The organism is Aquibium sp. ELW1220, assembly GCF_030398385.1.
Classification (GTDB): domain Bacteria; phylum Pseudomonadota; class Alphaproteobacteria; order Rhizobiales; family Rhizobiaceae; genus Aquibium.
Window position 1 is genome coordinate 165693 of the sequence record NZ_JAOAOQ010000004.1, and the last position, 56516, is coordinate 222208.

The window sequence follows — 56516 nt, forward strand, 5'->3', positions numbered from 1 at the left end:
GCAGGGCCTGCCGCCCCTCACCCTGCCCTCCTTCGCACCCGACCTCGTCTTCGCCCTGATCGGACCCGCCGCGCTGATCTCGCTGATCGGTTTCGTCGAATCGGTCTCGGTCGCGCAGACGCTCGCCGCGCGCAAGCGCCAGCGCATCGACCCCGACCAGGAACTGATCGGCCTCGGTGCATCCAATGTCGCCGCCGCCTTCACCGGCGGCTATCCGGTGACGGGCGGCTTCGCGCGCTCGGTGGTCAATTTCGACGCCGGTGCCGAGACGCCGGCAGCCGGTGCCTTCACGGCGGTGGGTCTCGCCGTCGCGACCCTGCTGCTGACCCCGCTTCTCGCCTTCCTGCCGCAGGCGACGCTCGCGGCCACGATCATCGTGGCCGTGCTGTCCCTGATCGACTTTTCGATCCTGAAGAAGACCTGGGCCTATTCGAAGCCAGACTTCATCGCAGTGGCGGCGACCATCCTCGCCACACTGTCGCTCGGGGTCGAGATCGGCGTATCGGCGGGGGTCGTGCTGTCGATCCTGATCCACCTCTACCGGACATCCAAGCCTCACATGGCAATCGTCGGCCGGGTACCGGGTACCGAGCACTATCGCAACGTGAAGCGCCACGAGGTCATCACCCAGCCCGGCATCGTCTCGCTGCGGGTCGACGAGAGCCTCTATTTCGCCAATGCGCGCTATCTTGAGGACTACGTCTACGATCTGGTCGCGACGCGCCCCGATATCCGTCACGTCGTTCTCGCCTGTCCGGCAGTCAACCTCATCGACATGAGCGCGCTCGAATCGCTGGAAGCCATCGATCGCCGTCTCTTCGACATGGGCGTGAAGCTGCACCTGTCGGAAGTGAAGGGTCCCGTGATGGACGCCCTCAGGCGCACCGAATTCCTGGAGCACCTCTCCGGACAGGTGTTCCTGTCGCACCACATGGCGATATGCGAGCTGGCCAGGCCGGGACCGGACGAAGAGACGCCGCTCGCCGCGCAGTAGTGCGCGGACAAGGCCCGAAGGCCCGTCTAGGGCTATCCCAAGTCCGGCCGACGAAATCGGCCGCACTCTTCGGAGAGCGCGGCCGCGTGATCAGGTAACCGGCCGCCGCGTCGCAGCGGATCTATCGCCAGGCTAGTAGAGCCATCTCAGCATGAACAGCGAGATCGCCGGGAACAGCACCAGGATCACGGTCCGGACGAGGTCGCTGATGACGAAGGGCGTCACGCCGCGATAGGTGGCCGAGATCGGCGTGTCCTTGGCCATCGAGTTGATGACGAACAGGTTCATGCCCACGGGCGGCGTGATCAGACCCACCTCCACGACGATGAGCACGATGATGCCGAACCAGATCGCGAACTCCTCCGGCCCAAGGCCGTAGTCGAGCGCCGAGACGATCGGGAAGAAGATCGGTATCGTCAGCAGGATCATCGACAGCGAATCCATCACGCAGCCGAGCACCAGGTAGAGGATGAGGATCGTCACCAGCACGGCCCAGGGATTGAAGCCGGACTCGACGATGATGGCGGCGATCTGCTGCGGCACCTGCGAAAGGGCGAGGAAGCCGTTGTAGATCGAGGCGCCGAAGACGATGAAGAAGATCATGGCGGTCGCCACCGCCGTCGCCAGCACCGAATCGATGAACGTCTGGCGGTTGAGGCCGCCATTGATCAGCGCGATCAGCCCCGTGCCGGCCGCGCCGATGGCGGCCGCTTCCGTGGGCGTGAACCAGCCGAAATAGATGCCGCCGACGACAAGGAAGAAGACCAGCAGCACCGGCCAGACGTCGAACATCGCCTTGAAGCGCTCCCGATAGGGCTGGCGCGGGCTGTCACCGGCCGATTCGGGGTAGAGCCGGACGTAGATCGAGATCGCGATCATGTAGCCGATCGCCGCCAGGATGCCCGGCACGAAAGCGGCCAGGAACAGCTTGGCGATGTTCTGTTCCGCGAGGATGGCGTAGATCACCAGCACGATCGACGGCGGAATCAGGATGCCCAGCGTCCCGCCTGCGGCCAGCGCGCCGGTCGCCAGCGCCCCGGAGTAGCCGTAGCGGCGCAGTTCCGGCAGCGCCACCTGCGCCATGGTCGCAGCGGTGGCCAGCGAGGATCCGCAGATCGCCCCGAAGCCCGCGCAGGCGCCGATCGCCGCCATGGCGACGCCGCCCTTGCGATGGCCGAGCCAGGAATTGGCCGCCTTGAAGAGCGACTGCGACATGCCGCCGAGACCCGCGAACTGCCCCATCAGCAGGAACAGCGGGATGATGGAGAGCGAGTGGCTGGAAAAGGTCGAGTAGGTCTCGGCCTTCAGCTTCGCAAGAATCGGATTCCAGCTGCCGGTGACCAGCCACGTCCCCACCATGCCGCAGAGCAGCATGGCGAGACCGATCGGCAGCCGGAAGAAGATGAGGACGAGAAGGATTGGAAAGGACCAGATCCCGATTTCGAGATTGCTCAATGCATGCCCCCATGCGTCGGCGCGAAGCTGGACCGGCCCGTGCGCACTTCCTGCACGCGGACACCGGTCATGTACACGGAAACGATCACGCACGCCGCTGCACCGACCATGGCCGAGGCGAAGCCCCACCAGACCGGATACTGCAGGATGAAGGTGGTTTCCTGGTAGCGGATCTTGTCCATCATACCGATCCAGAGCCGCCAGGCCAGCACGACGAACACGATGGTCATCAGCGTCTCGGACACGAGGTCGATCCAGCGGTTCGCGACGGCCGGAAGGTAGTTGGTGAACAGGTCGACCGTGGCGTGCCCGCGGTTGAGCTGGCACCAGGGCAGGAAGGCAAAGACCGCGAAGGCCGTGCCCGCCTCGACCAGTTCGAAGTCGCCCGGTACGGCACCGACCTTGACGGTCGCCCCGAAGACGCTCCACTCCTGCGCGACAAGCCACTGCAGCCAGAGCTGGATGTCGTCGAAGAACGGCAGATAGTGGAAGACCGACCCCGGAAAGACGAATGCGATCGTGACGATGGCGCGACCCGTGATGCTGATCACGGTCATGATCGTGATCAGGCCGAGAACGATCCCGCCCAGAATCGCCATCAGGCGCGCCAGCGCATGGATGAACCTCGAAACGGCCACGTGGCACCTCCCACCCGTATCGTCCAGTCGGCACGCCCGCCTGTGGCGAACGGCGCTCGGCCCGGACCTTTGTTATATACGATAACTAACCGGTCCCGATGCCGCTAGATGCCATGCCGACGTTTGTCGTGCAACGATGATCGGCCACAACAATGCAGATACCGTGCGGCAAGGCAAGTTCGACGGCATGGCCAGTCGGCCTCCCCCATGATGCAGCGGGGCGGGCATCGCTGCCCGCCCCGTCGTCGATCGGGTCGCTCCGGCGACTACTGCGCCTTCGTGTACTTGTCGATCAGCGCACGCGCCTCGTCGATCAGCGCCTGGCCGTCGACGCCCTTGGCCTTCACCTCCTCGATCCAGCGGGCATAGACCGGCTGGGCGGCCTCCTGCCAGCGGGCGACTTCCGCCGCATCGAGAGTGATGATGTTGTTGTTGCGATCGACTGCGATCTGGCGCGCCGGGCCGTCGGCACTGGCCTGCGTGCTGCCGGCGAAGGCCGAGAATTCCTGCCCGGAATTGTCGTCGATCACCTTCTTCAGATCGTCGGGCAGGCTTTCATAGCGATCCTTGTTCATCGCCAGCACGAAGGCCGTCGAATAGAGCGCGTGGTCGCCGCCGAACTCGGTGTGATTGTTGACGAGTTCCGGCACCTTGAGCGCGGTGGTCACTTCCCAGGGAATGACCGCGCCGTCGATGACGCCCTTCGAAAGAGCCTCGGTGACGGCCGGAACCGGCAGACCGACGGCGGTCGCGCCGAGTTCGCCGAGCAGGCCGGTGATGATGCGGGTCGGCGCGCGCAGCTTGAGACCCTTCATGTCCTCGAGCTTGGCGACCGGCGTCTTCGTGTGGATCACGCCCGGGCCGTGCACCCAGGTGCCGACGATGTGGACGTCCTTGAAATCGGTGTCCTTCATCTCCTTCTCGAACAGATCCCAATAGGCGCGCGACGTCGCGTCCGCATTGGTCATCATGAAGGGAAGCTCGAACACCTCCACGCGGGGGAAGCGGCCGGGCGTGTAGCCGACCACGGTCCAGACGACGTCGACGGTACCGTCGATCGCCTGGTCCATCAGCTGCGGAGGCGTGCCGCCGAGCTGCATCGAGGGATAGCGCTCGACCTTGATGCGGCCGCCCGAGTCCGCCTCGACCTTGTCGGCCCAGACGTCGAGGACGAGCTTGGGCACGTTGGCCTGCGCGGGCAGGAACTGGTGCAGCTTCAGGGTGACTTCCTGGGCGAAGCTCGCCCCCGTCGAAACCCAGGATGCGGCGGCGACTGCGCTGGCGAGCGCCAGCGACTTCCAAGTGAATGCCTTCAATTCTACCTCCCATTGCGGTACGAACTCGCAGGCGCGAGCATCGGCCATAACCGGCATGCGGTCCAGCACAACTTACCCGAAAACGGGTGACAATAAAGCGGCCGGGATCAAAAAGTTCGTAACATTTTTCAGGGACATGCGTGCCCGGCGAGGTGCTGCGACAGCTGCTCAGACCGGCAGCCCTCCCCCCTCCTTCAGCGTTTCCAGAACGATGGCGGTCTTGACGTGCTGGACGGACTCGTGCGGCAGGAGCACGCCATTGACGAACTCCGACAGCGATTTCAGGTCCGGCGTCACGACCTTGAGCACGTAGTCCATCTCGCCGGTGAGCGCATGCGCCTCCTGGACCTCGGGCAGCCGGGCGAGCAGGTCGGCGAAGCGCTGCGCATTGTCGCGGTTGTGGGTGGCGAGCGTCACCGAGATGATGTTGACCAGAGGGAAGCCCATCTTCTCGCGGTCGAGCACCGCCCGGTACCCGCGGATGTAGCCCTCCTCTTCCAGCCGCTGCCTTCGGCGCGAGCACTGCGAGGCCGACAGATGCACCCGCTCGCCCAGTTCCGCATTCGTCAACCGCGCGTCCAGCTGAAGCAGCGCCGCGATCTTGCGGTCAAATCCATCCAACCCGTTCATCGCGCGCGTCTTCTCCTGAATTAGTGCACGTTTCATGCATCAAGACAGCACCTGCGAGCCCAGTTTGCAACCCTCGTGCATCAAGCTCGGTCTATGCTTGAAGCAGATCGGCTCCTGCCGAAAGCCAGCCAAGGAGGATGACCATGGGTCCTTTCCCGCACGATGCACCGCCCGCCACGATCACGGAAAAGAACCCCGCCGGCACCGACGGGTTCGAATTCGTCGAATTCGCGCATCCCGAACCGGCAAAGCTCGCCGAACTGTTCCAGCGCATGGGCTACGTGGCGGTCGCCAGGCACCGGACGAAGGACGTGACGGTCTGGCGCCAGGGTGACATCAACTACATCGTCAATGCGGAGCCCGGTTCGCATGCGATGCGGTTCGTCGAGGAGCACGGTCCCTGCGCGCCGTCGATGGCGTGGCGCGTCGTCGATGCGCGGAAGGCCTTCGATCATGCCGTGTCGAAGGGAGCCACCCCCTACACTGGCGACGACAAGGCGCTCGACGTCCCGGCCATCGTGGGCATCGGCGGCTCGCTGCTCTACTTCGTCGAGACCTATGGCGAAAAGGGCTCGGCCTACGACGCCGAATTCGAATGGCTGGGCGAGCGGAACCCGAAGCCGCAGGGTGTCGGCTTCTATTATCTCGACCACCTGACCCACAACGTCTATCGCGGCAACATGGATAAGTGGTGGGCCTTCTATCGCGAACTCTTCGGCTTCACCCAGATCCACTATTTCGACATCGACGGCCGCATCACCGGCCTCGTCAGCCGCGCCATTACCTCGCCCTGCGGCAAGATCCGCATCCCGCTCAACGAGTCCAAGGACGACACGAGCCAGATCGAGGAATACCTGAAGAAGTACAAGGGCGAAGGCATCCAGCATATCGCCGTCGGCACCGACGGCATCTACGACGCCACCGACCGGCTGGCCGCGAACGGGCTGAAATTCATGCCCGGCCCCCCGGACGCCTACTACGACCTTTCGCACGAACGCGTGCAGGGCCATGACGAGCCGATCGAGCGGATGAAGACCCACGGCATCCTGATCGACGGCGAAGGCGTGGTGAATGGCGGCATGACCAAGATCCTGCTGCAGATCTTCTCCAAGACGGTGATCGGCCCGATCTTCTTCGAGTTCATCCAGCGCAAGGGCGACGAGGGCTTCGGCGAGGGCAACTTCCGCGCCCTGTTCGAATCGATCGAGGAAGACCAGATCCGCCGCGGCATCATCACCGCGGAAGCGGCGGAATAAGACCCCGAAGGGGAACCCGAGGGGATCGGCGCGAGGAACGCCGGTCCCCTTTTCATTGCGGGTCGTGCCGCCTGCCCTGTTCGGTCAGCCCGGCGGCCTTGCGCAGCGCCTCGTTCATGCGGCTCTGCCAGCCTGGCCCGCCGGCCCGGAACCGCTCCACCACGTCGGCATCGAGCCGAAGCGTCACCTGCTTCTTCGGGTTCGGGACCGGCGGACGCCCGCGGCGGATGCTGGCTGCAAGCTCCGGAAAGATCTCGGCGAAGGGCCGCGCCTGCCGGAACTCCTCCTCCGTCCATTCTGGGTTGTCCGAAACCGCGTCCCAGTCCTCGCGGCTGTAACCGCGCCCGGGCTTGAACTCCGCCTTGAGATTACGTCCCGTCATGGATCACGAACTCCTTCCTGTTCGCCGGCCGCATGCTGATCACGGACAGCGCCTCCGCTCCGAGAGGTCGGAACACCACGGCCACAGCCGAAGCTCCGAGGAACCCGATGGCGAGAAACCGCTCGCCTTTGGCCGCACGAATCACTGCCCGCGAAAAAGAAGTCGTCGGTCAGAGCCGCAAAATCGAGGCCGTGCTTGTCCAGGTTTGCCAGTCGCTTCGGCTCGTCCCACAATATCCGCATTTTACGTACCTACGATAAATAGCCCGACCTTCCGCGCTTCGCAAGTCCGCGAGTTCAGTCATCCCTCTCCGTAAATCCCAACCGTATCATCTCATCGCGCCGCACCGGCCTGTCGAAATCGAGCAGGAACTCGTCGAGCTGCGGCGGCTTGACCGAGGTGCTGGACAGCATCGCATGCACCTGCCCGCGATGGTGGACATCGTGCAGGAAGAGATGCGCCAGAAGATCGGCGATGCGTTCGGGAAAGCGCCCGGCCGCCCCGCGGTCGGTGGTCACCCGGCGGGCCAGGTCGGCATCGCCAAGTCCGTCGCAGAAGGCGACCAGCCGCTCGTCCCATTCCCGTTGCGCCGCTTCGAGCCGGGCGGGATCGGAGAAGGCGACGAAGTCCTCGAAGGCCGCCGGACCCCGCCCGTCTTCCTCCAGGGCATCGAGATAATAGAGATCCACCGCCAGCACATGGTTGAGCGTCTCAGCGATCGAGGGGAAGAAGCTCGTCCTCGGCGCATCGAATTCGCCTGGCTGCAGCGCCAGCACGGCTCGATACAGCCGATCGTTGGACCAGCGGTTGTTGCGCGCCATCCGGCGCATGTGCTCGAGGAGCGACACGACTCACGCAGGCAGGGCAGCGAGGACGATGCCGCCGAAGAGCACGAAACCCGCGAGGTTGAGACCGAGCAGCTGCAGCATCCGGCGGCGGAGCGTCTGCGTTTCGTCATCGCGCGACACGCGCCAGTTCGTCACCGTGAAGGGCATTGCCGCGTAGCGCGGAAGACCCGTCTCGTTGCGCAACGCCGCCGACCGCTGCTCGATGCGATAGCTCAACCGGATCGCCTGGATGAAGACCGCAAGCATCGCTGCCGCCCAGAGGCCCGCAACGATGTAGAACCAACCGCCGAAGTCCATCCCCACCTCCTCCTGTCCCGCGACTTACCTTAGCGGCCGACGCTGGACGGGCAAGGCGGCACGGCCGTCAGTGCTCGTACTTCTCCACCGTCTGCTCGATAGCGCCGAAGATCGAATGACCCGACGCGTCCTTCATCTCGATGCGCACCGTGTCCCCGAAGCGCATGAACGGCGTGACCGGCTTGCCGGTCTCGATCGTCTCGATCGTGCGAATCTCGGCGATACAGGAATAGCCGGCCCCGCCCTGCGCCACCGGTTTGCCCGGCCCTTCGTCGAGCTTGTTCGACACTGTGCCCGAGCCGATGATGGCTCCCGCGCCGAGCGGTCGCGTCTTTGCGGCGTGCGCGACCAGCGTCGGGAAATCGAAGGTCATGTCGATGCCGGCATTGGCGCGGCCGAAGGGCTTGCCGTTGAGATCGACGCAGAGCGGCAGGTGCACCTTGCCCCCGTCCCAGGCGTCGCCCAGTTCGTCCGGCGTGACGGCCACCGGCGAGAAGGTCGAGGACGGCTTGGACTGGAAGAAGCCGAAGCCCTTGGCGAGTTCAGCAGGGATCAATCCACGCAGCGACACGTCGTTGACCAGCATGACGAGCCTTATCGCGGCAGCGGCTTCCTCGCGGGAGGCTCCCATCGGAACGTCGTCGACGATGACCGCCACCTCCCCTTCCATGTCGATTCCGAAGGCCTCGTCCGCCATCAGGATCGGATCGCGCGGGGCGAGGAACGTGTCGGAACCGCCCTGGTACATCAGCGGGTCGGTCCAGAAGGTCTCGGGCATCTCGGCATTGCGCGCCTTGCGCACCAGTTCGACATGGTTGACGTAGGCTGAGCCATCCGCCCACTGGTAGGCACGCGGCAGCGGCGACAGCGCGTCATGCTCGTGGAAGCGCTCGGACGGCACGGCGCCGTGATCGAGGCTCTCAGAGAGGGCCTCCAGATGCGGCGCGATCCGCTTCCAGTCGTCGAGCGCGGCCTGAAGCGTGGGCACCAGGAACGAGGCATCCGTGCAGCGGGTCAGGTCCTTCGACACGACAACCACCCGTCCGTCGCGCTTGCCGTTCTTCAATGTGGCGAGTTTCACCTGGTTCGCTCCCTCGATCATGTTGCGGCCGCCGGTTTGACCCGCGGCCGATTTCGTTGCATCCGTAACCGTCGACTTTGTAACCATCAACGCCGAATGGAACATCAGATGGAGCATGGCGCCGACGAGGCGGCAAGTCTGGAGCTGGAGAAATTCCTCCCCTACCGGCTCAACCGGCTGGCGGAGGCGGTCAGCCGCGATTTCCAGACGATCTACAGGACCCGCTACGGGCTCACCCGGCCGGAATGGCGGCTGCTCGCCTCGCTCGGGCAGCACGGCACGATGACGGCCACCGAGGTCGGCCGCGACTCCGCCATGCACAAGACCAAGGTGAGCCGAGCCGTGACCGCGCTGGAGGAGCGGCGCTGGCTGAAGCGCGAGACGGATCCGGACGACCGCCGCGTCGAACGGCTGGCGCTGACGCCTGCCGGCGAAAGGACCTATGCCGAGATCGTACCTCTGGCGCGCCGCTTCGAGACGGACCTGCTGCGAATGCTGGCCCCGTCCGAACGGGAGGCACTGTCGATCGGGCTGGCCGCAGTCGAGCGTCGCTTCGGCTCCCGGTAGCGCGTTGGAACATTCGCCATGGCGCGAGGTTTCGAAACCTTACGCCAGACAAGCGAGGTTCTTCATGAAACGCACGATACTCCATGCAGCGGCCCTGGTCGCGCTCTCGACAGCCGCCTTCGCGCAGGAAACCGGCTCGACCAGTGCCGGCGAGACGATCGAGCCGGAAGCCTATGCCGGCCTCTGGTACGAGATCGCCCGCACGCCCGCCCCCTTCCAGGACCAGTGCGACGGCGGCGTCACCGCGTCCTACGTGCTGGAGAGCGACGGTGTGATCGGCGTCGTCAACCGCTGCGATCTCCCGGACGGCACCGTCAACAGCATCGAAGGCACGGCTGAAGCCGTCGGCGACGGCTTCCGCCGGCTGAACGTGGACTTCCCGCAATCGCCCGAGGAGGACGGCGCGAACTACGTCATCGAGGCTGTCGGCCCGAAGGATGACGGCGTGTACGGCTGGGCCGTCGTGCGCGGACCGGGCGAAGGCTTCGGCTGGATCCTGTCGCGCACGCCCGAAATCACCGCGGACGTGCGTGCGGAGGCCGAGGCCGCGATGCAGGAAGCCGGCCTCGACCCCGCACGGCTGAGCGATACGAAGCAGCCCCCGCAGAACTACGAGCCGGAAGGCAACTGAGGCTGACGGACGGGTTCGGTCGCAGCAGCCCCGGCCGTGCCCGTTCTTCCTCCGGGACCCGTTTGACCGCCCGTCGCGGCTGCCTTATTCTGCCGCCATGCGCGAAGTCCGTTCATCCGAACTGCAATCGCAGTTGGTCGACCTGCTCGACGACGTCGAAGCAGGCGAGACGATCGTGATCACCCGCGATGGGAGGCCGGTTGCGAGGCTGGTCCCGGAAATCAGCCCGGGGGACCAGATCCGAACCGTCGTGAAGGAACCGGTCGAGGATCTGAAGGCATGGCGGAAGACTCTTCCGCCCAATGATATGACCCTTGCCGACATCCTCTCCGCCCGGGATGAAGGTCGCCGGTAGGTGGCGATCGTCGTCGATAGTTCCGTCGCCGCCTGCTGGGCAATGCCCGACGCGTTCTCCGACTGTGCCGACGATGTGCTCGACGGAGGCGTTCGCGGTGGCATGGTCGTGCCCGACCTGTTCTGGCACGAGCTTCGAAACGTTCTGGTCGTCAACGAGAGACGCGGCCGCCTCCCCGCGGAGCAGACGGCGGTGGCGCTACAGAAGATTGCCGCACTTCCGCATCTGCTGGACACCGCGGACGGCGGGAACCGGATCATTCTTCTCGCCCGCAGGCACATGCTCACGGCCTGCGACGCCGCCTGCCTCGAACTCGCCACGCGCCGGCAGCTTCCGCTCGCCACGCTCGACACGCGCCTTGCCGCGGCGGCTGCCGCCGAAGGCTGCGCCTTCACGGCCTGAGCCTCACCAGTCCAGCACGACCTTGCCCGAGTTCCCGCTCTTCATCGCCTCGAAGCCCTCGATGTAGTCGTCGACGCCGAGACGGTGGGTGATCAGGCCGGAGACGTCGAGCGGGCCCTGCACCAGCGCGATCATCTTGTACCAGGTCTCGAACATCTCGCGGCCGTAGATGCCCTTCAGCGTCAGCATCTTGAAGATGACCTTGTTCCAGTCGATCTCGAAGCCGGTCGGCGCGATGCCGAGGATGGCGATCCGGCCGCCATTGTTCATGGCGTCGATCATGTCGCGGAAGGCCACTGCCGAGCCCGACATCTCGAGACCGACGTCGAAGCCCTCGCGCATGCCCTCTTCCATCATCACGTCGGCGAGCTTCTCCTTCGAGGCATCCACCACGTGGCGGATGCCGAGCCTGCGGGCGAGGTCGAGCCGGACCGGGTTGATGTCGGTGATGACGACCTTGCGCGCGCCCACCGCCTGCGCCACCAGCGCGCCCATGATGCCGATCGGCCCGGCGCCGGTCACCAGCACGTCCTCGCCGACGAGATCGAAGGACAGCGCGGTGTGGACGGCATTGCCGAGCGGATCGAAGATCGCCGCGATCTCGTCCGGCACGTCGTCGGGGATCGGCACGACGTTGTGCTGCGGCAGGCAGAGATATTCGGCAAACGCGCCCGGCCGCTGCACGCCGACGCCCTGCGTGTTGCGGCACAGATGCCCCCTGCCCGCCCGGCAGTTGCGGCACTGGCCGCAGACGATGTGGCCCTCGCCCGAGACCCGCTGCCCGACATGGTAGCCCGTCACCGCCGAGCCGAAGTCGGCGACGGTGCCGACGAATTCGTGCCCCGTCACCAGCGGCACCGGCACGGTCTTCCGTGCCCAGTCGTCCCATTTGTAGATGTGGACGTCGGTGCCGCAGATTGCGGTCTTCTTCACCTTGATCAGGACGTCGTTCGGCCCGATCTCGGGGATCGGCACATTCTCCATCCAGATGCCGGGCTCGGACCGGGCTTTGACGAGGGCGCGCATCATGTTGGACATGGGAATTCATCCTGGGAAGTTCGGTCGATTAGGGAGAGTAAATGCCGCAGATTCTCCAACAAAGACAACGCTGTCAGATCTGCTCCAACTCGATGAGATTGCCTTCAGGGTCTCGCATGTAAATCGCCAGAAACGGGGTACGGACACTTCCGAGGTTCGTTATTTCTCCCTGATCCTGGCCTCCGGCGTTAAGGATGCCGTCCCTGATCGCGCGAATGTCTCCGACTTCGAACGCAATGTGGCCATATCCGGGTTCATTCACGCGCGGGAGGCCGCGATCGCATGTTGCCCCATATTGGTGGATCTCCAGAAACGGCTTCTCGATGCCGGGCAGTTCCAGCCAGATCGAGATGATCTCGGAATGGGGTAGCCCATTGCCCCGTGACACCTTCTCACCGGAAAGTTCCACCCTGTTTCTTCGGTCCTTGCAGCCAAAGACATGTCTGTAGAATTCGGCAAGTCTGCTGGCATCGCGAGCGACGATGCCGAGATGCGAAAAACGCATGGTTCGAGACCCTCCCGCGGGGCTTTCATGACACGAATGGATTACACCACCACGGCTCCCACCGCGACGTTCAGGGTTCCGGGACATCCTCCCGCAAGCGGCGTGCAAGGTCCATGCGCTGGTGAAGAATCGCCACGATCGCGATATGACCATCGGCGCGCAGTTTCCAGAAGACGAAATGGCTTTGGTATCGCGCGAAAAACCCGTCGACGCCGAATTCCGAAGGAATGCGTCGCCAAGTGACACGCCTTTGCGCGAAGTCCTCGAACAGGGCGAAGACGCCGTCGAGATATTTGTCGGCCTGTGCAGGACTGAACTGTCGAACCGTATGCCGATAGATCTCCTCCAGCCGCGCCGATGCCGCCGGCTGAATGAAGTAACGCGTCACCGGTTCGTGCCGGCCAGCGCACGCCGCCTTATGTCGTCGGCCGAGAGGTGTTCATACTCACTGTCAGCAACCGCGAACGCGTCCTGCAACCGGACCTTCATGGCCTCCATCGCCTCCCGCTCCGCGCGTTCCTTGTCGCGACGGATGAGGGCGCGGACGTACTCGCTGACGTTCTCATAGTCGCCATCGGTGACTGTCTCGGTGACGAAATCTCGAAGCGATCCGCTGATGCGCACGTTCAGATTCATGATGTCGGACACGCAAATCTCCTCTATCGACAATATCTTCTATATTGTCGCACATCAATAGATGATGCCCAACTCCCGCCCCACCTCTCCGAACGCCGCCACCGCCCGGTCGATGTCCTCGGCCGAATGCGCCGCCGACATCTGCGTCCGGATCCGCGCCTGGCCCTTCGGCACCACCGGAAACGAGAAGCCGACGACGTAGATGCCGCGCGCGAGCATCATCTCGGCCATCGCGCCGGCGAGCGTCGCATCGCCGATCATTACCGGGATGATCGGATGGTCCGCCCCGGCGAGCGTGAAACCCGCCTTCGTCATCTTCTCGCGAAAGCGCGCGGCATTGGCGCGCAGCTTCGCGCGCAGGTCATCGCCCTGCTCGACGATGTCGAACACCGTCAGCGAAGCAGCGGCAATGGCGGGCATCAGCGTGTTGGAGAAGAGGTAGGGCCGCGAGCGCTGGCGCAGCCAGTCGACCACCTCGCGCCGCCCGCTGGTGTAGCCGCCCGAGGCGCCGCCGAGCGCCTTGCCGAGCGTGCCGGTGACGATATCGATCCGCCCCTCGACGCCGCAATGCTCGGCGGAGCCGCGACCATGCGCCCCGACGAAGCCGACGGCATGGCTGTCGTCGACCATCACCATGGCGTCGTATTTCTCGGCAAGGTCGCAGACGCCGCCGAGATTGGCGATGATGCCGTCCATCGAGAACACGCCGTCGGTGGCGATGAGCCTGAAGCGGCAACCCGCAGCTTTCTTCAGTTCCTCCTCCAGCGCCACCATGTCGTTGTTCGCATAGCGGAATCGCTGCGCCTTGGAGAGCCGGACGCCGTCGATGATCGAGGCATGGTTCAGCGCGTCGGAGATGACCGCGTCCTCCTCGCCCAGAAGGGTCTCGAACAGGCCCCCGTTTGCGTCGAAGCAGGAGCCGTAGAGGATGGTGTCCTCGAAGCCGAGGAAGGACGAGATGCGCGCTTCGAGCTGCTTGTGCTCCTCCTGCGTGCCGCAGATGAAGCGCACCGAGGCCATGCCGTAGCCATAGCGGTCGAGCCCGGCCTTCGCCGCTTCGCGCAACTCCTCCGAATCGGCGAGGCCGAGATAATTGTTGGCACAGAAATTGAGGACGCGCGCTCCGCCCGCCACCGCGATCTCGGCCGACTGCATGGAGGTGATGACGCGCTCGGACTTGTAGAGCCCGGCGCCCTTCAGCCCGTCGAGTTCGGCGGCGAGATGCGAGAGGAAGGCCTTGCTCATGGCGCTCGTGCTCCTGGATGAAGGCCGATCATCGCGCCGTCCGCCGCCGGCCGCTACCGAAAATGCGACGGGCGCGGCCATAGGCCCGCCCGCCGCTGCGGCGACGTTCTCAGAAGAACGCCTGCAAACCCGTCTGCGCCCGGCCGAGGATCAGCGCGTGCACGTCGTGCGTCCCCTCGTAGGTGTTCACCGTCTCGAGGTTCTGCGCGTGGCGCATCACGTGGTAGCCGATCTGGATGCCGTTGCCGCCATGCATGTCGCGGGCCTGGCGGGCGATGTCGAGCGCCTTGCCGCAATTGTTGCGCTTGACGATCGAGATCATCTCCGGGGCCATCTTCCCCTCGTCCATCAGCCGCCCGACCCGCAGGCTCGCCTGCAGCCCGAGCGCGATTTCGGTCTGCATGTCGGCCAGCTTCTTCTGGTAAAGTTGCGTACCGGCCAGTGGCTTGCCGAACTGCTTGCGGTCCAGACCATACTGCCGCGCGCGCATCCAGCAATCCTCGGCCGCGCCCATGGCGCCCCAGGAGATGCCGTAGCGCGCACGGTTCAGGCAACCGAACGGACCCTTCAGCCCCGACACGTTGGGCAGCAGCGCGTCCTCGGAGACTTCCACGCCCTCCATCACGATCTCGCCGGTGATCGACGCGCGCAGCGAAAGCTTGCCCTCGATCTTGGGCGCGGTCAGGCCCTTCATGCCCTTCTCCAGCACGAAGCCGCGGATCTCGTCGCGGCCGTCCTCGCTCTTGAGCTTGGCCCACACCACGAAGACATCGGCGATCGGCGCGTTGGAGATCCACATCTTGGAACCGGAGATCCGGTAGCCGCCGTCGATCGTCTCGGCGCGCGTCTTCATCCCGCCCGGATCGGAGCCGGCGTCCGGCTCGGTCAGGCCGAAGCAGCCGATCCATTCGCCGGAGGCGAGCTTCGGCAGGTATTTCAGCCGCTGCGCTTCCGAGCCGTAGGCCTGGATCGGATACATGACCAGCGAGGACTGCACGCTCATCATCGAGCGGTAGCCCGAATCGATGCGCTCGACCTCGCGCGCGACGAGACCGTAGGTGACGTAGCCGGCGCCGAGCCCGCCATATTCCTCCGGCACGGTGACGCCGAGCAGCCCGGCCGCGCCCATCTCGGCGAAGATGGCCGGATCCGTCGTCTCGGACAGGTAGGCCGCCTCGACCCGCGGCGCCAGCCGGTCGGCGCAGAACGCAGCCGCCCCGTCCCGCACCATCCGCTCGTCCTCCGACAACTGGTCGTCGAGAAGGAACGGGTCCTCCCACGCGAAGGCGGCGAGCGCCTCCTTGGAGACAGGCTTCTGGATGTTCATCGATCTGGTCCTCGTCAGGTGTTTCTCGGACCCTCTTTAAAGCAAGGAGACCCGGCGGGGAAAGACGCCTCGGCGGGCGGAAGCCGGAAGCTTTCGCTAACCATGCTCGGAAGTCCGCCCGGCACGGCCCTCGAATCGATTATTCGCTATCCACCGGTTAACCGTCGGCGGCTAGCGTCGAACCGCAATGAAGCGCCGAGGCGGGGGCCAAGCGCAGTATGTTCAGATCAGGCTTGGCTGCCGGCCTGCGAAAGCCGGTGAAGATGATCCAGAGGGCCTATGTGGTGGCCCTGGTGATCATTGCTTCGATGCTGTTCGCATCGTTCATCCTCCTCAATCACCTGATCGGGGCGCAGCAGCGTGAGGAACACCTGGTCTCCACCGCGGAGATCCAGCGCGCCCTGTCGCAGCGAATCGTCTTCTTGGCCAACGCAGCGCAGCGGGCCGCACCCGAGCGCCAGCCAGCCCTCGTCCTCTCACTCAGGCAGGCCACCGAGGAATTCGAGCAGAACTACAACGAGCTTCTGGTCGAGACGCGGGCTGTCCCCGGCTCGGAGGCGCAGTCGAACCCCGAGACCGTGGAATATGTCCTCTATTCGCGGCCATACCATCTCGAATACTTCACCGATGGACTTGCCGCCAACAGCTGGCGGTTGATCGCCTCGCTCCAGACCGAGAACGCGCCCGTGACGAGCCGCCTCGTCTATCGCGGAAGCAAGGAGCGGGCGCAAATGGACGAGCGGCTGGCCACCGCGACGATGGATGGATACTCCGCCCTGCGCGACCGCCTTTGGGCCTTGTCGCGGGAGCGTCTGTCCGGTCTCGTTGCCGTGCATCGGGCCTTGTTTGCAGCCACCCTCTTCGTTCTGGTGCTCGTGGCCCTGTTCATCTTCCGACCCATGGCCATCCTGATCGGTCAGCGCACTGACCAACTGGTCGAAGCCCGCAACGCCATGGCCCACAACGCCATCCATGACGGCCTCACGGGTCTGCACAACCGGGTGTTCCTGAACTACCGCTTCGGCACCTTCCTCGAAGATGCCGCAGCGCGCGGCGGCAGGCTCGCGGTCATCCAGTTCGACCTCGATCGCTTCAAGCAGATCAACGACACGCTCGGCCATGCGGCCGGCGACCAGGTGCTGACGACGACGGCGCAGCGCATGCGCCGCTCCGGCCGCTCCGACAACGTCTGCATCCGCCTCGGTGGAGACGAGTTCGTGGTCATCGTCCCGCAGGCCAGCGACAACGCCAGTGTGGCGGCGACGGCGGAGCGGATCCTGCGCATGATCAACCAGCCGATCGAGTTCGAGGGCCAGACGATCCATGCCGGCGCCAGCGCCGGCATCGCCTTCTTTCCGGACGACGGGCGCGAGCCGTCGGAACTGCTCAACCATGCGGACGTCGCCCTCTATGCGGCCAAGAAGACCGGCGGCGGAGCCTTTTCCTTCTTTACCGGCGAGTTGCGGCGTGAACTGGAGGAACGCAAGGAGATCGAGCGCGAGCTCGTCATGTCGATCGCGCGGCGCGACTTCACGGTCCGCTTCCAGCCTCAGGTCTCCCTTGGCGACGGCGCGGTGACCGGCATCGAGGCGCTGGTGCGCTGGCAGCCCCCCGGGCGCGATTTCATCCCGCCCTCGGTCTTCCTCCCGGTCGCGGAGAAGTCGGGCCTGATGCCTGCGATCGGCCGCATCATCTTTCGCGAGGCGATCGGCGCCGCGGCCCGCTGGCATCGCCAGGGCCTTCAGTTCGGCCGCCTGGCTCTCAATGCCTCGGGCAGCGAGCTGGCGCAGCAGGATTTCGCGAATTTTCTCTTCGGGACGCTTGCCGAGACGGGATTGCCGGCAGAAAGACTCGCGCTCGAGATCGTCGAATCCGTCATACTGGACGACGAGAAGACCGGCATCGCGGCAACCCTGCGCACGATACGCTCGGCCGGCATTCACCTCGAGCTCGACGACTTCGGTACCGGCTACGCCTCGCTGACCCATGTCGATCCGCGCCAGATCGACCGCATCAAGATCGACCGCCGCTTCGTGCAGAACATCCAGGACAACGATCAGAACGCGCACATCGTACGCGCCGTGATCGATCTTGCGGACCGGCTGGGCATCGGCATCATCGCCGAAGGTGCCGAAACCGACGCCGAGCTGGATGAGCTGGCCTCGCTCGGCTGCGACGAGGTGCAGGGCTTCGGCATCGCCTTTCCGATGCCCGAGGACGCGATGTCCGCCTGGCTGTCGGCAGGTTCCGCAGCCATGCGCGCGAGCGCTGCAACCACCGCGGAGAAGGGCCGGGACGCGGCCTGATCAGGCTCTGAGCGTCATGCGGATGCCATCGTAGATCGCCGCATGAATGTTGCGCGACGCGACTGCATCGCCGATCCGGAACAGCGTGAAGCGGCCGTCCGGATTGCGATCCGGAAACACCGCTCCGCCCTTGACGAGCCGCTCGTAGTCGACGGCACCGAGGTTGCGCGAGGCAGGCTTCAGCGCGCGATAGAGATCGTCGTTCGGCGCGGTGCCGTGTTCGACGACTACCTGCTGCACGCGCCGCTCGGCGCGCCAGCCCTTCTCGAAGTCCGATCCCAGAACGGCCACCAGCATGTTGCCGTCGCGGCGGACCGAGACGAGCCGGGTGTTGATGGTCACCTGCACGCCGTGCCGATGGAATGCCGCCATGTAGGGCACGTGGTTCATGCCGCCCATTTCCGGCGCAAAGAAGCGCTCCGGCGAAACGAGTTCGACCGATGAACCGGCCACGGCTGCCAGTTCGGCGGCAGTCATGCCGGGATGGCCGCCATTGTCGTCATAGACGAGAATGCGCTCGGCTGGCGCGGCCGCACCCGCAATGACGTCCCAGCTCGACGTGACGAGGTCGCCGCCCTCTTCCAGGTCCGGCAGTTGTGGCACGCCGCCCGTCGCGACCACCACAACGTCCGGAGCGAGCGCCAGCACGTCACCCGTTTCCGCCCAGACATCGGTGCGGATCTCGACGCCGAGCCGGTCGAGTTCGGCGAGGCGCCAGTCGACGATGCCGATGAGTTCCTTCCGTCGCGGGTTGAGCGCGGCGAGCCGGACCTGCCCGCCCGCCTGCGACGCGGCTTCCAGAACGGTGACGTGATGCCCCCGCTCGGCCGCCACGCGCGCAGCCTCGAGCCCCGCAGGCCCCGCCCCGACCACGATGACGCGTTTCGCCGGTCCGTCCGCCCGCGCGATCACATGCGGGATCGAAGCCTCGCGCCCGGTCGCAGCATTGTGGATGCACAGCGCCTCGCCGCCCTCGTAGATGCGGTCGAGGCAATAGGTGGCGCCGACGCAGGGGCGGATCTGGTGCTCGAGCCCGTCCATGATCTTGGCGACGATGTGCGGGTCGGCGATATGGGCGCGGGTCATGCCGACCATGTCGAGCTTGCCCGTCGCGATGGCATGCCTTGCCGTCGCGACGTCGGCGATGCGTGCGGCGTGGAAGACCGGGATCTTCGCCTGCGCCCGAACCTCACCCGCAAAATCGAGATGCGGCGACGAACGCATGCCGGCGATGGGGATCACGTCCGTCAGCGCCGCGTCGGTCTCGATATGGCCGCGGATGATATTGAGGAAATCGACCTTGCCGGACGCGGCGATCCGCCTTGCGATCTCGACGCCCTCGTCCCGCGACAGGCCCTTGTCCCAGTCCTCGTCCGCCACCATCCGGATGCCGACGACGAAGTCCGGACCCACGGATTGGCGAACCGCATCAAGAACCTGCATCGAAAAGCGGATTCTGTTTTCGAGCGAACCGCCATAGCTGTCCTCGCGCCGGTTGGTGGCCGGTGACCAGAACGCGTCCATCAGATGCCCGTAGGCCTCGAACTCGATGCCGTCGAGGCCCGCCGCCTGGCAGCGCTGCGCGGCGGCGGCATAGTCGGCGACGATGCGCTCGATGTCCCAGTCCTCGGCCTCCTTCGGAAAGGCACGATGCGCCGGTTCGCGCACCGGCGAGGCCGACAGCACCGGCAGCCAGTCGGCCTTGTTCCACCCCGTCCGGCGCCCGAGATGGGTGAGCTGGATCATCACCTTGCAGTCGTGCTCGTGGCAGGCATCCGCAAGTTCCGACAGCCACGGCACGATCTCGTCCCTGTAGGCCTGCAGGTTGCCGAAGGCGGCCGGACTGTCGCGCGAGACAAGAGCCGATCCCGCCGTCATCGTCAGCGCCATCCCACCCTTCGCCTTCTCGGCATGATAGAGCCGGTAGCGCTCCTTCGGCATGCCGTCCTGCGAATAGGCGGGCTCGTGGCTGGTCGACATCACGCGGTTCTTCAGCTTGAGATGCTTGAGCTGGTAGGGCTGGAGGAGGGGGTCGTTGGTGGGGGTCATGGATACCGGCTAGCGAGGTCTGGCGGGCAAAGTTTCGGGTCGCGGGCGCCGTGGAGAACGCGAACAACGACGACCTCCGAGGCGCTGGTTCGAAAATAGATCAGATAGGGATAGGGGCGCGTGTTCCGGATGCGAACAGATGCCTTGTCCGTCGCACGTCCCGTCTCCGGAAAGTCGCGAATGTCGCGGAGGACCTGCAGCAACCTCTCTTCGAAACCGGCACGCGCGGACGGCAACTGGATTGCGAGGTAACCATAGATGTCCTGAATCTCGTCGCTGGCCGCGCGCGTGAGCCTGATCTTCACAGGCGGCGATTCGACAAAAGTGCCGCAACCTCATCGTCGGAAGCGAACTCGCCACGCTCGGCTTGCGCCAGTCCTTCTTCGACCGCCGCCCGCTCCTCTTCCGAAAGCACGTAGACGCTCTCATCCGCCCCGCCGACGATCTCCATGATCGTGCGCGCGAGTTCGTCCTGCTCGGCAGGTTCGAGCTGGCGGGCCGCTTCGATGGCTATTTCCAGAAGTCGGGTCATGTCCTTGCCCTGGTCCTTGCCCTGACGTCTCTGCCGCATCCTAGCATTTCGAAGGGCCGCTCGCCACGCCGGCCGGTGCCGTCTCCGTCCGTCAGCCGCACGAGAGTTCGCTCAGCCGCCAGTTCCCCTCGGTCGACATGACGTCGGCGACGCGCCACGTTCCGCCAGCGCGCTCCAGAGTCCATTCCAGTGTCCTCGTCTCGCCGAAATTGGAAAACCGCGCCAAGACGATCGCGCCATCGCCCTGGACGGTTTCCGCCAGTTCGAGCGAGCCGGCGATCTCGTCATCGTCCCAGTCCTGCCCGTCGATGACGAAGGAAAAGCCGATGCAGGCCTCCTGCTGCTCTTCCCAGAGCCTGTCGTTGGCGTCGAGCAACGCCCTGGCGGGATCGACGAAGCGGTCGCGCTCGATCGCGTCGAAGGCGGCGTCCGGGTTGCCGTAGAAGATCGCGACCGCATCGGACGCGGGTCCGGCATGCGCAGAACCGAAGGTCATCAGGAGCAGGGCAGCGGTGGCGAGTACTTTCATGCTTCGATCCGTATCGATACGAGGAAGCCCGATTCCGGGCATCGGCCATCGTCGCCCGTCGGCCGCCTGCAGGGAAGCCCCCGGCGGGCGGAACGCGCAGTCGCGTCCGGGCGGCGAACCTCCGGCATCCCGGCCAGCGGCGGCTATTCGCAATTGTAGCGGCTGAGGACCAGTTCGCCGTCGGCCGACAGGAAATCCGCCACCTTCCAGGCTCCGTCGACAAGGACCAGCCGCCACTCCATCCGATGCCTGCTGCCGCCGGCGGTGAACGTCGCGACCACCGTGGCCTGCTCGCCGCGCACGACCTCCGCCAGCTTCACCGCAGCGCCGATCTCCGACGGTGTCGGCTCGGCATAGCCGAACGCGAGATTGGGGTCGAGGCACTCCCCCTCGCCCGCCGCCTTCAGCTTGTCGTTGTCGTCGAGGATCGTCCGGGCCGGATCGGTGAAGTGGGACCGCAGCGCCGGGTCGGTCTCGGCTCCCGGCCGCTGGTAGAACAGCCGGACGATCTCCTGCGGGGGCGCCGCAGCAGCGGATGCGGGGGGCACCGCGAGCACCGTGGCGATTGCGGCGAACGGGAGATGGCGAAACGGCATGGCAATCCCTCCGGATCTGGTCGGGCTTCAATACCACGCGTCGTGAGCCTGCGCCTTCTTTCGTGCGATGAAGTCGCGCAGCGCCTCGTCGATCCCCTCATCCAGCGGCGGCGCCTCGTAGTCGGCCAGCATCTGCTTCCACTTGGCATTGGCGCGCGTCGCCGCATCGGTCGAACCGGCCGCCTCCCACTTTTCGAACGGCTCGTTGTCGGCGATCCCGGAATCCCAGAAGGCGGTCTCGTAATTGGCCATGGTGTGGGCGCAGCCGAAGAAATGGCTGCCAGGCCCGACCTCGCGGAAGGCGTCGAGCGCCAGCTGGTTGTCGTCGACCACCACGCCGTCGAGATAGGTGTGCAGCGCGCCGCAGAAATCGGCATCCATCACGAATTTCTCGTAGGACATCGACAGGAGGCCATCCAGGAAGCCGGCCGAGTGCAGGATGAAGTTGGCGCCGCAGTGCACCGCCGCCAGCATCGACATTGTGCTCTCGTTCATCGCCTGTCCGTCCGGCAGTTTCGAGGTGGTGAACGAGCCCGAGCAGCGCAGCGGCAGGTTCAGGCGCCGCGCCAGCTGGCCGATCACCATCGAGCCGATGGCCGGCTCCGGCGTCCCGAAGGTCGGCGAGCCCGAACGCAGCGACATCGACGACAGGAAGTTGCCGAAGATCACCGGGCAGCCCGGCCTTTCCAGCTGCGTCAGCGCGCAGCCCGCCATGGTTTCGGCCAGCGACTGCGCGATGGCCCCGGCATTGGTCACCGGCCCCATCGCGCCGCCGAGGATGAACGGCACGACGACCGCGGCCTGGTTGGCACGGGCATAGGCGCGCAGCGCCGTCGTCATCGTCGCGTCCCAGACCAGTGGCGAGTTGACGTTGACGTTGCCGAGGATGACGCAGTTTTCGTCGGTGAAACGCTCGCCGAAGACGATACGGGCCATGGCGATGGATTCTTCGGCCCGGCTCTCGGCCGTCACCGAGCCCATGAAGGGCCGGTCGGAATAGCGGATATGGGCATAGACCATGTCGAGATGGCGCTTGTTGACCGGCACGTCCACCGGCTCGCAGATCGTCCCGCCCGAATGGTGCAGCCAGGGCGACGCCTGCGCGAGCTTGATGAAGTTCTCGAAATCCTCGATCGTGCCGTAGCGGCGGCCGCGATCGAGGTCCATGACGAAGGGCGAGCCGTAGGCTGGCGAGAAGACGACCGATTTGCCGCCGATCTCCACCGACTTCGCCGGATTGCGCGCATGCTGGGTGAAGCTTGCCGGCGCCGTTTTCAGCACCTCGCGCAGCATGCCCGGCTCGAACCGTACGAGCACGCCGTCCACCTTCGCGCCCGCGCGGCGCCAATGGTCGAGCGCGACGGGATCGTCGCGGAACTCGATCCCGATCTCGGCGAGAATCCGGTCGGCCGCACCCTCGATGCGGACGAGGTTCTCCTCCGACAGGATGTCGTATGTCGGTATGTTGCGGACGATATAGGGCCGCCCGAGCCCGCGATCGCCATGGCTGCGCTGCGCGCGCCGCGCCTGGCGGCCGGAGCGCTCGCGTCTGGTCCGGCTCTCCTCGACCATGGCCATCGTCGCACCTCCCGATAAGCTCGTGCCGAGCCTAGTGCGCCAGGCAGGCTTTTCGATAGCCCACGCAGCGCCGTTGCCGGGCCTGTTTGCGCCGCGTTCCGCTTCGGCCCTCGTCGCCCCGCCCGAATCCCGCTAGAAGGCCCGGATGCCGATCCGCCAGCTTTCAGAAACCGTGATCAACCAGATCGCCGCGGGCGAGGTCATCGAGCGGCCGGCCAGCGTCGTGAAGGAACTCGTCGAGAACGCGCTCGACGCCGGCGCGACGCGCATCGAGATCGCCACCGCGGGCGGCGGCCTGAACCTGATCCGCGTCGTCGACGACGGCAGCGGCATCGCGCCGGGCGAACTGTCGCTCGCCGTCTCGCGCCACTGCACCTCCAAGCTGTCCGAAGACATCCACGACATCCGCTCGCTCGGCTTCCGCGGCGAGGCCCTGCCCTCGATCGGTTCCGTCTCGCGGCTCGCCATCCGCTCGCGCACCGCCGAGGCCGACGAGGCGATGGAGATCGCAGTCGAGGGCGGAAAAGTCTCCGCATTGCGCCCCGCCGCCGCCAATCGCGGCACCCAGGTCGAGGTTCGCGATCTCTTCTATGCGACGCCCGTCCGGCTGAAGTTCATGAAAGGCGAGCGCGCGGAGGCGACCGCCATTACCGACGTGGTCAAGCGCATTGCCGTCGCATTTCCCGCCGTTCGGTTCACCCTGTCGGGGACGGACCGGACGCGGCTCGACCTGCCGGCCGAGACAAGCGACGAGGATGGCCGGTTGCGCCGCCTGGCGAAGGTGCTCGGCGAGGAGTTTCCGAAGAACGCGCTGCCGCTCGACGCGCTGCGCGAGGGCGTGCATCTCGGCGGCCAGGTCTCGATCCCGTCCTTCACCCGCGCCAACGCGTTGATGCAGTTCGCATACGTCAACGGCCGGCCGGTGCGCGACCGCCAGATCGCCGCCGCCATCCGTGCCGCCTATGCCGACGTCCTGCCGCGCGACCGCCATGCGATCGGCGCCCTGTTCCTCACGCTCGATCCGGGGCTGGTCGACGTCAACGTCCATCCGGCCAAGGCCGACGTGCGCTTCCGCGATCCGGGTCTGGTGCGCGGCCTGATCATCGGCGCGATCCGCCAGGCGCTTGCTGAGGCCGGCATGCGGCCGGCGACGTCGGGCACGGCCGGCATGATGGCCGCGTTCCGGCCGGGCGGCGCGCCTTCGCCGCATGCGGGTCCGGCGGGCGCGCACCGCACCTACGACGCCGCTCGGCGCGGCTGGCCGTCGGGCGGCTTCGACCTCGAACGCTCGCCGAGCAGGCCGCTCGACGGCTTCGGCGAGACCGCGCAGGCGGCATTCGCGCATCGGCCCGGCGCCGACGCACGGGCGGCCGCCGAGCCTCCGCCGGAGACGCTGCGCCATCCGCTTGGCGCCGCGCGCGCGCAGGTCCACGCCAACTACATCGTCGCCCAGACCGAGGATTCGCTCGTCATCGTCGACCAGCACGCCGCGCACGAGCGCCTGGTCTACGAGGCGCTGAAGCAGGCGATCCACTCCCGCCCCCTGCCTGCCCAGATGCTGCTGCTGCCCGAGATCGTCGACCTGCCCGAGGAGGACGCCGAGCGGCTGGCGTCCCATGCCGGCACGCTCGCCCGCTTCGGCCTCGGCCTCGAACGTTTCGGCCCGGGCGCGGTGGCGGTGCGCGAGACTCCCGCCATGCTGGGCGAGACCGACGTCCAGGGTCTCGTCCGCGACCTGGCCGACGAGATCGCCGAGACCGATTCGGCCGACGGGCTCAGGGAAAGGCTCGACGCGATCGCCGCGACCATGGCCTGCCACGGCTCGGTGCGGTCGGGGCGGCGGCTGAAGCCGGACGAGATGAACGCGCTGCTGCGGCAGATGGAGGCGACGCCGGGGTCCGGGACGTGCAATCACGGGCGGCCGACCTATATCGAGCTCAAGCTCTCCGACATCGAACGGCTTTTCGGCCGCCGCTGAACCGGGTACGGGGCGGCAAACGCTTGACCGGGCGAAGGTTTTGTGGCGCTAAGGACGCGGCGAGTGAGAGAGCGATGAACAGGTTCGAAGGTCCAGGCGCAAAGGAAGCGCGGCTGCGCTATCTGGACGGCGACTTCCAGGTCGCCAGCCCGGGCGCATTCGTGCGTTGCGCCGTCACAGGCGAGACGATTCCGCTCGACGAACTGAAATACTGGTCCGTCGCCCGCCAGGAGGCCTATGTCAGCGCCGCCGTCTCGCTCTCCCGGGAACTCGAGGCGAATCCCGGCCTGCGCAGGCGCGGCTGACGCCGCACACGCGTCCGCTATCGGCCCTTCGCCACGCCATACCGCCGCTTCTCGAACGCGCCGATCGCGCTCTCGATCAGACGTTGCGGCACCACGGGTTCATCGAAGACGAGATCGATCGGCAGCGTCAGCGTGCGCTCGGCCAGCGCGCGCGCCGCTGCCGTTCCGCTCCTCAGGCGCATGGCGTCCTTTTCGGTCGTGACCAGGTCCAGACCGGCCGAGTCCGCTTCCCGCGAAAGCTCGGCAATCTCGCCATCCGTGAAGGGGTGATGGTCGCCGAAGACGCGGCGCGAGGCGATCGATCCACCCGCTTCCTCGACCGTGGCGAAGAACTTCGTCGGGTCGCCGATGCCCGCAAAGGCGATCAGCCGCCGGCCGGCGATCGCGCCCGCATCGCGCGGCTTCACCCGTGCCCGGTAGGCCGGGCGGCCGGCTCGCGCCGCCTTGCGGATCGCGTCGGCCGCACCTTCCCCGCTCCCGACCGCCAGCACTGCGTCAGCGAAGCGGATCTGGCTCACCAGCGGCGCACGCATCGGCCCTCCGGGCACCACATGGCCGTTGCCGAGCCCGCGTCGCGCGTCGATGACCAGCAGCGACTGGTCGAAATGGATGTGCGCACTCTGGAAGCCGTCGTCCATGATCAGGAAATCGCAGCCGAGGCCGATCAGGATGCGGGCGCCGGCGGCCCGGTCCGGCGACACGGCGACCGGCGCGTGCTGGGCGATCAGCAGCGGCTCGTCGCCGACATGGCGTGCGGTATCGTGATGCAGGTCGACGAGATGCGGCTCCGCGAAACTGCCGCCGTAGCCGCGCGACAGCACGCCCGGCCTGAGCCCCATCCGCCTGGCTTGTTCGGCAAGCGCCACGACCGTCGGGGTCTTGCCCGCGCCGCCCACCGTGAAGTTGCCGACGCAGAACACCGGGACGTCGAGCCTTTCACGCCGCGCGCTGATCATGCGGCGCGCGGCGACGAGGCCATAGACGGTCGAGACCGGCCAGAGCGCCCATGCGCGCCAGTCCGGATCCTCCCACCAGAACGGCGGCGCCTCGCTCGTCATCGGCTCAGCGCCTCGTGCCTTCGTCGAGCCGGGCTTTCACGATCAGCGGATTGATGTAGGGCTCCAGCGCCTTGAGCGTCGCCGGCAAGGCCCCGCGCATCTCGTTGACTGTCGCCAGCGCGGCTTCGATCATCTCGCGCCGCTTGCCTTCATTGGCGAGCAGGAAGTTCACCGCGCCGGCCAGCATGTCGCGATCGGTCACCAGACGGGCGCCGCCGCGCTCGATCAGCTTCTCGTAGGAATCGCGGAAGTTCTGGACGTTCCGTCCAGCCAGGATCGCCGTTTCCAGGATCGCCGGCTCCAGCGGATTCTGCCCGCCTTCGGCCGTCAGCGAGCGGCCGACGAAAGCGATTTCGGTGACGCGCAGAAAGAGGCCCATGTCTCCGATCGTGTCGCCGAGGAGCACGTCGACATCCCGATCGACGGGCTCGCCAAGGCTGTGGCGCGCGACCGTCAGCCCCGCCGCGCTGAAGGCGCCGAGCAGCCCCTCGGCGCGCTCCGGGTGCCGCGGCACGATGATCGACAGGATGTCGGGGTAGCGCCGCTTGAGCAGCCTGTGCACCTCGATCGCGATCGCTTCCTCGCCCTCATGGGTCGAGATCGCCGCCCAGGTCGGCCGCTTGCCGATCTGCGAGCGCAAGAGCCTGAGTTCCCGCTCGTCCGCCGCCGGCGGATCGGTGTCGACCTTGAGGTTTCCGGAGACCGTGACGGGCCGCGCGCCGAGCTGGCGAAAACGCTCGCCATCGGTCTCCGACTGCGCCACCACGTGCGACAGGTTCTCGAACAGCGCCTCGGCGAGGAAGGCGCGCTTGGTCCAGGCCGCGAAGGACCGGTCGGACAGGCGCCCGTTGACCAGCACCTGAGGCACGCGGCGTGCCCCGAGTTCCAAGATGGTCATCGGCCAGATCTCGGATTCGGCGATGATGGCGAGGTCGGGCTTCCAGTGATCGAGGAAGCGGCTCACCGTCGGCTTGAGGTCGAGCGGCACGTACTGGTGCAGGACACGCTCGTCGAAGCGCGACTGGACGATCTGCGCCGACGTCACCGTCCCGGTCGTGAAGACGACGTTGATGTCGAACCCGGAAATCCGTCGCACCAGGGGAATGACCGCATAAGATTCGCCCACGCTGGCCGCGTGGATCCAGACCAGCGGCCCGGGCGGTCGCTTCACCACGGCAAACCCGTAGCGCTCGCGGCGGCGCGACCGCTCTTCCTTGCCGCGCGTCGTCCGCCAGGCGATGTAGCCGCCGACGAACGGATAGGCTGCAGCCCCGGCGAATCGATACGCCGTCAGCATCGCGCGTGCCCAGCGTTCGCTCATGAGGTTCGATCGACCAGCCCGTAGGCCTTCGCGGTGGCCGCGTCGAGGCTTGCCGTCACCTCGCGACGCTTCGCTTCCAGCAGGGCCTCGTTCGCGTCCGCGGGCACGTAGACCGGCTCGCCCACCACGACGGCCTTGCGCCCGAAGGGCAGGTTGATCGTCGTCTTGTCCCAGCTCGACGCGATCACCTTGCGCCGGCTGGTGGCGAGCGCCACCGGCACCACCGGCCGCCCCGAGAACTTGGCCAGCATCACGATGCCGAGCCCCGCATCGCGCGGCGTGCCGTGCGGAATGTCGGCGATCATCGCCACCGAGCGGCCGGTATCGAGCAGACGCTTCATCATGATCAGGGCCCGCGCGCCGCCCTTGTCGGCATTGTGGGCGTTGGTCCGGCCACCCGAACCCCGCACCGTCTCGAAGCCGAATCGCTCCGCCACGCGCGCATTGAGTTCGGCGTCGCGGCTCTTCGAGAACAGCGCCGCCATCTTCAGCCAGCGCGGCTTCATGCACGGCGCCATCAGGTGCTGGCCATGCCAGAACGTCGCGATGCCGGGGGCGAGGCTGGCATAGGCCTTGTCCAGGCTGTCGGAGCCGGCGACGGTGCGGTTGGTCAGGTAGATGAAGCGCAGGGCCTGCGCGAGCGCGAAGGCGACCATGTCGGCGACGAACCGTGATTCGGCCAGCGGTGTGCGGATGCGGCGCCACAATACCTTGAAAGGGCCGGGCTTGGCCGATCTCGGCCGTCTTCGGCCGCCCATCTTGCTGGCGGACACCACCGGAGGCACGTCTGTCATCCGCCCTCGCCGATCCGCGCGGGCTTGTCGCTCCCCGGATCAAGGAGGCGATGCAGGTGCACGATGAAATAGCGCATATGCGCGTTGTCGACCGTCGCCTGCGCCTTTGCACGCCATGCCAGCTGGGCCGACTGATAGTCGGGGAAGATGCCGACGATGTCGAGCTCGTCGAGATTGCGGAAGCGAACTTCGGCGAGCGACTTCAGTTCGCCGCCGAAAACGAGGTGCAAGAGCTGCTTGCCGTCGGCGTTCTCAGTCATTTTCCCGTCCGCGAATAGGGGTTGAGCCGAGCCTGATTAGACCATTCCACCGGTATTTGAAACTGGCGCGAGGCGCCTGGACGCGAAGGCCTCCAGGATTTCCGCCAGCAGGGCACCGCTGCCCGCCACCAGCATCTGGTGGCGCACGTGTTCGCCCGCGTAGCTCAGCGCCCGTCCATGTTCATCCACCACCTGCCCGCCGGCCTGCCGGAGGATGAGATCGGCCGCGGCCAGATCCCAATCATGCGAATCCGGCTTCACGAGGGCGGCATCGAGACTGCCGCGCGCCAGCAGCGCCAGCCGGTAGGCAAGCGACGGGACATAGGCCGTCACCGAAATGCGGTCGCGCAGGTCGTCGGGCAGTATGGCGAAGATCGTCTTCGGGCCGCCGACGCGCGGCTGGCCTTCGAGCGGCCGCACCCTGATCGGCTCGCCGTCGAGGAAGGCCGGGCCGGTCGAACGCGCCCAGTAGGTCTCCTTGAGCGCCGGGCAGACCAGCACGCCCGCGACAGGCGTGCCCCGTTCCACCACGGCCACGCTCACGCACCATGTGTCGCGCCCTTCGATGAAGGCGCGGGTGCCGTCGATCGGGTCGACCACGAAGGTGCGCTCGGCGCCGAGTCGTTCGGGCGTGTCGGCCGTCTCTTCCGACAGCCAGCCATAGGCCGGCCGCGCCGCCGACAGCGTCTCGCGCAGGAAGCGGTCGACCGCGAAGTCCGCCTCGCTGACCGGCGAACTCCCCGCCTTCAGCCAGACCTCGGGCTTGCGGCCGAAATAGCCCATGGCGATGTCGCCGGCCTGCCGGGCTGCCGCCAGGATCAGGTCGAGATCGGCGGCATCGCGCGCTGCGTCAGCTTCCGGCAAGGGTCATTCCTTCGACGAGCAGGGTCGGAGCGGCGGTACCGAACGTGCGGTCGATGTCGTTGGCCGGAGTCATGGCCATGAACATGTCCTTCAGGTTCGACGCGATCGTCACCTCCGACACGGGATAGGCCAGCGCACCGTTCTCGATCCAGAAACCGGAAGCGCCCCGGCTGTACTCACCGGTTATCATGTTGACGCCCTGGCCGAACACCTCCGTGACGTAGAATCCGCTGGACAGGCTCGATATCAGGTCCTGCGGGCTGGCATCGCCCGGTTCGATGGCGAGATTGGTCGATGTCGGGTTGACCGACGTCCCGGAACGCGCGCCGCGTCCGTTGGTGGCGAGACCGAGTTCGCGCGCCGTCGACGTCGACAGGAACCAGTGCTGCAGCACGCCGCGGTCGACCATGGTCAGCGGCTCGCCTGCGACACCCTCGCCGTCGAATGGCCGCGACGCGGTACCGCGCGGCTTGCGCGGGTCGTCGGTGACGGTGATCGCCGCCGACGCGATCGGCTGCCCCATCCGGTCGCGCAGGAAGCTCGTCTTGCGCGCCACCGAAGCGCCGTTGATGGCGCCCGCGAGGTGTCCCGCAATGCCGCGCGCCACGCGCGGATCGTAGACGACTGTCACCGGACCGCTCTTCACCTTGCGGGCACCGAGGCGCCGCACCACCCGCTCGCCGGCGCGCCGGCCGATCGCCTCTGGCGCGTCGAGTTCGTCGAAGAACAGCCGCGAGGAGAAGTCGTAGTCGCGCTCCATCGCCGTCCCCTCGCCCGCGATCACACTGACCGACCGCGAGAAGCGCGAGCCCACGTAGTGGCCGAGGAAACCGGCGGAGGTGGCAAGCACGAGGCCGCCGAGCCCGGCGCTGGCGCCCGATCCGCTGGAATTCGTCACGCCTGCAACCTCCATGGCCGCCGCCTCGGCGGCGAGCGCATCCTGGCGCAGCCGATCGGCCGAGACCTCGGTCGCATCGAACAGGTCGAGGTCGGGCACGCCCTTCACCAGCCGGTCGGGGTCGGCCAGACCCTGGTAAGGATCCTCGGGCGAGACCCGCGCCATCGCCACGGCGCGTTCGGCCAGCGCATTGGCATCGGCGTCGACCGTCGCCGAAACGCTCGCCACCCGCTTGCCGACGAACACGCGCAGCGCGATGCTGTCGCCCTCCGACGCCTCGGTGGACTCGACCTTGCCGAGACGCACCGTCACGCTGGCGGAGCGGCCGCGCACGGCGACCGCATCGGCCTCGTCCGCGCCGGCGCGCCGGGCCGCTTCCACCAGCGAGCCGACGAGATCGGTGAGTTTGTCTGTGTTCAGGGACATGCGATAGTTCCGGTTGGGTGCCGTGACGAATCCGGACGCATCGGCTTGGCGCGCCGGTCCGTCTGCTGGTGCATCTATGGCCCCCGGGGGGTCTGTGCAATGGGTGGACGCCGACAGTCTGGCGCTGCGCCGGCAAGGAGATGCGAATGGCGACGGAACACGCAGCCCAGTTCACCGAGATCCTGGTGCTGCTCGGAGCGGCCGCAGTCTCCGCGCCCGTCTTCAAACGGATCGGGCTGGCCACCGTGCTCGGCTACATCGCCGCGGGCGTCGCGCTGGGGCCGGTGGCGACGCTCATCACCGGCAGCGACGACCTGCTCGACTTCGGCGAACTCGGCGTCGTCCTGCTGTTGTTCGTCATCGGCCTGGAACTGAAGCCGAGCCGCCTGTGGTCCATGCGCCGCGACATCTTCGGTCTCGGGGCCGCCCAGGTGATCGTCACCGGCATCGTCCTGACCGCGCTCGTCCGCTATGCGGGCGGGTTCGGCTGGGAGCAGGCGACGATCATCGGCATGACGCTGGCACTTTCCTCAACGGCATTCGCCCTCCAGCTTCTCGAGGAGAGCGGCGACACGAACCACCGCTACGGCCAGACCTCCTTCTCGATCCTGCTCTTCCAGGATCTCGCCATCGTCCCGCTGCTGGCGCTCGTGCCGCTGCTGGCGCCCGGAACGGCCGATGGCGACGAGTTCGGCTTCCGACATTTCGCCATCGCCGTCATGGCCGTGGCTGCGCTGATCGCCGCCGGACGCTACCTGCTCAACCCGCTGTTCCGCATCATCGCCAACACCGGCGCGCGCGAGGCGATGATCGCCGCCGCCCTCTTCGTCGTGCTCGGCGCCGCGACGCTGATGCAGTCGGTCGGTCTCTCGATGGCGATGGGCGCCTTCGTGGCGGGCGTGATGCTCGCCGAATCATCCTACCGGCACGAGCTCGAGACCAGCATCGAGCCCTTCCGCGGCATCCTTCTCGCGGTCTTCTTCATGGCGGTCGGACTGTCGCTGGATCTCGGCATCATCATGTCCGACTGGCTCGTCATCCTGGTCGCCGTGCCGGTGCTGATGCTCGTCAAGGCGGCGATCTGCTACGGGCTCTGCCGCATGTTCGGTTCGGCTCATGCCGACGCGGTCAGGGTAGCGCTGCTCCTGCCGCAGGGCGGAGAGTTCGGCTTCGTCATCTTCTCGGCCGCGACAGCCGCGTTCCTGCTGCCGCCGGAACTCGCCTCGCTGCTGATCGCCATCATCACCGTCTCGATGGTCGCGACGCCGCTCGCGGTGTCGCTCGGCCGCTTCCTGATCCCGGCAGAGCAGGAAGAGACACTGGAAGAGAACTTCGACGGCGCCGGCTCCGACGTCCTGATGATCGGCTTCTCCCGCTTCGGGCAGATCGCTTCGCAGGTTCTGCTTTCGGGCGGGGCGCGGGTCACGATCATCGACCATTCGGCCAACCGGGTGCGCGCCGTGGAGAAGTTCGGCTTCCGCATCTATTTCGGCGACGGCCGCCGCAAGGACGTGCTCGAGGCCGCCGGCATCCGGCAGGCCCGTATCGTCGCCGTCTGCACGCATGGCCGCGAGGAGACAGACAGGATCGTCGACCTGATCCAGAGCGAATTCCCGCATGTCCGCCTTTTCGTGCGCTCCTACGATCGCGACCACACGCTGACGCTGCGCGCCCGCGACGTCGAATACGAGATCCGGGAGACACTGGAGTCCGGTCTGATGTTCGGCAGGCGGACGCTGGAAGCGGTCGGCCAGGATGAAGAGACGGCTGCCGACATCGTCGACGACGTCCGCCACCGCGACGAGGAGCGTCTGTCGATCCAGGCGGCCGGGCTCAAGGATCCGGGCATCTCGCTGTCGAACCCCGAGCCCCTGATCCGGCCGAAACATGAAGGCAGGCGCATCGACCGCCTCCCGGACATGCCGGATACGACCGAGCCGGTGCGCGGCTGACGCGTCCGGACGGGACGATCGACACTCGCCTTTCACGGACGGGACGCTATTGGATAAGACGGACGCGGTTGCGCGTCGATGCCGGAGAGACGACGTGACCACCGAGCCCGCAAGTCCAGCCGCACCGGCGCCAGCCAAGTTCACCTCAGGCTCGACGCTGCGCCACGTCGTCGTCATGACGGCGACCGGGTCGATCGGCCTCATCGCCATCTTCCTCGTCGATGCGCTCAACCTCTTCTACATCTCGCTGCTGGGCGTGAAGGAACTCGCCGCGGCGATCGGCTTCTCCGCGACGCTGATGTTCTTCACCGTCTCGGTCGGGATCGGCTTCACCATCGCGACGTCGGCGCTCGTCTCGCGCGCGCTCGGCCGCGGCAGCCGGCCTGATGCGGCCGCAATGGGCGGCGCCGCGATCGTCATCATGGCGCTGACGCTGGCCGTCCTGTCGGCGGTCGTCTGGCCCTTCCTGCACCCGTTGCTGGCGATGCTCGGCGCTACGGGCCAGACCCTCGAGCTCGCCACGCGCTTCATGCAGATCGTGCTGCCGTCCTCGCCGCTGGTGGCGGTCGGCATGTGCACGACCGGAATCATGCGCGGCGCCGGCGACGCGCGGCGTTCCATGTACGTGACCCTGGCAAGCGGGCTTGCCGCCGCCGTTCTCGATCCGATCCTGATCTTCGGCCTCGGTCTAGGCCTCGACGGTGCCGCGATCGCCACCGTGCTCGCCCGGCTGGTGATGGTCGTGGTGGGGCTGCACGGCGCGATGGTGGTCCACAAGCTCGTCGCCTGGCCGGACTGGACCCGCCTGCGCATCGCCGCCCGACCCTTCTTCGTGATCGGCCTTCCAGCCGTCGCCACGCAGCTCGCCACGCCGGTCGGCAATGCCTACGTGACCGCCGAGATCGCCCGCTTCGGTGACGATGCGGTCGCCGGCTGGGCCATCATCGGCCGGCTCGTCCCGGTCGCCTTCGGCGCGATCTTCGCGCTGTCGGGCGCTGTCGGCCCGATCCTCGGCCAGAACTACGGCGCACGCCGCTACGACCGCCTGATGTCGGTGATGCGCGACAGCCTGCTGGTCACGCTGGTCTACGTCATTGCCGCCTGGGCGCTGCTGGCCGTATTCAGGCACGGCATTGCCGACCTCTTCGGCGCGACGGCTCAGGCGCGCGACCTGATCGAGTTCTTCTGCCTCTTTGCAGCCGGCAGCTTCCTGTTCAACGGAGCGCTGTTCGTCGCCAACGCAGCGTTCAACAATCTCGGCTATCCGGGCTACTCGACGATCTTCAACTGGGGCCGCGCGACGCTCGGCACCATCCCCTTCGTCTGGGCCGGGGCGCATTTCTACGGTGCGGCCGGCGTCATCGGCGGCTGGGCGCTCGGCTCCGTCATGTTCGGAACGGCAGCGCTCGTCTGGTGCTTCCGGATCGTCCGCGACGTGGCCGACCGCGCGCCACCCGGCCCGCCCCTGCCGGCGCCGCCGCCCGCCTCGCATTCGCCCTTCTCTACCGGCAAGGCCTCGACGATGCTGGAGTGACGAGGCCGCCGGTCAGGCAGGCTCGAATGCCTCGTGCGCGACAAGCGCTGTTTCGATCGACCGCTTCAGCTCGTCCTTGAGCGGCGCCGTCTGCGCCATGATCGCCTCCATGCGCAGGAAATCGAGGACGCGGAAGCGCGACACCGGCGGCCGGATGAAGATCGTCGGCCGGCAGGTCTTGAGCTTCATCTGGATGATCGTCTGCATCATCAGCTGGGTCGACCCGAAGACGAGTTCGAGCGAGTTGAGGATACGCCGGTTGTTCGGCGCGGGCGTTCCCACCACGTCGATGGCGATGGTGATGTCGGCCTTGCCCTCGATCAGGTCGAACGGAACCGGATTGCAGATGCCGCCGTCGATCAGGATCCGCCCATCACGCCGCACCGGACGAAACACCGCCGGGATCGCGGCCGATGCCGCGATCGCCGACGACAGGTCTCCCTCGCTGAAGACCACCTGCTCATGGCGATAGAAGTCGACCGCCGTCACGCTGAGCGGGATCTCGAGCTCTCCGAAGGTCTGCGGGATCGCGGCGGGCAGGAAGGCACCGAGGATCCGCTCGATGTTGAACTGGGTCAGCCTCAGTCCGCCGTCCATGAACTCCGAGAACGTGCCCGGCCGCGCCCGCCACATCCGCGCCGCCACCTCGGCGCGGCGGCTGAGGATGGAATGGGCGTAGCGGTGGATCTCCCGCCCCGTCATGCCCGCGGCCATGCCGGCACCCATGATGGCGCCGATCGAAGACCCGGCGATGGCGACCGGGCGAATGCCCAGTTCGTCGAGCGCCTCGATGGCGTGAATGTGGGCCAGCCCCCGTGCGCCGCCGCCGCCGAAGGCAATGGCGAAGGTCGGCCCGCTCTTGGGCAGGGCCTTGTTCGAAGCGGCGACGTGCCCGTGCATCGGCGTGATCCCTTGCCTTCGATCGCCTACTGGCCGCCGAAGGATGCATCCGGTCCGACGATCATGACCGCTGGCTGTGTCGACAGCAAGTCCCTTGCCGCCGCCTTCACCTCGTCGAGCGTCACCGCTTCGATGAAGTCGCCGCGCCGGTCGATATAATCGATCCCGAGGTCGTCCATCTGAAGCTGGACCAGCGTCCCTGCGATCGCCGCCGAGGAGTCGAGATTGTTGATCGCATAGCTGCCGACGATGTAGGACTTGGCATCCGCGAGTTCCTGCTCTGTCGGACCCTCCGAGGCCATGCGGGCGATGACGTCGCGGATCACCGCAAGCGTCTCTCCCGCCCGGTCGGCCCGCGTCGAGGTGCCGATCATCAGCGCTGACGAATGGTCGCGGTTCACGAGCGACGAGCCGACGCCATAGGCCAGGCCACGCTTCTCGCGCACCTCGTCGAACAACCACGAGGAGAACGTGCCTCCTCCCAGGATATGGTTCATCATGTAGGCGGCGAAGAAACGGGGATCGTCGCGCTCGACGCCGGGGAAGGCGAGCCGGAGGCTGGCCTGCGGCACCGGGAAGGACACCGCGATCTCCTGGTCGAGTTTCGGTTCCACGCGCTCGACCGCCCGGAGTTCGGGCTTTTCGGGCAGTGCGCCGAAGACGCGGTCGAGTTCCGCCTTGAGCGTCTCGGCGTCGATCGCCCCGACCACGCCGACGACCAGGTTTTCGCGGGCGAACAGGTTCTCGTGCAGCGTCTTCAGATCGTCCGCCGTGACCGTCGCCAGCGTCTCGGGCGTGCCCTCGCTGCGGCGGGAATAGGGATGGTCGCCATAGATCGCATTCGCCCAGGCGATCGAGGCTGCCTGGTCCGGATCGTTCGCGCGCGCCTCGATCCCGGCAATCATCTGGGCACGGATGCGCGCCAGCGGCTCGGCGTCGAAGCGCGGCTGGTTGACGGCGAGCCGCAGCAGGCGGAACGCCTCCTCGCGATCCTCCGCCAGCGTCCGCAGCGATCCATAGAAGGCGTCGGGGCTGACGTTGAACGACATCTCGGCGCCCGACAGGTCGAGCGCCTCCTGGAAGGCAGCGCGCGGCATGTCGCCCGCGCCCTCGTCGAACAGCCCGCTCATCAGTTCGGCGAGGCCCTCCTTGCCGACAGGGTCCTGCGTACTCCCCCCCTCGAAGGCGAAGTTCACGGCCACGATCGGAACGGTATAGTCCTCGACCAGCCAGGCCGTGACGCCGCTCTCGCTGGTGACCTCCTGGATTTTCACCGCCGCCTGCACGGGGCCGACCATCACGGCCGCGGTGAGTGAAAGGGCGACGAGTGTGGCAGTGACTGGTTTCATGATGATGTCCGTTGCGAGGGCTGTGGGGGCGACGAACCTCATGAGCGGTCTCCTCCGGCCGGCAGCAGGTAGCCCGTCACCGAGCGGCTCTGGTCGAGATGCCGGCGCGCGGCGTCGCGCACCTGCTCGGCGGTCACGGCCTCAATGCGGTCGGGCCATTTCTCGATGTCCTCGATCGTGCCGCCGGTGGTCAGCGTCGAGCCGTAGATGCGGGCCATGCCGCTCTGGCTGTCGCGGGCGAAGATCAGGCTGCGCACGTAGCGCTTCTTGGCGGCCGCGAGTTCCGCCTCCGTGACGCCCTCGTCGGCGATCCGGGCGATCTCGGCGTCCATCGCCTTCTCGACGTCCTGAAGCGTCGCCTCGCCGCGCGGCGAGGCATAGATCTGGAAGGAGGTCTCGTCGAGCGCGTCGGACTGGTACCAGGCCCCCGCCGACGAGGCGATGCCCTGTTCCACCACCAGCGCCTCGTAGGCGCGCGAGCGCACCCCGCCGCCGAGGATTTCCGACAGGAGGTCGAGCGCCTCGGCCTCGCCGTCCTCGGCCGTCGTATAGGAGGGAACCACCCAGGCCTTGCGGAAGCTCGGCGTCGCGACGCGCGGGTCCGACAGCGTCACGGTCCGCGCGGTGTTCTGCTCCGGCTCGCTCGGGCGGACGCGCGGCGGCAGGTCTGGCCCGCGCGGTACCTTGCCATAGGTCTCCTGCGCCAGCCGTCGGACCTCGCCGGCCTCGACGTCGCCGGCGACGATCAGCACGGCGTTGTTGGGAGCGTAGTAGCGCCGATAGAAATCGATCGCGTCGGTGCGGTTCAGCTTCTCGATCTCGTGCATCCAGCCGATCACCGGAATTCGATAGGGATGGTTCTGGTAGAGCGTGGCGTCGAGTTCCTCGCCGAGCAGCGACCGGGGCTCGCTCTCGACGCGCGAATTGCGCTCTTCCAGGATGACGTCGCGCTCGGGGCCGATCACCTCGTCGGTGAGGATGAGGTTGGTCATCCGGTCCGCCTCGAACGCCATCATGACGGGCAGCGCATCCGGCGCCACCTGCTGGAAGTAGGCGGTGTAGTCATAGGACGTGAAGGCGTTTTCCTGCCCGCCGATCTCGGCGATCCGGCGCGAGAACTCGCCCGCCGGATGGCTCTCCGTGCCCTTGAACATCAGGTGCTCGAAGAAATGCGCGATGCCCGACTTGCCCGGATCCTCGTCGGCGCTTCCAACCTTGTACCACAGCATGTGGGTCACCACCGGCGCGCGGCGATCGGGGATCACCACCACCTGCAGTCCGTTGTCGAGCACGAAGCTCGTCACGTCGCTGGACTGCTGCTGCGTGCCCGACACGGTTTCCGCGGCCATGGCCGTCGGGGAGAGAGGAGCGGCGCCCGCCATGAGCGCGATAAGCAGCGCCGGGATGATCCTCCGTCCCCGCGTTCCGTGGCGTTTCTCGTCCATTCGCAGTCACCTCGGATTGTTGATACCGCAGACATGGGGCGGCAGGCTTGGCCTGTGAAGCGCACGGCGGATGAATTATCCGTCATGTAGCCGCAGGCCCGGTCGATGCGACCGAGCCGGAGACTCAGTCCGCCTCGATGAAGCGGATGATCGTGTCACCATAGTGGCGTTCGTCGACGACCGCGAAGCCGTCGACCCGGCCGAACGGCGCGGCCGCCGCCTCCTCGACCACGCACAGCGCACCAGGCTTCAGCCATCCCCCCGCACGCGCCGAGGCCAGTGCCTGCTCGCCGAAGCCCTTGCCGTAGGGCGGGTCGGCGAAGACGAGGTCGAACGGGGCGATCGTGCCGACGCTGCCGAGCGACGTCGCGTCGCGGCGGAAGATCTTGGTCCTGCCCTGCAGGCCGAAGGCCTCGACATTGGTGCGGATGAGGCCCCGCCCCTCGGCGCTCTCCTCGACGAACAGGCAATGCGCGGCGCCGCGCGAGATCGCCTCGAGCCCGAGCGCACCGGTGCCCGCGAACAGGTCGAGCACGCGCGCGCCCTCCAGCCGGTCGCCATGACGATGGCCGAGCACGTTGAAGACGGCCTCGCGCGTGCGGTCGGTCGTCGGGCGGATCGCCTGGCTCTTCGGCGTCGCGAGCGTGCGCCCGCGAAACTCTCCCCCGACGATCCGCATGGCGTCATCCGTCTCCGATCCGTGCAACGGTCCTAGTCGTCCCGGCGCGGCTTGCGCGGGCCACGGCCGGCACCGCTTGCAGGACCCTTGCCGGGGCCATTGCGCGACGGAACGGGACGCGAACCGCCGCCGGCCTTGCGCGGCCCGGAGCGTGCCGGCCGCTTCGGCGCGGCGTCACCCGTGGCCTCGGCATCGTCCTTCTTCCCCTGCGGACGCGCACCGGGCGCCATCCAGACGTTGGACGACCGCGCCCGCGGCGGCGTGTAGGCCTTCTCCTCGCGCTCCTCGCGGTTTTCGCGCTTCTTGCCGCCGAAGGACGGCCGCGTGGTCTGCAGCCGGCCGAGCACGTTCTCGCGATGCGCCTCGCGGTCGCGCTTGCGGTTCTTGATCAGCCCGCCCTCGCCCGGCTCGGAGCGGGGACCGCTCCGCTCGGCCGACGGCTCGGGCCTCGGCGCGACCGTCGGCTTGTTGGTGAACGGGGTGGTCACCGGCGCGTCGAAATTGGCGCCCGCCTCCTCTATCAGCCGCTCGCCGAGCTGGTCGCGCAGCATGCGGCCCTTGATCTCCTGCACCGCCCCTTCGGCGAGATCGCCGAGCTGGAAGGGTCCGTAGGAGATGCGGATGAGCCGGTTCACGTCGAGGCCGAGCGAGGCGAGGATGTTCTTCACCTCGCGGTTCTTGCCCTCGCGCAGTCCGATCGTCAGCCAGGCGTTGGAGCCCTGCTCGCGGTCGAGCGTCGCCTCGATGGCGCCGTAGAAGACGCCGTCGACGGCAACGCCGTCGCGCAGCGAGGCGAGCTGCTTCTCGTCGACATGCCCGTGCACCCGCACGCGGTAGCGCCGCAGCCAGCCGGTCGCGGGCAGCTCCAGCAGCCGCGCCAGCCCGCCGTCATTGGTCAGAAGCAGCAGGCCCTCGGTATTGATGTCGAGACGGCCGACCGTGATCAGCCGCGGCAGTTCCTCGGGCAGCGCCTCGAAGATGGTCGGCCGGCCCTCCGGGTCGCGGTTGGTGGTCACCAGCCCGCCGGGCTTGTGGAACAGGAACAGACGCGTCCGCTCGATCTCGGGGATCGGCTGACCGTCTATGGTGATGCGGTCGGCGGCGATCACGTTGAAGGCGGGGCTCGCCAGCACCTTGCCGTTCACGGCCACCCGGCCATCAGCGACCAGCGCCTCGGCGTCGCGGCGCGACGAGACACCGGCGCGCGCCAGCCGCTTGGCGATGCGCTCGGGTACCGCAGCCGCCTCCTCTGTCGCAGGCTGGAAGCGGTCGCCGCCGCGCCCCTCCGCCTGCGCGCCGCGCGGACGCTCCCGGAAGCCGGGCTTCTCGCCACGGAACGGCTTGTCGGTGCGGAACTGCCGCTCGCTGCGCTCGGGACGCGGACCGCCCACGCCGCGATCCTCGCGCGGCTTGCGGTCGCCGAACGGCTTGTCGGCATCGAAGCGCCGGGCCGGCCGCTCCGGGAAACCCGCCTCGCCCTCCGGCTTGCGGGCACGATAGGGCTTGGCATCGCCCTCGGGCCGGGGACGGTACGGCTTGTCGCCGCCGCCGGGCGCCTTGGAACGGTAGGGCTTGCTCTCGCCGGCCGGGCCACGCGGCCTGTCGCCGTCGAAGCGCCGCGCCGGACGCTCGCGGGCCGGCCCGTCGCCCGCAGGAGCACGCTTCACATATGGCTTGCGGGGACGCTCGTCGCCCGACCGCGTCTCGTCACGGTCGAACCGGCGCGCCGGCCGCTCCGCCGAACCCGCCTCGCCTTCCGGCTTGCGGGCGCGATAGGGCTTGGCATCGCCATCGGGGCGCGGGCGGTATGGCTTGCCGCCGGCCGATGGGCCTCCTTGCCGATAGGGCTTGCCCCCGCCGGGTGCACCACGCGGCTTGTCACCGTCGAAACGCCGCGCCGGGCGCTCGCCAGCGGGCCCGTCGCCTGCCGGCGCGCGCTTGACATAGGGCTTGCGCGGACGATCCCCGCCCGACGCCCCTCCGCCCGACGCCCCTCCGCCCGACGACCGCGTCTCGTCGCGGTCGAACCGGCGCGCCGGCCGCTCGGCCGAACCGGCCTCACCTTCCGGCTTGCGCGCGCGGTAGGGCTTGGCGTCGCCATCCGGGCGCGGCCGGTACGGCTTGTCGCCGCCGCCGGGCGCCTTGGAACGATAGGGCTTGCCTTCGCCGGCCGGGCCGCGCGGCTTGTCGCCATCGAAGCGCCGTGCCGGACGTTCGCCCGCCTTCGCGCCGTCCGCGCCCGGCTTGCGTGCGCCGGCGAACCCACCGGTCCTCGGCTTGGAAGCAGCCTTGCGCGGGGCGTCCCCGCCGCGTCGGCCCTTGCCGCCCTTGTCGTTTGTGTCGTCGTCCATGTGGCCTTTGCCTTTCCGCGCGGCTAACTAACAGCAACGCCAGCCCGGCGCGAGTGGAATTGTCAGGAAGGATGAGCGGTGAAACGCCCGGATTTCATGGGTGAAGCGATGGCCGAGGCCCGCGCCGCCGCCGCACGCGGCGAGGTGCCGGTCGGCGCGGTCGTCGTGGTCGACGGCATCATCGTCGCCCGCGCCGGCAACCGGACCCGCGAATTCGCCGATCCGACCGCCCACGCCGAGATACTCGCGATCCGCCAGGCCTGCGGCAACGCAGGCTCGGAACGCATCGGTTCGGCTGATCTCTACGTGACGTTGGAGCCATGCGCAATGTGCGCGGCCGCAATCTCCTTCGCGCGCATCCGCCGCCTCTATTTCGGCGCGGATGATCCGAAGGGGGGCGCGGTGGTCAATGGGCCGCGGTTCTTCGCAGCGCCGACCTGCCACTATGCCCCGGATGTGTATCCGGGGATCGGCGAGCGCGAAGCCGCGGCAATCCTGCGCGACTTCTTCCGTGAACGCAGGCAGGAGACCTGAAGGGCCGACGCGCGGGCCGGCCGGATCGGCCGGTCAGAAGCCCGGGATGAGGTCGCGCCAGCTGAACGTGCTGCCGCCGCCGGCCTCCGCCTTGCGGCGCTGTTCCTTGCGCCACTCTTCCTCGCCGACGTCGCCCACGGGCGCGGTCTCGACCGGCTTGCGGTATTCCGTCGGCGGTTCGCTGAGATAGCGGCGGGTCGTGGCGCTGCCCTGCTTGTTCTCGGCCAGGCGCCGGTTGAATTCCTCGCGCGTCTGCTTGCCGTTTCCATTGAAGGTGTCGACGACGTCGCCGCGCGCGTTGCGCACGGGGGCCGGCGCCGATGCGGTGCGCGTATCCACCACCTCGGGCGAAAAATCCATGTTGTCGCGATTGGCGGTCGCCTCGGCGCGGATGCGGGCGCGCCGCTGCTCGGGCGATTCGGGCCAGTCGGGATTGGCCGATGCCACGACGCTGTCCTGCGGCGGCGGCAGAGTTGCGAGCGAAGCCGGCTTCACCAGTTCGGGACGCGGCTTGTACTCGATGCGCTGGTCGTTCTTCGGCGCAAGCGACAGCACCCCGGTGATGTCTTCGAGAAGCTGCTGGTCGGCCGGCTTGTCGGTGCCGTAGGTGGGCGAGCCCATGCAACCCGACAGCGATGCGATCGCCACGGCGAGAACCAGCCCCTGCGGTGCAGTCCTGCGAAGCGCGTGTGTGACGCCAGACTTCATACGTAATTCGCCTTTCCCGACGGCCGTTCTATACCCGCGTCGTGGTTGCCGACTGTTGGGTCGAAAATCCGGCAACAAGATGACGCGGGGGCGTTAACGTCGTGTATAGCAACCGGCCCGCATCGGCAATGCACGGGCCGCGAGCCATGCCGGCGACGGCGCGAGGCCGCCGCCCGCAGACGCCCTCAGATCCGCCCCAGCGCCTTCAGTTCCTTCAGCGCCGCGGCATCGCGCGCCGACACGTCCGGGAAGTCCGGGTCGGAGCCCACGTCGTCGGTATAGCGCCACGAGCGCGCGCACTTGGCGCCGCCCGCCTGTGCGAACGTCACGCCGACGCCCTTCACGTCGTCCAGCGTGAAGGCCTCGGCCGGTGCTGCGCCTTCGCGCACCGAGATGCCGCTGGTGATGGCGATCTCGGCCATGTCGGTGCCCTCGAGCGCCGCCATCAGGGCCGGATCCGCAATGGTGACGATGGGCGCCGCCTCAAGCGAGGAGCCGATCGTCTTGCGCGCCCGCTCCAGTTCGAGCGCTCCCGTCACCACGCGCCGCACCTGCCTGATCCTGCGCCATTTTTCGGCCAGCGCCTCGTCGCGCCATTCGGCCGGCACGTCCGGAAACTGCGCCAGATGCACCGAAATCGCCTGCGGATGACGGTCGAGCCAGGCCTCCTCCATGGTAAAGGGCAGCATCGGCGCCAGCCACGTCACCAGGCAGTCGAACAGCTTGCGCACCACCACGATCGAGGCCTTGCGCCGCAGGCTCGACGGCGCATCGCAGTAGAGCGCGTCCTTGCGCACGTCGAAATAGAAGGCCGACAGGTCGACCACCATGAAGTCGATCAGCGACTTGGTGATGCGCTTGAAGTCGAAGGCGTCGTAGCTCTTGCGCACCATCTGGTCGAGTTCGGCCAGCCGGTGCAGCATCAGCCGCTCGAGCTCCGGCATGTCGGCCAGCGCCACCTCCTCGCCCTCGTCGTGGGCGAGCGTGCCCAGCATCCAGCGGATGGTGTTGCGCAGCTTGCGGTAGGCGTCGATGTTGGTCTGCAGCACGTTCTTGCCGAGCCGCTGGTCCTCCCAGTAATCGGTGGTCATGACCCACAGCCGCAGGATATCGGCGCCGGACTTGGCCATCACGTCCTGCGGAACAACGGTGTTGCCGAGCGACTTCGACATCTTGCGGCCGTCCTCGTCCATGGTGAAGCCATGGGTGATGACCGCGTCGTAGGGCGCTCGCCCGCGCGTGCCGCAGGCTTCCAGCAGCGAGGAATGGAACCAGCCGCGATGCTGGTCGGAGCCCTCGAGATAGACGTCGGCCGGCCATTTCAGGTCCGGCCGGTCCTCCAGCGTGAAGGTGTGGGTCGAACCCGAATCGAACCAGACATCGAGGATGTCCCTGACCATCGCCCACGGCTCGTTGGCCCGCGAACCGAGGAAACGCTCGCGCGCGCCCTCGGCGAACCAGGCGTCGGCGCCCTCCGCCTCGAAGGCTTCGAGGATGCGGGCGTTCACCGCCTCGTCCTTCAGCACCGTGCCGTCCTCGGCCACGAAGACGCAGATCGGCACGCCCCACGCGCGCTGGCGCGACAGCACCCAGTCCGGCCGCTCCTCGATCATGGCACGCAGGCGGTTTTGCCCTTGAGCCGGAACAAACCTCGTATTGTCGATCGCTAGAAGAGCGCGATTTCGCAAGGTGTCCCGCCCTTCGGGATAGTGTCCAAGGCTCGCTCGCGTACCGAAGTCCATCGGCGTCCCGTCGGCAAGTTGGAAAACCAGGTCCTTGTCCATGTGGACGAACCATTGCGGCGTGTTGCGGAAGATGACCGGCTTCTTCGACCGCCAGGAATGCGGATAGGAGTGCTTCAGCCGCCCGCGCGCAAACAGCATGCCGCGCTCGATCAGTGCCTCGATGACGACCTTGTTGGCGTCGCCCTTCTTGCCGTTGTCGTCGATCACCCGCGCCGCCCCGCCCGGCCGGTCCGGCCCGAAGCCCGGCGCGTCCTTCGTGAAGAAGCCGGCATCGTCGACGGTGAACGGGATCGTGGTCTCGATGCCCCGCGCCCGCAGCTCCTTCGCCGCATCCATCCAGGCGTCGAAATCCTCGCGACCATGGCCCGGCGCCGTGTGCACGAAGCCCGTGCCGGCATCGTCGGTGACGTGGTCGCCGGCAAGCATGGGGACCGGGAAGGAATAGGGCGAGCCCTCGCCACCGCCGATCTCCCCCCTCGTGGGGGAGATGCCCGGCAGGGCAGAGGGGGGCGCGACGGACGGAGACGTCGGCGGGACAGCGCCCCCCTCTGTCGGCTGCGCCGACATCTCCCCCACGAGGGGGGAGATCGGGCGCCAGCCCGCGAGCGGATGCGCCAGAGTCACCGAAGCAAGTTCGTCAGCCGAAACCGAGCGCAACTTCCTGAACGACAGCTTGGCCTTGGCAAAACTCTCCTCCGCCAGCGCATCCGCGAAGATCAGCTTCTCCCCGGCCTGCGGCCCGAAATCGTTCTCGGCCGCTGTCACCTCGTAGAGCCCGTAGGCCACGCGCGGGGAGAAGGCGACGGCGCGGTTGCCCGGCATGGTCCAGGGTGTGGTGGTCCAGATGACAACGGAAGCGCCACCCAACACATTGAGCGTTTCAGGCGGACCCATCACCACCGGAAACTTCACCCAGACCGTATCACTCTCATAGTCGTGATACTCGACCTCGGCCTCCGCCAGCGCGGTGCGCTCGACCACGCTCCACATAACCGGCTTCGACCCGCGATACAGTTGGTCGCTCATCGCGAATTTCAACAGTTCCCCCGCGATCCGCGCCTCGGCGTGGAAGGCCATCGTCGTGTAGGGATTGTCGAAGTCGCCCTCGACGCCGAGCCGCTTGAACTCGCCGGCCTGCACGGTGATCCAGTGCTGCGCGAACTCGCGGCACTCCTGGCGGAACTCGTTGACCGGCACCTCGTCCTTGTTCTTGCCCGCCGCGCGGTACTTCTCCTCGATCTTCCACTCGATCGGCAGGCCGTGGCAGTCCCAGCCCGGAACGTAGTTGGAATCGTAGCCGCGCATCTGGAAGGACCGCGTGATGACGTCCTTCAGGATCTTGTTCAGCGCATGCCCGATATGGATGTTGCCGTTGGCATAGGGCGGCCCGTCATGCAGCACGTAGAGCGGCCGCCCCCTGGCGTCCTCGCGCAGGCGCTTGTAGAGCCCCATCTCCTGCCAGCGGGCGACGATCTGCGGCTCCTTCTCGGGCAGGCCGGCCCGCATCGGGAAATCGGTCTTGGGCAGGTAGAGCGTCTTGGAATAGTCGAGCGTGTCGGCTGTATCGGTCATGGTCTCGCCATTGCATGGACCCGGGGCATGACGCCGCGCCGGGCCGGTTCGTACGAACTGGAAATGCGCATCGCGCGCGAAGGCTGTCCCGGACCGTCCGGCGGCATCAGGCCGCCCGGAAGGCCGGGCCGGTAATTCGGATCGCGAAGGGGCGAAGGACCGCGCTCGGTGTCATGGCCGCACCATGTAGACGACGAACCGCGCGGAATAAAGGGGTTTTGGCGGGGCGATTTGCCCCGTCGCCCCGCTCACATCGAGAAGTCGAACCTGTAGGTCGCCGAAACGCCTAGCAGGAACTGGTGCTCGGATCCGCGTTCCTTCACCAGGCTCGAATCCGCCGCCGAGCCCATCAGCCGCGAATATTCGCCGAACAGGCTGGTCTCGATCGTGTCGGTGGCCTTCCAGGTGATCGCGCCGCCGAAGCCGACCGACTCGACGCCGCCGTCGGCATCGTAGGCCGACAGGCCGGACGCGATCGATTCGTCGGCCGACACGCCGTACCAGGCTTCGAAATAGTCGTCGGAGCCGAAGGAGGCACGCGGCCCGCCCGAGACACGGATGGCGGGGGTGACGTCCATGAAGGCGTCGGCGGCGAGGTCGCCCGTGATGCCGTCATGCGAGCGGATGCCATGCCGGACCTCGCCGCGCAGGCGCAGCCAGTCGACGGGGTAGAACTCGGCGAAGACGCCGAGTTCGCCGCCGAAGCGCACCGGATCGAGGCCGGCGAGATCGTCCGAATCGTTGTCGTCGCGGCCGAAGACGAGCTTGCCGGTCGGGCCGGCGCGGAAATAGCCCTGGTCGATGACGCCGATCGAGATGTTGTCGTTGCGCGAGGAGAACGGCGTCGAGCTGCCCTGGCGGCCGAACGAGATCAGCGGCTGGCCGCGGAAGCGGTAGTCGTCGTCGCCCTTGAACTCGGGCGCGACGAAGCCGGCGCCACCCACCTTCAGGTACCAGTCGCCCGAAAACCAGTTCTCCGCCTGCGCGGGCACGACTGACGCGGCGATCATCAGGACAGGCAGGGCGGCGAGGATGGCTCTCGGCATGGTCACTCTCGATTCGAAGAAGCAGACGGAAGAACGCGTGGCGATGTTGCTTATACCATGCCCGCCGCACAATGGACCTGTGGTTGACGAAATTTGAACCCGCCGGATGAATCTTTCGTGAAGACGGCGCGCGCAGGCTCGACCATCCGTCACCAGACCTCACCCTGCAGCCGGTCGAAGATCAGTCGGCGCATCTGGCGCATCATCGTGCCGGGAAGCAGCCGGCCCGCGAGCGCAACGGATCGGTTCGCCCGGCCCGGCACCACCAGCCGCCGCCCCGCGAGGGTGGCGTCGAGGATGATGCGGGCCGCGACCTCCGGCGGCATGCGCCTGTCCGCATCGGCGCCGGCCGGTGCGTGGCGCCGGGCATGGTCGGTGCGCAGCGGACCGGGACACGCGAGCGTCACGGAGACGCCGCGCCGTGCAAACGGCTTGCGCACGCTCTTCGCATAGACGGCCAGCGCGTCCTTCGAGGCCGCATAGACGGCCGCGCCGGGATAGCCGGTGAAATGCGACAGCGAGGAGACGAAGCACATCGGCCCCGCCATCTGCCCCGTCCGCACCAGCCCGGCCGAGAGCAGCATCGGCGTCTCGGCATTGACCGTCATCAGGCGCCGGTAGGCCTCGATCGGGATCGCCTCGAACCGCCCCGTCGCGCTCACCCCGGCGTTGAAGACGGCGAGACCGAACGGCCCCATCCCGCCAAGCCGTTCGGCGAGCGCGTCCACGGCGTGCCGATCGGCGAGGTCGCAAGCCAGGTGTTCGAGGCCGGGCACCGTCGTGCCCTCTGCCCGGTCGACCGAGACGACCCGCCAGCCCTCGGCCAGCAGGCGCTCGACGATGGCGCGGCCGAGACCCGCGCCGCCCCCGGTGACGAGCGCGGTCTTCATCGCCCGCCCTCCCCCCGCCCGAGGAAACGCGCAAACGAGATCGTCTCGACCGTCCGGCCCCGGGCGATGGCCGCATCGATCAGCCGCGCCATGGTTCCGGTGCGCGCGAACAGCCGCACCAGCCGGCCGGGATCGTGCCCGGCGCGGGCGTGCATGCCGGTATCCGTGGGGCCGGGGTGAACCACCTGGACCGCAATCCGGCCCCGCCACTCCTCGGCCAGCGCCCTTGCGAAGCCGTGCAGGCCGGCCTTGGCAGCGGCATAGCTGGCGAAGCCTGCCGCACCCTTGCGCGCCGTCGATCCGATGAGCACCAGCCGTCCCTGCCCTGCCTCGAGCCGTGGCCGCAGCGCCTGCGCCAGCGTGACGGCGCAAAACAGGTTGGCGTCGAGGACGTCGCGCAGCATCTGCGGCGTCTCGCCGGCCGGATCGACGGCGTGGCCGGTGCCGGCGTTGAGGACAGCGAGGTCGAGTCTGTCCCAGCCAAGGTCGTCTAGAGCAGAAAGGATCGCCGCGACCGCCCGTTCGGGATGGCGCTGGTCGGCCTGGACGTAGGCCACGCCGTCAGGAAGAACGCGGCGGGCCTCTTCGGCCGACCGGCGGCCAGTCGCGAGCACCGCCGCGTCCGGCGCATGCCGGACAACGAGCGCCAGGCCGATGCCCGACGTCGCCCCCGTGATCAGGATCCGCTTTTGCCGCGGCATCTGCCCTGTGTCCCCCATGCGGGGAGCTTTGCCCCAAGCGGCGGGCCGCGTCGATAAACAGCCGCGTGATGATCAGCCGGGAAAGCACAGCCCGGCATCGACCGCCGAGAGCGGCCGCACGCCGGCCAGCAGCGCCCGCGCCTCCGCCTCGTCGCGCTTCATCTGCGCCACCAGCGCATCGAGGCCGTCGAACTTCTCCTCGCCGCGCAGGAAGCCGAACAGCGAGACGCGGCACGTCTCGCCATAGAGACTGCCGGAAAAGTCGAAGACGAAGGTCTCGAGCAACGGCGCGCCGTCCATGTCCACCGTCGGGCGCCTGCCGAAGCTCGCCACGCCGTCGTGCAGCGACCCGTCCGGCCGCCGCAGCCGCACGGCATAGATGCCGTACCTCAGGCCGGTCTCCGGCGGCAGCGCCATGTTGGCTGTCGGATAGCCGAGCGTGCGGCCGAGTTGCTTGCCGCCGACGATCTCGGCCTCGACCGTGAAGCGGTAGCCCAGCAGGCCCGCCGCCTCCGCCACGGCGCCCTGCTCCAGGAGGGTCCGGATGCGGCTCGACGAGACGACCTCCGCGCCCTCGTCGCGCAGCGCGTCGACCAGCGTCACGCCGAAGCCGTGCCGCAGCCCGGCTTCCATCAGATAGGCCGGGCCACCTTGCCGGTTCTTGCCGAAATGAAAGTCGAAGCCGGTCACCGCATGCGCGATGCCCAGGCCGTCGGTCAGCACCCGACCGACGAATTCTTCCGCCGTCAGGCCGGCGAAGTCGCGCGAAAAGGCCTGCTCCACGACGGCATCGAAACCGGCGCGGCGGATCAGGTCGGCCTTCAGCGGCGCCGGGGTCAGCCGGAACACCGGTGTCTCCGGCCGGAACACCGAGCGCGGATGCGGCTCGAAGGTCAGCGCCAGGGCTGGCGCGCCCATGCCGTCGGCAAGCGCGCGCGCCCGCTCCAGCACCGCCGTGTGGCCACGATGCACCCCATCGAAATTGCCGATCGCCGCCACCCCGCCCCGCAGGGCAGCGGGCAAGGCGGCTGGATCGTCGATCCGCTGGAAGGTCTTCAAGCTCATGGCGGGCTTCGTCCTGGCGATCCCCTTCAGCGCAGCCGCGGAATGACCGCCACCGGCGCATGGCCGTGCTTGTCGAGGAAGGCGGCCAGCCGCACCGGATCGGGCGACAGGGTCTCGCCGTAGTCGCGCGCGTGGATGCCGCCCGACACATAGAGGGCGTCGATGTCGTTCTGTGTCGCGCCCTTCAGGTCGGTCAGCGCGCCGTCGCCGATCGCCAGCACGTCGGACGGCCCGATCGCGCGGCCGAGAATCTCGCCGGCAGCCTTCAGCGCAGCCTCGTAGATCGGGCGATGAGGCTTGCCCGAGATCAGCGTGCGGCCGCCGAGCTGCGAGAAATCGCGGGCCAGCGCGCCGGCGCACCAGATCAGCCGGTCGCCGCGCTCCACCACGATGTCGGGGTTGGCGCAAATGAAGGGCAGGTTGCGCGCGCGCAGCCGCTGCAGCAGTTCGGCATAGTCGTCCGGCGACTCGGTCTCGTCGTCGAACAGCCCGGTGCAGACGACGCTCGACGCTTCCGGCTCCTCGCAGAGCTCGACGTTCATGCCGTCGTAGATCGACAGGTCCCGGTCGGGTCCGATGTGGAACACGCGGCGCGAGCCCTCCGCGATCAGGTCGCGCGTGACATCGCCGGAGGTGACGATCCGATCATAGGCCTGAGCGGGCACGCCGAGCGCATCGAGTTGCGCCTTCACATCGGGAAAAGGGCGCGGCGCGTTGGTGATCAGAACGACCGCGAGGCCCTTCCCGCGCGCCCGCACCAACGCTTCGGATGCCTCGTCGAAGGCCCTGATCCCATTGTGGATGACGCCCCAGACGTCGCACAGCAGCGCCGCGTATCCGTCGGCGACCTCGTCGAGCGATGCGATCATTCGCGGCAGGTCGGGCATCGTCGCTCCTCGCTGGGGCGTTGGTCCTGCCGCTGCCCGTCCGGGCGGCGGCGGCCCCGGCATTAACCGAAGCCGTTCACCCTGTCATTATGTTTCGGTTCACATTCGCGGTGCACAATGGCTTGCTGTATGATGGACGAGACGCGTGACGGCGGGCGCCCGGCGACCAGGCATCCGCGTCACCGACCCGAGGGACGGGTATGCGACAGATCGCCGGAGCCGCCATTGCCGCGGCCGTTGTTGGAATCGTGCTTCATGCCGCTGGCGCCGCACCGGCAGCCGGAGGCGTGGATGGCGTGGCAGCGCCGCGGGGCATGGTCCTCGTGAGCCTGCTGCTTGCGGCCTTGGCGCTCGCCGTGGCGGGGCTCGCGATCTGGAAGGCGTGGCAGGCTAGAGCCGAGCTGGCGCGGCTGTCGCGCGGGCTCGACACCGCTTTGGCCGCGCTGGACGCCCGCACGAAGGCCGCGGACGCCGAGCGGCTGCTGCTCGAGGAGCGTCTGCGCACCGAAATCGACACGGTGGCCCTGCGCGGGGCGGCTGCGGGCAACCCGGCCCTGGCGGCCGAGGTCATTCCTCATCCGGCAATCGCCGGCAAGCGTCGTCCGGCGAAGACGGATCCCGCCGACACCGTCGAAATCGCGCTCGCCCGCGTCCTGGACGAGGACGAGTTGGAACTCAGCCTGGAGCCGATCGTCTCGGTCTCGCGCAATGCCGGCGTCGCCTTCGAGGTCCATGCCTGCCTGGAACTGGACGGCCATACGCATCACATCCACCGCCTGTCCTCCGCCAGCCGCCACGTCCAGCGGCACGCGTTCGAAAAGGCGCTGGTCCTGCGGGCGGCCGCGATCGCGCGGCGCCGGCTGGGCGCGAAGGGGGACAGGCTGCCGCTGCATTGTCCCATCTCCGAGGAACTGCTGCTCAACCCGAAGGATTGCGCCGAGATTGCTGCGCTGGTGACGATCAATCCTGCCCTGGCCGACCAGCTCGTCCTGTCCGTCCCTGCCCCGTTGCTGATCGCCTCGACCGGTGCGGTCGCCGCCGGGATCGACACGCTGAGCGCCTGCGGCCTGGGCTTCGCGGCCGAGGGCTGGGACAGGCCGGCCGAGGGCATCCGCGTCCTGCGCGATCGCGGGACGGTTGCGCTGAAGGCCGAAGCCGACCGGCTGCTCGACCGCATGAAGATCCGTCGCGGGGCGGCGGCGGGCGCCGAGCTGGTCGCCATCGCCAGGGCGGAGGGTCTGGCGATCGTCGCCTGCGGCATCCGCAGCGACGAGGACGCGGTGGAACTGCTCGACCTTGGAATCGACCTGATGGTCGGCCCCCGTTTCGCCGAGCCGAAGCGGTTGCGCCCGGGGCCCGCGAACACGCCGGGCGCGATGGCAGACGCACAAGCCGGTTAACGTCCGGTTGACACGGCCGGCTGCATTCGAACCGTACCGCAAACGGGACCTTAGCACCGCTCTGGCAGGATGCTCCGGCATGACGTTGCAGGGGTGCAGTATGTTTCGCAGATTTCTTGAGGACCGGCGCGGCAACTTCGCGATCGCGACGGCGGTGTCCATCGTGCCGATCCTTGGCGCCCTGGCGCTGGCGGTCGACTTCTCGGAGATGAGCCGGCAGCGCTCGCTGGCGCTGAACGCGCTCGATGCCGCCGGCATCGCGGCCGCGCGGTTCTACGTCGCCGGAGGTACCGCGGCCGACACGGAGGCCTACGCGAAGGACTTCTTCAAGGCCAACATGAACGGTATCGACACCAGCAGCGCCGAGTTCAATCTCACCTTGCCGAGCAGCGAGACGGGCGGCGGCCTCCTGACCATCGACGCCTCCTACACGTTCGAACCCTTCTTCTTCGGTTCCTTCGCCTCCCTGCTGTCCGTCGACGAGACCGCTCTCGAGATTTCTGCGGAGACCCAGGTCCGGCTGAAGAACACGCTGGAGGTCGCGCTCGTGCTCGATAACTCTGGCTCGATGGACTACACCGGCTCCGGCTCGGGCAAGAAGCGCATCGACCTGCTGAAGACGGCGGCCAAGCAGCTCGTCGAAACCCTGGCCGGCCAGGCCGCGCAGATCAAGCAGGTCGAAAAGCCGGTGCAGTTCTCGCTCGTGCCCTTCGCCGCCTCGGTCAACGTCGGCCCGACCAACGCCTCGGCCGCCTGGATGGACACGGAAGGCCGCTCGCCCGTTCACCACGAGAATTTCGACTGGTCGACCATGCCCTCCAACAAGCAGGTGACGCTGTCGGGCGGCATCTACTACAAGGTCGGCTCGGGCTGGGGCGACGCGGCCGGCGAGAAGGTCACGCGCTTCAGCCTCCTGAACGACATGCAGCGCGTCACGGGCCAGACCTGGAACAGCGACTGGCAATATGTCTGCACGCGCTATCGCAGCAACGGCAACTGCCGAAGCTACAGCTGGGTCGATTACGGCTCCTACAGCTACACCTACGGCAGCTATGCCAGCTGGCAGGGTTGCGTCGAGGTTCGCCCGCACCCCTACAACCTGAACGACACGGCGCCTTCGACGTCGACGCCGGCCACCCTGTTCGTCCCCATGTTCGCCCCCGACGAAACCGACCAGTATTCGAGCGGCAATGCACCGAACAGCTACTGGAGCGACCTGACGTCGTCGAGCAGCAACAGCACCCGCCAGAAATACATGCCGAAATACTTCGAGCCGAACGACACGTCGGCCGCAGGCAGCGGCTCCGGACCGAACGAATCCTGCACGACGAAGCCCATCACGGCCCTGACCGACGTGACGACGGTCACCGGCAAGGCCACGATGACCACTGCAATCGACGCCATGTCGCCGCTCGGCGCGACCAACGTGCCGGAAGGCATCGCCTGGGGCTGGCGGACGCTGTCGAGCGCAGCACCCTTCAGCGAGGGACGCGCCGAAACCGAGAAGGGCAACGACAAGGTGGTGATCGTGCTGACCGACGGCGCCAACACCTATTACACGCCGAGCTCGCTCGGCTATTCGGACGCGGCCGGCAACAAGTCGATCTACTCGGCCTACGGCTATGCCGGGGTCAACCAGTCGGGGCAGTCGAAGTCGCGCATCTTCATGGGAACCACCGCCAGCAGTTCGAGCTACACCAACAGCAACTACACAGCCGCCATGACAGAGCACATGAGCACGCTCTGCACGAACGCCAAGGCGCAGGGCATCACGGTCATGACGGTCGCGCTCGATCTCAGCTCGAGCAAGACCGACGAACTCGGCCAGATCAGCGCCATGAAGGCCTGCGCTTCCGATTCGAAGTTCCGCAAGGGCTCCGACGGCAACGCCGCCAAGCTGTTCTGGAACACCACCGGCGGCGAACTGGAGCAGACCTTCAAGGAAATCGCCGACGAACTGTCCAACCTCCGCTTCGTCGGCTGACGAGAGCATCCGGTTTGCTTGCGGCCGGCGGACCTCCGCCGGCCGTTCGCATGTGCCCGGTCGGGCAGCCGGGCGCATGAAACGATCGGCGGCGCCTTGATTTGCCGCCGGCAAGGCGCCATCTGACGCCCAGCCGCAGTCGAGCCCTGGGGCACCGGTATCGCCCCGGATTGACCGAAAGGCCTCCGCGAGAGCCATCACTTTCTCTTGACAGCCCGAGCCGCTGCGCCTATCTGAGCGGCGCGTTAGCACTCCCTCCAGGTGAGTGCTAACGAAGTCCGGTTCCGCCGGACGGGATAATTCCATCATCCGCATCGAGGATACCAAAATGTCAGAGACAAATTTCCGCCCGCTGCACGACCGCGTGGTGGTCCGCCGGGTCCAGTCGGAAGAGAAGACCAAGGGCGGGATCATCATCCCCGACACCGCCAAGGAGAAGCCGCAGGAAGGCGAGATCATCGCCGTCGGCTCCGGCGCGCGCGACGAGGCCGGCAAGCTGGTTCCGCTGGACGTCAAGGCCGGCGACCGCGTCCTCTTCGGCAAGTGGTCGGGCACCGAGGTCAAGCTCAACGGCGAAGACCTGCTGATCATGAAGGAATCCGACATCATGGGCATCATCGGCTGAGCCGAGCCCTGATCGAAACTGATCCACGGCCAGGTTCGACGACCGGCCGAAACTGTTGAGGAGCTAACACATGGCTGCCAAGGAAGTACGTTTTTCCCGTGATGCCCGCGAGCGGATGCTGCGCGGCGTCAACATCCTCGCCGACGCGGTGAAGGTCACGCTCGGCCCCAAGGGCCGCAACGTCGTCATCGACAAGTCGTTCGGCGCCCCGCGCATTACCAAGGACGGCGTCACCGTCGCCAAGGAGATCGAGCTCGAGGACAAGTTCGAGAACATGGGCGCCCAGATGGTGCGCGAAGTGGCCTCGAAGACCAACGACATCGCCGGTGACGGCACGACGACGGCGACCGTTCTCGCCCAGTCGATCGTCCAGGAAGGCCACAAGGCCGTTGCCGCCGGCATGAACCCGATGGACCTGAAGCGCGGCATCGACCTCGCCGTGACCGAAGCCGTCGCCAGCCTCGTCAAGAGCGCCAAGAAGATCAACACCTCCGCCGAAGTCGCGCAGGTCGGCACCATCTCCGCCAATGGCGAGAAGGAAATCGGCGAGATGATCGCCGAGGCCATGCAGAAGGTCGGCAACGAGGGTGTCATCACCGTCGAGGAAGCCAAGACCGCCGAGACCGAGCTCGAGGTCGTCGAGGGCATGCAGTTCGACCGCGGCTACCTGTCGCCCTACTTCGTCACCAACCCCGACAAGATGGTCGCCGAGCTCGAGGACGCCTACATCCTCCTGCACGAGAAGAAGCTGTCGAACCTCCAGGCGATGCTGCCGGTGCTCGAGGCGGTCGTCCAGACCTCCAAGCCGCTGGTCATCATCTCCGAGGACGTCGAGGGTGAGGCGCTCGCCACGCTGGTCGTCAACAAGCTGCGCGGCGGCCTGAAGATCGCTGCCGTCAAGGCGCCGGGCTTCGGTGATCGCCGCAAGGCCATGCTGGAGGACATCGCGATTCTCACCGGCGGCCAGGTGATCTCGGAAGACCTCGGCATCAAGCTCGAGAACGTCGGCCTTGACATGCTCGGCCGCGCCAAGAAGGTGTCGATCTCCAAGGAGAACACCACCATCGTCGACGGCGCCGGCAAGAAGGAAGAGATCCAGGGCCGCGTCGCCCAGATCAAGCAGCAGATCGAGGAGACCACCTCGGACTACGACCGCGAGAAGCTCCAGGAGCGCCTGGCCAAGCTCGCGGGCGGCGTCGCGGTCATCCGCGTCGGCGGCTCGACCGAGGTCGAGGTCAAGGAGAAGAAGGACCGCGTCGACGACGCCCTCAACGCGACCCGCGCGGCCGTGGAAGAAGGCATCGTCCCCGGCGGCGGCACCGCGCTGCTGCGCGCCTCGCTCGCCATCAAGGGTGAAGGCGCCAATGCCGACCAGAAGGCCGGCATCGCCATCGTCCGCCGCGCTCTCCAGGCTCCTTGCCGCCAGATCGCGTCGAACGCGGGTGCCGAGGCGTCGATCGTCGCGGGCAAGATCCTCGACAACGCCAGCGAGACCTACGGCTACAACGCCCAGACCGGCGAGTTCGGCGACATGATCGCCATGGGCATCGTCGACCCGGTCAAGGTCGTCCGCACGGCTCTCCAGGACGCGGCTTCGGTCGCCGGCCTGCTGGTCACCACCGAGGCCATGATCGCCGAAGCTCCGAAGAAGGAAGCTGCCGGAGGCGGCATGCCCGGCGGAATGGGCGGCGGCATGGGCGGCATGGGCGGCATGGACTTCTAAGTCCACGCTTCCAGCCAACCGGTCGAAATGCGAGGGGCGGTCCGCAAGGGCCGCCCTTTCTGCGTCCGGAGACGTCGTCGTCACCGCCGGCGACGCGTCGGAGGCTCGGCGCGCCGCTTTGACCGGGAGCGGTCCATGGTATACGCTGCATCCCACGGACATACAGTGGGATCAGTCATGAAGGTCGATGACAAGACACAGGTTTCCATCCGCGTCCCGGCTGCGATGATCGGCGACTTCGAGCGCATCGCCCGCGCGCTCGATCGCGACCGGACCTGGGTCATGCTCCGCGCGTTCCGGACATATCTGGACGGCGAAGGCAGGCAGTT

Annotated in this window: 55 protein-coding genes and 1 pseudogene (2 of these 56 cut by a window edge); 17 read left to right on the plus strand and 39 right to left on the minus strand. The window is 67.4% G+C overall.

What is annotated here, in order from left to right:
• Positions 1-994, plus strand: the 3' portion of a protein-coding gene (gene sulP / locus N1F91_RS05505) for a sulfate permease (RefSeq protein ID WP_289990740.1). The gene continues 773 nt to the left of window position 1, outside the view; 994 of the gene's 1767 nt are visible here — the last part of the coding sequence; its start codon lies off the left edge, out of view; it ends in the stop codon at positions 992-994.
• A 132-nt stretch (positions 995-1126) separates the two neighbouring features.
• Here sulP and N1F91_RS05510 read toward each other — a convergent pair whose 3' ends face one another.
• From N1F91_RS05510 to N1F91_RS05525, 4 genes are all read right to left on the minus strand, one after another.
• Positions 1127-2449 (minus strand): TRAP transporter large permease, encoded by a 1323-nt coding sequence (locus N1F91_RS05510; RefSeq protein WP_289990741.1) that lies wholly within the window; start codon positions 2447-2449, stop codon positions 1127-1129.
• Positions 2446-3087, minus strand: coding sequence for a TRAP transporter small permease (locus tag N1F91_RS05515; RefSeq protein ID WP_289990742.1), 642 nt, complete (start codon positions 3085-3087; stop codon positions 2446-2448). Before N1F91_RS05515 ends, N1F91_RS05510 begins: the two co-directional genes overlap by 4 nt.
• Before the next feature lie 266 nt (positions 3088-3353).
• On the minus strand, positions 3354-4403 hold the full coding sequence (locus tag N1F91_RS05520; RefSeq protein ID WP_289990743.1) for a TRAP transporter substrate-binding protein: 1050 nt from the start codon (positions 4401-4403) through the stop codon (positions 3354-3356).
• Between the two features lie 168 nt (positions 4404-4571).
• Positions 4572-5033: an Lrp/AsnC family transcriptional regulator gene (locus N1F91_RS05525; RefSeq protein ID WP_289990744.1), complete on the minus strand. Its 462-nt coding sequence runs from the start codon at positions 5031-5033 to the stop codon at positions 4572-4574.
• Positions 5034-5176: 143 nt separating this feature from the next.
• On the opposite strand from N1F91_RS05525, the gene hppD reads away from it, so the two are divergent.
• On the plus strand, positions 5177-6289 hold the full coding sequence (gene hppD / locus N1F91_RS05530; protein WP_289990745.1) for a 4-hydroxyphenylpyruvate dioxygenase: 1113 nt from the start codon (positions 5177-5179) through the stop codon (positions 6287-6289).
• Between the two features lie 52 nt (positions 6290-6341).
• On the opposite strand, the gene N1F91_RS05535 is transcribed toward hppD, so the two are convergent.
• From N1F91_RS05535 to N1F91_RS05555, 5 genes and pseudogenes are all read right to left on the minus strand, one after another.
• The gene (locus N1F91_RS05535) at positions 6342-6671 is read right to left on the minus strand and encodes a BrnA antitoxin family protein (RefSeq protein WP_289990746.1); all 330 of its coding nucleotides are present in this window, start codon (positions 6669-6671) and stop codon (positions 6342-6344) included.
• Positions 6658-6913 (minus strand): annotated as a pseudogene (locus N1F91_RS05540) (BrnT family toxin). The gene N1F91_RS05535 and the pseudogene N1F91_RS05540 overlap by 14 nt, the downstream one beginning before the upstream one ends.
• Positions 6914-6967: 54 nt before the next feature.
• On the minus strand, positions 6968-7519 hold the full coding sequence (locus N1F91_RS05545) for a DinB family protein (protein ID WP_289990747.1): 552 nt from the start codon (positions 7517-7519) through the stop codon (positions 6968-6970).
• A gap of 3 nt (positions 7520-7522) precedes the next feature.
• Positions 7523-7816, minus strand: a complete 294-nt coding sequence (locus tag N1F91_RS05550) for a hypothetical protein (protein ID WP_289990748.1) — start codon at positions 7814-7816, stop codon at positions 7523-7525.
• A gap of 67 nt (positions 7817-7883) precedes the next feature.
• Entirely contained in the window at positions 7884-8897 is a 1014-nt protein-coding gene (locus N1F91_RS05555; protein WP_289990845.1) for a fumarylacetoacetate hydrolase family protein, read from the minus strand.
• A gap of 108 nt (positions 8898-9005) precedes the next feature.
• Here N1F91_RS05555 and N1F91_RS05560 point away from each other — a divergent pair, with 108 nt between their 5' ends.
• The 4 genes from N1F91_RS05560 to N1F91_RS05575 all read left to right on the plus strand — a co-directional run bounded on the left by N1F91_RS05560 (position 9006) and on the right by N1F91_RS05575 (position 10852).
• On the plus strand, positions 9006-9464 hold the full coding sequence (locus N1F91_RS05560; protein ID WP_289990749.1) for a MarR family transcriptional regulator: 459 nt from the start codon (positions 9006-9008) through the stop codon (positions 9462-9464).
• A gap of 64 nt (positions 9465-9528) precedes the next feature.
• Positions 9529-10095: a lipocalin family protein gene (locus N1F91_RS05565; RefSeq protein ID WP_289990750.1), complete on the plus strand. Its 567-nt coding sequence runs from the start codon at positions 9529-9531 to the stop codon at positions 10093-10095.
• Positions 10096-10192: 97 nt separating this feature from the next.
• Positions 10193-10450 carry a type II toxin-antitoxin system prevent-host-death family antitoxin gene (locus tag N1F91_RS05570; RefSeq protein WP_289990751.1) on the plus strand — a complete coding sequence of 86 codons (258 nt, stop codon included), beginning with the start codon at positions 10193-10195 and terminating at the stop codon, positions 10448-10450.
• Positions 10451-10852, plus strand: a complete 402-nt coding sequence (locus N1F91_RS05575) for a type II toxin-antitoxin system VapC family toxin (protein WP_289990752.1) — start codon at positions 10451-10453, stop codon at positions 10850-10852. It begins immediately after the preceding gene.
• A 3-nt stretch (positions 10853-10855) separates the two neighbouring features.
• Here N1F91_RS05575 and tdh read toward each other — a convergent pair whose 3' ends face one another.
• The 6 genes from tdh to N1F91_RS05605 form a co-directional block, all read right to left on the minus strand.
• Positions 10856-11890 carry an L-threonine 3-dehydrogenase gene (gene tdh, locus N1F91_RS05580; RefSeq protein WP_289990753.1) on the minus strand — a complete coding sequence of 345 codons (1035 nt, stop codon included), beginning with the start codon at positions 11888-11890 and terminating at the stop codon, positions 10856-10858.
• 73 nt (positions 11891-11963) lie between these two features.
• Positions 11964-12395 carry a VOC family protein gene (locus N1F91_RS05585; protein ID WP_289990754.1) on the minus strand — a complete coding sequence of 144 codons (432 nt, stop codon included), beginning with the start codon at positions 12393-12395 and terminating at the stop codon, positions 11964-11966.
• A 70-nt stretch (positions 12396-12465) separates the two neighbouring features.
• Positions 12466-12783, minus strand: coding sequence for a type II toxin-antitoxin system RelE/ParE family toxin (locus N1F91_RS05590; protein WP_289990755.1), 318 nt, complete (start codon positions 12781-12783; stop codon positions 12466-12468).
• Entirely contained in the window at positions 12780-13043 is a 264-nt protein-coding gene (locus N1F91_RS05595; protein ID WP_289990756.1) for a transcriptional regulator, read from the minus strand. Before N1F91_RS05595 ends, N1F91_RS05590 begins: the two co-directional genes overlap by 4 nt.
• A 42-nt stretch (positions 13044-13085) precedes the next feature.
• Positions 13086-14276 (minus strand): glycine C-acetyltransferase, encoded by a 1191-nt coding sequence (locus N1F91_RS05600; RefSeq protein WP_289990757.1) that lies wholly within the window; start codon positions 14274-14276, stop codon positions 13086-13088.
• A 109-nt stretch (positions 14277-14385) separates the two neighbouring features.
• Positions 14386-15603 carry an acyl-CoA dehydrogenase gene (locus N1F91_RS05605; RefSeq protein WP_289990758.1) on the minus strand — a complete coding sequence of 406 codons (1218 nt, stop codon included), beginning with the start codon at positions 15601-15603 and terminating at the stop codon, positions 14386-14388.
• A gap of 263 nt (positions 15604-15866) precedes the next feature.
• Here N1F91_RS05605 and N1F91_RS05610 point away from each other — a divergent pair, with 263 nt between their 5' ends.
• Positions 15867-17909 (plus strand): EAL domain-containing protein, encoded by a 2043-nt coding sequence (locus tag N1F91_RS05610; RefSeq protein WP_289990846.1) that lies wholly within the window; start codon positions 15867-15869, stop codon positions 17907-17909.
• Here N1F91_RS05610 and N1F91_RS05615 read toward each other — a convergent pair whose 3' ends face one another.
• The 6 genes from N1F91_RS05615 to N1F91_RS05640 form a co-directional block, all read right to left on the minus strand.
• Complete coding sequence (locus N1F91_RS05615) at positions 17910-19958, minus strand: NADH:flavin oxidoreductase (protein ID WP_289990759.1); 2049 nt, start codon at positions 19956-19958, stop codon at positions 17910-17912. It abuts the gene before it with no gap.
• The gene (locus N1F91_RS05620; protein WP_289990760.1) at positions 19955-20263 is read right to left on the minus strand and encodes a type II toxin-antitoxin system RelE/ParE family toxin; all 309 of its coding nucleotides are present in this window, start codon (positions 20261-20263) and stop codon (positions 19955-19957) included. Before N1F91_RS05620 ends, N1F91_RS05615 begins: the two co-directional genes overlap by 4 nt.
• Complete coding sequence (locus tag N1F91_RS05625; RefSeq protein ID WP_289990761.1) at positions 20260-20529, minus strand: hypothetical protein; 270 nt, start codon at positions 20527-20529, stop codon at positions 20260-20262. The genes N1F91_RS05620 and N1F91_RS05625 overlap by 4 nt, the downstream gene beginning before the upstream one ends.
• 52 nt (positions 20530-20581) lie before the next feature.
• Positions 20582-21019, minus strand: coding sequence for a hypothetical protein (locus N1F91_RS05630; protein WP_289990762.1), 438 nt, complete (start codon positions 21017-21019; stop codon positions 20582-20584).
• 143 nt (positions 21020-21162) lie between these two features.
• Complete coding sequence (locus tag N1F91_RS05635) at positions 21163-21615, minus strand: hypothetical protein (RefSeq protein ID WP_289990763.1); 453 nt, start codon at positions 21613-21615, stop codon at positions 21163-21165.
• Between the two features lie 27 nt (positions 21616-21642).
• Positions 21643-23193, minus strand: coding sequence for a trimethylamine methyltransferase family protein (locus tag N1F91_RS05640; RefSeq protein WP_289990764.1), 1551 nt, complete (start codon positions 23191-23193; stop codon positions 21643-21645).
• A gap of 145 nt (positions 23194-23338) precedes the next feature.
• Here N1F91_RS05640 and mutL point away from each other — a divergent pair, with 145 nt between their 5' ends.
• Complete coding sequence (mutL, locus tag N1F91_RS05645; RefSeq protein WP_289990765.1) at positions 23339-25171, plus strand: DNA mismatch repair endonuclease MutL; 1833 nt, start codon at positions 23339-23341, stop codon at positions 25169-25171.
• 74 nt (positions 25172-25245) lie between these two features.
• Positions 25246-25476: a DUF2093 domain-containing protein gene (locus N1F91_RS05650; RefSeq protein WP_289990766.1), complete on the plus strand. Its 231-nt coding sequence runs from the start codon at positions 25246-25248 to the stop codon at positions 25474-25476.
• 17 nt (positions 25477-25493) lie between these two features.
• On the opposite strand, the gene lpxK is transcribed toward N1F91_RS05650, so the two are convergent.
• The 6 genes from lpxK to N1F91_RS05680 are packed head-to-tail and all read right to left on the minus strand — an operon-like array spanning position 25494 to position 31097.
• Entirely contained in the window at positions 25494-26534 is a 1041-nt protein-coding gene (lpxK, locus tag N1F91_RS05655) for a tetraacyldisaccharide 4'-kinase (RefSeq protein ID WP_289990767.1), read from the minus strand.
• A gap of 4 nt (positions 26535-26538) precedes the next feature.
• A complete protein-coding gene (gene waaA / locus N1F91_RS05660; RefSeq protein ID WP_289990768.1) occupies positions 26539-27855 on the minus strand; it encodes a lipid IV(A) 3-deoxy-D-manno-octulosonic acid transferase in 1317 nt (438 codons plus the stop codon).
• A complete protein-coding gene (locus N1F91_RS05665; protein ID WP_289990847.1) occupies positions 27852-28613 on the minus strand; it encodes a lysophospholipid acyltransferase family protein in 762 nt (253 codons plus the stop codon). Before N1F91_RS05665 ends, waaA begins: the two co-directional genes overlap by 4 nt.
• Positions 28614-28645: 32 nt before the next feature.
• The gene (locus tag N1F91_RS05670) at positions 28646-28909 is read right to left on the minus strand and encodes a DUF4170 domain-containing protein (protein WP_289990769.1); all 264 of its coding nucleotides are present in this window, start codon (positions 28907-28909) and stop codon (positions 28646-28648) included.
• A gap of 36 nt (positions 28910-28945) precedes the next feature.
• Complete coding sequence (locus tag N1F91_RS05675; RefSeq protein ID WP_289990770.1) at positions 28946-29773, minus strand: 3'(2'),5'-bisphosphate nucleotidase CysQ; 828 nt, start codon at positions 29771-29773, stop codon at positions 28946-28948.
• Positions 29760-31097: a TldD/PmbA family protein gene (locus tag N1F91_RS05680; RefSeq protein WP_289990771.1), complete on the minus strand. Its 1338-nt coding sequence runs from the start codon at positions 31095-31097 to the stop codon at positions 29760-29762. The genes N1F91_RS05675 and N1F91_RS05680 overlap by 14 nt, the downstream gene beginning before the upstream one ends.
• Before the next feature lie 146 nt (positions 31098-31243).
• Here N1F91_RS05680 and N1F91_RS05685 point away from each other — a divergent pair, with 146 nt between their 5' ends.
• Complete coding sequence (locus N1F91_RS05685) at positions 31244-33049, plus strand: monovalent cation:proton antiporter-2 (CPA2) family protein (RefSeq protein WP_289990772.1); 1806 nt, start codon at positions 31244-31246, stop codon at positions 33047-33049.
• A gap of 94 nt (positions 33050-33143) precedes the next feature.
• Positions 33144-34583, plus strand: coding sequence for an MATE family efflux transporter (locus N1F91_RS05690; RefSeq protein ID WP_289990773.1), 1440 nt, complete (start codon positions 33144-33146; stop codon positions 34581-34583).
• A gap of 12 nt (positions 34584-34595) precedes the next feature.
• Here the strand turns inward: N1F91_RS05690 and N1F91_RS05695 are convergent, their stop codons facing one another.
• From N1F91_RS05695 to N1F91_RS05715, 5 genes are all read right to left on the minus strand, one after another.
• Positions 34596-35483, minus strand: coding sequence for a patatin-like phospholipase family protein (locus N1F91_RS05695; protein ID WP_289990774.1), 888 nt, complete (start codon positions 35481-35483; stop codon positions 34596-34598).
• Between the two features lie 26 nt (positions 35484-35509).
• The gene (locus N1F91_RS05700; protein WP_289990775.1) at positions 35510-36832 is read right to left on the minus strand and encodes a pitrilysin family protein; all 1323 of its coding nucleotides are present in this window, start codon (positions 36830-36832) and stop codon (positions 35510-35512) included.
• Between the two features lie 38 nt (positions 36833-36870).
• Positions 36871-38181, minus strand: coding sequence for a pitrilysin family protein (locus tag N1F91_RS05705; protein WP_289990848.1), 1311 nt, complete (start codon positions 38179-38181; stop codon positions 36871-36873).
• 220 nt (positions 38182-38401) lie between these two features.
• On the minus strand, positions 38402-38956 hold the full coding sequence (rsmD, locus tag N1F91_RS05710) for a 16S rRNA (guanine(966)-N(2))-methyltransferase RsmD (RefSeq protein ID WP_289990776.1): 555 nt from the start codon (positions 38954-38956) through the stop codon (positions 38402-38404).
• Between the two features lie 32 nt (positions 38957-38988).
• Positions 38989-41307, minus strand: a complete 2319-nt coding sequence (locus N1F91_RS05715; RefSeq protein ID WP_289990777.1) for a pseudouridine synthase — start codon at positions 41305-41307, stop codon at positions 38989-38991.
• A 78-nt stretch (positions 41308-41385) separates the two neighbouring features.
• Here N1F91_RS05715 and N1F91_RS05720 point away from each other — a divergent pair, with 78 nt between their 5' ends.
• On the plus strand, positions 41386-41841 hold the full coding sequence (locus tag N1F91_RS05720; protein ID WP_289990778.1) for a nucleoside deaminase: 456 nt from the start codon (positions 41386-41388) through the stop codon (positions 41839-41841).
• A gap of 33 nt (positions 41842-41874) precedes the next feature.
• Here N1F91_RS05720 and N1F91_RS05725 read toward each other — a convergent pair whose 3' ends face one another.
• From N1F91_RS05725 to N1F91_RS05755, 7 genes are all read right to left on the minus strand, one after another.
• Positions 41875-42549 carry a hypothetical protein gene (locus tag N1F91_RS05725; protein WP_289990779.1) on the minus strand — a complete coding sequence of 225 codons (675 nt, stop codon included), beginning with the start codon at positions 42547-42549 and terminating at the stop codon, positions 41875-41877.
• Positions 42550-42734: 185 nt separating this feature from the next.
• Entirely contained in the window at positions 42735-45866 is a 3132-nt protein-coding gene (gene ileS, locus N1F91_RS05730) for an isoleucine--tRNA ligase (protein ID WP_289990780.1), read from the minus strand.
• Between the two features lie 248 nt (positions 45867-46114).
• Positions 46115-46912 (minus strand): MipA/OmpV family protein, encoded by a 798-nt coding sequence (locus N1F91_RS05735; RefSeq protein WP_289990781.1) that lies wholly within the window; start codon positions 46910-46912, stop codon positions 46115-46117.
• Positions 46913-47061: 149 nt separating this feature from the next.
• Positions 47062-47802: an SDR family NAD(P)-dependent oxidoreductase gene (locus tag N1F91_RS05740; RefSeq protein ID WP_289990782.1), complete on the minus strand. Its 741-nt coding sequence runs from the start codon at positions 47800-47802 to the stop codon at positions 47062-47064.
• A complete protein-coding gene (locus N1F91_RS05745) occupies positions 47799-48503 on the minus strand; it encodes an SDR family oxidoreductase (RefSeq protein ID WP_289990783.1) in 705 nt (234 codons plus the stop codon). The genes N1F91_RS05740 and N1F91_RS05745 overlap by 4 nt, the downstream gene beginning before the upstream one ends.
• 72 nt (positions 48504-48575) lie before the next feature.
• A complete protein-coding gene (locus N1F91_RS05750; RefSeq protein ID WP_289990784.1) occupies positions 48576-49568 on the minus strand; it encodes a bifunctional riboflavin kinase/FAD synthetase in 993 nt (330 codons plus the stop codon).
• A 26-nt stretch (positions 49569-49594) separates the two neighbouring features.
• The gene (locus tag N1F91_RS05755; RefSeq protein WP_289990785.1) at positions 49595-50455 is read right to left on the minus strand and encodes a TIGR01459 family HAD-type hydrolase; all 861 of its coding nucleotides are present in this window, start codon (positions 50453-50455) and stop codon (positions 49595-49597) included.
• Between the two features lie 296 nt (positions 50456-50751).
• On the opposite strand from N1F91_RS05755, the gene N1F91_RS05760 reads away from it, so the two are divergent.
• The 5 genes from N1F91_RS05760 to N1F91_RS05780 form a co-directional block, all read left to right on the plus strand.
• Entirely contained in the window at positions 50752-51855 is a 1104-nt protein-coding gene (locus tag N1F91_RS05760; RefSeq protein WP_289990786.1) for an EAL domain-containing protein, read from the plus strand.
• A 100-nt stretch (positions 51856-51955) separates the two neighbouring features.
• Complete coding sequence (locus tag N1F91_RS05765) at positions 51956-53839, plus strand: pilus assembly protein (RefSeq protein WP_289990787.1); 1884 nt, start codon at positions 51956-51958, stop codon at positions 53837-53839.
• A gap of 328 nt (positions 53840-54167) precedes the next feature.
• Positions 54168-54464 carry a co-chaperone GroES gene (gene groES, locus N1F91_RS05770; RefSeq protein ID WP_289990788.1) on the plus strand — a complete coding sequence of 99 codons (297 nt, stop codon included), beginning with the start codon at positions 54168-54170 and terminating at the stop codon, positions 54462-54464.
• Positions 54465-54534: 70 nt separating this feature from the next.
• Positions 54535-56187, plus strand: a complete 1653-nt coding sequence (gene groL / locus N1F91_RS05775; protein WP_289990789.1) for a chaperonin GroEL — start codon at positions 54535-54537, stop codon at positions 56185-56187.
• A gap of 177 nt (positions 56188-56364) precedes the next feature.
• Positions 56365-56516, plus strand: the 5' portion of a protein-coding gene (locus tag N1F91_RS05780; protein WP_289990790.1) for a ribbon-helix-helix domain-containing protein. The gene runs 127 nt beyond the window's last position; only the first 152 of its 279 coding nucleotides appear in the window; it begins with the start codon at positions 56365-56367; the stop codon falls past the right edge of the window.

Bases quoted from the DNA above. Each gene is read 5' to 3' on its own strand.
- N1F91_RS05525 (WP_289990744.1), bottom strand. From the start codon at position 5,033: ATGAACGGGTTGGATGGATTTGACCGCAAGATCGCGGCGCTGCTTCAG.
- hppD (WP_289990745.1), top strand. From the start codon at position 5,177: ATGGGTCCTTTCCCGCACGATGCACCGCCCGCCACGATCACGGAAAAG.
- N1F91_RS05535 (WP_289990746.1), bottom strand. From the start codon at position 6,671: ATGACGGGACGTAATCTCAAGGCGGAGTTCAAGCCCGGGCGCGGTTAC.
- N1F91_RS05550 (WP_289990748.1), bottom strand. From the start codon at position 7,816: ATGGACTTCGGCGGTTGGTTCTACATCGTTGCGGGCCTCTGGGCGGCA.
- N1F91_RS05560 (WP_289990749.1), top strand. From the start codon at position 9,006: ATGGAGCATGGCGCCGACGAGGCGGCAAGTCTGGAGCTGGAGAAATTC.
- N1F91_RS05565 (WP_289990750.1), top strand. From the start codon at position 9,529: ATGAAACGCACGATACTCCATGCAGCGGCCCTGGTCGCGCTCTCGACA.
- N1F91_RS05570 (WP_289990751.1), top strand. From the start codon at position 10,193: ATGCGCGAAGTCCGTTCATCCGAACTGCAATCGCAGTTGGTCGACCTG.
- tdh (WP_289990753.1), bottom strand. From the start codon at position 11,890: ATGTCCAACATGATGCGCGCCCTCGTCAAAGCCCGGTCCGAGCCCGGC.
- N1F91_RS05585 (WP_289990754.1), bottom strand. From the start codon at position 12,395: ATGCGTTTTTCGCATCTCGGCATCGTCGCTCGCGATGCCAGCAGACTT.
- N1F91_RS05600 (WP_289990757.1), bottom strand. From the start codon at position 14,276: ATGAGCAAGGCCTTCCTCTCGCATCTCGCCGCCGAACTCGACGGGCTG.
- N1F91_RS05605 (WP_289990758.1), bottom strand. From the start codon at position 15,603: ATGAACATCCAGAAGCCTGTCTCCAAGGAGGCGCTCGCCGCCTTCGCG.
- N1F91_RS05610 (WP_289990846.1), top strand. From the start codon at position 15,867: ATGATCCAGAGGGCCTATGTGGTGGCCCTGGTGATCATTGCTTCGATG.
- N1F91_RS05615 (WP_289990759.1), bottom strand. From the start codon at position 19,958: ATGACCCCCACCAACGACCCCCTCCTCCAGCCCTACCAGCTCAAGCAT.
- N1F91_RS05625 (WP_289990761.1), bottom strand. From the start codon at position 20,529: ATGCGGCAGAGACGTCAGGGCAAGGACCAGGGCAAGGACATGACCCGA.
- N1F91_RS05630 (WP_289990762.1), bottom strand. From the start codon at position 21,019: ATGAAAGTACTCGCCACCGCTGCCCTGCTCCTGATGACCTTCGGTTCT.
- N1F91_RS05635 (WP_289990763.1), bottom strand. From the start codon at position 21,615: ATGCCGTTTCGCCATCTCCCGTTCGCCGCAATCGCCACGGTGCTCGCG.
- N1F91_RS05640 (WP_289990764.1), bottom strand. From the start codon at position 23,193: ATGGCCATGGTCGAGGAGAGCCGGACCAGACGCGAGCGCTCCGGCCGC.
- mutL (WP_289990765.1), top strand. From the start codon at position 23,339: ATGCCGATCCGCCAGCTTTCAGAAACCGTGATCAACCAGATCGCCGCG.
- N1F91_RS05650 (WP_289990766.1), top strand. From the start codon at position 25,246: ATGAACAGGTTCGAAGGTCCAGGCGCAAAGGAAGCGCGGCTGCGCTAT.
- lpxK (WP_289990767.1), bottom strand. From the start codon at position 26,534: ATGACGAGCGAGGCGCCGCCGTTCTGGTGGGAGGATCCGGACTGGCGC.
- waaA (WP_289990768.1), bottom strand. From the start codon at position 27,855: ATGAGCGAACGCTGGGCACGCGCGATGCTGACGGCGTATCGATTCGCC.
- N1F91_RS05665 (WP_289990847.1), bottom strand. From the start codon at position 28,613: ATGGGCGGCCGAAGACGGCCGAGATCGGCCAAGCCCGGCCCTTTCAAG.
- N1F91_RS05670 (WP_289990769.1), bottom strand. From the start codon at position 28,909: ATGACTGAGAACGCCGACGGCAAGCAGCTCTTGCACCTCGTTTTCGGC.
- N1F91_RS05680 (WP_289990771.1), bottom strand. From the start codon at position 31,097: ATGTCCCTGAACACAGACAAACTCACCGATCTCGTCGGCTCGCTGGTG.
- N1F91_RS05685 (WP_289990772.1), top strand. From the start codon at position 31,244: ATGGCGACGGAACACGCAGCCCAGTTCACCGAGATCCTGGTGCTGCTC.
- N1F91_RS05695 (WP_289990774.1), bottom strand. From the start codon at position 35,483: ATGCACGGGCACGTCGCCGCTTCGAACAAGGCCCTGCCCAAGAGCGGG.
- N1F91_RS05700 (WP_289990775.1), bottom strand. From the start codon at position 36,832: ATGAAACCAGTCACTGCCACACTCGTCGCCCTTTCACTCACCGCGGCC.
- N1F91_RS05705 (WP_289990848.1), bottom strand. From the start codon at position 38,181: ATGGCCGCGGAAACCGTGTCGGGCACGCAGCAGCAGTCCAGCGACGTG.
- rsmD (WP_289990776.1), bottom strand. From the start codon at position 38,956: ATGCGGATCGTCGGGGGAGAGTTTCGCGGGCGCACGCTCGCGACGCCG.
- N1F91_RS05715 (WP_289990777.1), bottom strand. From the start codon at position 41,307: ATGGACGACGACACAAACGACAAGGGCGGCAAGGGCCGACGCGGCGGG.
- N1F91_RS05725 (WP_289990779.1), bottom strand. From the start codon at position 42,549: ATGAAGTCTGGCGTCACACACGCGCTTCGCAGGACTGCACCGCAGGGG.
- ileS (WP_289990780.1), bottom strand. From the start codon at position 45,866: ATGACCGATACAGCCGACACGCTCGACTATTCCAAGACGCTCTACCTG.
- N1F91_RS05735 (WP_289990781.1), bottom strand. From the start codon at position 46,912: ATGCCGAGAGCCATCCTCGCCGCCCTGCCTGTCCTGATGATCGCCGCG.
- N1F91_RS05740 (WP_289990782.1), bottom strand. From the start codon at position 47,802: ATGAAGACCGCGCTCGTCACCGGGGGCGGCGCGGGTCTCGGCCGCGCC.
- N1F91_RS05745 (WP_289990783.1), bottom strand. From the start codon at position 48,503: ATGCCGCGGCAAAAGCGGATCCTGATCACGGGGGCGACGTCGGGCATC.
- N1F91_RS05750 (WP_289990784.1), bottom strand. From the start codon at position 49,568: ATGAGCTTGAAGACCTTCCAGCGGATCGACGATCCAGCCGCCTTGCCC.
- N1F91_RS05755 (WP_289990785.1), bottom strand. From the start codon at position 50,455: ATGCCCGACCTGCCGCGAATGATCGCATCGCTCGACGAGGTCGCCGAC.
- N1F91_RS05765 (WP_289990787.1), top strand. From the start codon at position 51,956: ATGTTTCGCAGATTTCTTGAGGACCGGCGCGGCAACTTCGCGATCGCG.
- groES (WP_289990788.1), top strand. From the start codon at position 54,168: ATGTCAGAGACAAATTTCCGCCCGCTGCACGACCGCGTGGTGGTCCGC.
- groL (WP_289990789.1), top strand. From the start codon at position 54,535: ATGGCTGCCAAGGAAGTACGTTTTTCCCGTGATGCCCGCGAGCGGATG.